Here is a 57,671-nt window from a genome sequence, read left to right as displayed (position 1 = left end):
CGAAATCCGCTCGCGCCTCGACGGCAACGGCCTCGTGCAGGCGCTCTTCAACGCGCCGCCTGGCGACTGGGCCGCGGGCGAACGCGGCATGGCCTCGCTGCCCGGCCGCGAGGACGAGTTCCGCCGCTCGATCGAAACCGCGCTCGACTACGCGCGCACGATCGGCAACGACAAGCTGCACGTCATGGCGGGGCTGATCGGCGCCGACGGCGATCGCGCACGGCACCGCGAAACTTATCTGCGCAATCTCGCCTGGGCCGCCGAGGCCACGCGCGGCGAGGGCGTCCAGATCCTGATCGAGCCGATCAACCAGCGTGACATGCCTGGCTACTTCCTGAGCCGCCAGGACGACGGGCAGGCGATCTGCCGCGAGTTGGGCGCGCCGAACCTGCGCGTGCAGTTCGACTGCTACCACTGCCAGATCGTCGAAGGCGATCTCGCGATGAAGCTCAAGCGCGACATCGCCGGCATCGGCCACATCCAGATTGCGGGCGTGCCGGAGCGGCACGAGCCGGACCTCGGCGAGCTCAATTATCCGTACCTGTTCGCGCTGATCGATTCGTTCGGCTACGACGGCTGGATTGGCTGCGAATACCGGCCGAAGGCGGCCACGTCCGAGGGGTTAGGGTGGCTGCGTCCGTATCTTCAGGCGCCGGAACCACTTTAACGGGCGAATTAACGCAAGAGAATCAGTTGGGGCACGGCATCGGCGCCGCACCAGACGATCGCGTTTTGATCGTGCTTGTTGCCTAACGCCTTTGCCGCGTCGAGCGTCACGCCCAGCACGAGGAAGCTGGCTTCGCCGGGCCAGTGATTCGACGGATGTTTTCCGATGCCCTCGACGTATGCGAGGCCGAGCGCTTCGAACTCGCGCGCGAGCGTCTCCTGCCGGGCGGCATTGGCTTGAGGATCGAGGCTCCGGCTCAATGGATTGCAGGCGGTGATGAATGCGCTACAGACAACGTGGCTGGCGTCATGCAGCGCGGCGAGTGCCGGATTGAACTGACCGATGCGCAGCGTGATCGGCGTCTCGGCGAATACCTGATAATGCGTCTCAAGGTACGCCTGAATCGTGTTGCGTGGAATGTTCGAGTCTGAAAGCAAAGAACCCTCCGCTTTAAGGAGGCATCGGCCCAATTCGAAATGCTTTTTCGATTTCAACACGCCGGCTTGAAACACGTCAAGCGAACCGTGGCCAGTCGTCGGACAAGGGCCGATGTAGCAGGGCGTCCCGTTTCCGACGAACGCGTCAAACTGGTTGTGTACACAACGTTATGGAAGTCCCATGGGTGCCGTTAAACCCAGGATCCACCACTCAGACGATTCCATCGCTTAATGTCCGACATCGATCGAGAAATCCTGCGCGTCCTTCCCGACGCGGCCACGCAAAACACCTGGCTCAGCACACCGGACCTTTACCGCAGATTAATGACTGCGGTGCAGGACATGCCCTCGTTGAAGACGATTCATCGGCATCTTGCGAGGCTCGAGAAAGACGGTCTGGTCGAGATGGCGCAGCAGGGCGTGGCCTGGTTGTGGCGCAAGAAAGCCGGCGCGAACGGCATGGCGGCCAAGGCGGGCGCGATGATGAATTTCGACGAAGCGCTCGCGCTGCAAACGCTAAAACGGTTCTCTTCGCGGCAGATACCGGAACTGGTGGCCGAGTCGCTTTCTCCGCTGTTCGAGATCGCGGAGACGAGACTACGCAAAACCCACAACGAATGGGAGCGCAAGTATTCGCGCTGGGCGAGCAAGGTCGCCGTCGAGAGCGGCGGCTTTGCCCTGCATTATCCGACGATCGATCGGGAGCAATTCGGAGAAGTGTCCCGAGCGCTTTTCGAAGAGCGTCAACTGGAGATCGTCTATCGACCGCGCCACGATACGGACAATGACCGCGCCAAGGTCGTGCTGCCGTTCGGTCTCGTGGAAGTGGGCGGCCTCGTGTATCTGGTGGCGGGCACGCAAGGCAAAGCCAATCCCACGATGTATCGCCTCGATCGCCTCAGTCGTGCCAGGGCTTTGCTCGAATCGTTCACGTATCCCGCGTTGTTTTCGCTCGATGCTTACGTTCGTCAGCAGCGCAACTTCGACTTCATGGTCGAGAACGAGGTCTTGCTCGAGTTGAGATTTGTCGACAGTGCGGGCGACCATCTGCTTGAAACGCCGATGTCCAGGGATCAGAAATGCACGCGAAACGGCGACGAGCTATTCGTGCAAGGCACCGTGATGCTGAGCCAGCGGTTGCGCTGGTGGCTGCGCTCGTTTGGGCCGAACGTCGAGGTGCTGGGGCCCGCGAGCCTGCGCGCCGAGCTTGCTGAGGAAGCGGCCGCGCTTGCGAGGATCTATGGCGGATAGTGGTTCGCTGGAGTGTTGGGCTGGATATGAAATTATCCGACCCTAATGAAGTGAAAAAAGTTGATAAATTATATTATGTTAAATAATATAATTTGATCCAGTTCTAGCGACAGGCAACGGACGATCACGCTTGCGTGGTCGTCCGTTGCTACATCATCAAAATCCGACGTGCTCAGACGCCTGGCATCGTCGCGTGTCCTTCCATCTGCCTTTCCCAAGCCGCCAGTGACCTCTTCCACGCCATTGACTCGGCGCCCACTACCGGACTTTCTCGGCTTCCAAACGCCTACCGGCTAACCGCTTCGCATCGCGAATCCCCCAGCCGCCCACCATCCCCAATCTCCACCCCAACCAACCACCCCAGGTGCAACCCCCGCACGAGTTAACCCTGATAGATCGCAACCCAGCTTACTTGCGATACTACATCCACACAGAGACACTGTCTCTCATACGGAGACAAACAAGCATGCTACAGAGCCTAAGCAGCGCACTACAGTTGATGCGGTACTTCACCTCCACGCAACCCGCCTGGGGCGTACGCGAGCTCGCGCGCGAAAGCGGCACCCATCATGCGGTCGTCCAGCGGGTCCTCGCCACCTTCGCCGCGGAGGGCTATCTCGTCCAGGACGCGGCGGGCCGCTATACGCTGGGGCTGCGCTGGTTCGAGATGGGCGAGATCGTCCGCCACGTCGTCTCGCCGACGCAGGCCGTCGAGCCCATTCTTCAGCACCTCGCGCGTGAAAGCGGCGAGACCGTCTTTCTCACCCTCATCGACGGCAACGAGGGTTTGTGCCTCGACATCGTCCACAGCGACCAGCAGCTTCGCTTCTCGATCGAGGAAGGCCAGCGGTTTGCGCTGCACGCCGGTTCGCACGGCAAGGCCATTCTCGCCTTCTTGCCGCCCGAACAGCGCGAAGGCATCTGCGCGAATGCGGCTCGCACCGATGCGCGTGTCGATCTCGCGGTGCTTGACGGTCAGCTTGCGCAGATTCGCAATCAAGGCTGGGCCTATACGCGCGAAGAGTCGGCGGCGGGCGTAGCCGGCCTCGCGGTGCCCGTGTGGAGCCGGACCCGCCAGGTGGTGGGATCGATTGCCATCTCGGGCCCCGTCCAGCGACTCGACGAAGCCGCGATCCCTCGCCTGCTCGCGCCCCTGCAACTGGCGCAGCCGAAAATCGAAGGGGTCGTAGGACTGCTTCGCTAGGCTAGCCGGCGCACCTCACGAGCGCGCCGTCACTCATTACAACGGAGACCGCTTTCATGTCCTTAACAGGTAGCACTACTAACAGGGAGGGATCGCCTGTTACGGCGACCCGCTTCCCACGCTTCGCGGAGCCGGTTCTCCTGCTCGTGTCGCTCGTCCTCTCGGTGCTCGGCGCGATCATCGGCATGCAGTTGATCGTGACGCTGGGCATCTCGGCAAACACCTCGATTATCGGCGCGCTGATCGCCATCGTGTTTTCGCGTATTCCGCTCGAAGTCGCGCGGCGGTTTCGCGTGCTCGAACGCCAGAACCTCGTGCAGACCGCCATTTCGTCCGCGACTTTCGGTGCAGCGAACTCGCTGATGATTCCCATTGGCGTCCCCTACGCCATGGGCATGCCCGAACTGGCGATGCCGATGATGATCGGCGCGCTGGCCGCGATGTTCGTCGACGGCGCGATGCTCTATTTTCTGTTCGGCAGCCGCGTATTTCCCGCGACGGGAAGCTGGCCCTCGGGCGTCGCCACCGCTGAGGCCATCTGGGCGGGCGACCGCGGCGGGCGCAAGGCCGCTTTCCTCGGTCTCGGCGTGCTCACCGGTGTCGTTGGCGCTTGTTTAGGTGTCCCGATGTCTGCGTTCGGTGCGGCCTTCCTCGGCAACGTGGCCGCCCTCGCGATGTTCGGCATCGGCCTGCTGGTGCGTGGCTATTCGGTCGCGCTCGCAGGCATCGACATCGCGAAGCTCTATATACCGCACGGTCTCATGATCGGCGCCGGCACGGTGGCGATGTTCCAGGTCGGCGCGGAAATCCGCCGCTCGCGCAGCGCACCCGTCAACGACGCCGGCCTGTCCACCATGCCGGCCACCTGGACCGGACGCATTCTTGGCGGCGGCTATCTCGTCTATGCCTTGATCGCGGCCGTCATCGCGCTCGCGGCGGGTCACGTTGCATCCATGTCGCCGGGCATGCTGGTCGCCTTCGTGCTCTATGCGGCCCTCGCGGCCTATGTGCATGAGTTGATCGTCGGCATCGCGGCGATGCATTCGGGCTGGTTTCCCGCGTTTGCCGTCGCGCTGATCACCTTGACCGTCGGCGTCCTGCTCGGCTTTCCGCCCGGCGCGCTCGCCGTGCTGGCCGGTTTCTCCGCGTCGACGGGCCCCGCCTTCGCCGACATGGGCTACGACCTGAAAACCGGCTACCTGATCCGTGGCGAAGGCGCCGACCCAGCGCTCGAACTGGCCGGCCGCCGCCAGCAGTTCTTCGCGGCCATGGGCGGGTTCGTGGTCGCGGGCATCGTGGTCGTGCTCTTTCACGAGGGCTACTTCCTGCACGATCAACTGCCGCCCGTGGACCGCGTCTATGCGGCGTCGATCAAGGCCGGCTCGTCGTGGGACATTACCCGCGAACTCGCCATCTGGGCGATTCCCGGTGCGATCCTGCAATGGATCGGCGGCGCCAAAAGACAGCTCGGCGTGCTGCTGTCGACCGGCCTGTTGCTGACCTCTCCGCTCGCGGGCTTCGCGGTGCTGGCTGGCCTCGCGATTCGCGTCGCGTTGCTGCGCACGCGCGGCAACCGCGATCTGGCCGAGATGAGCGCCTTCGCGGGCGGCGTGATCGCCGGCGATGCGCTGTTCAGCTTCGGCCGCTCCATGATCAAGATGAAGTAACCCCGTTCGAACGAGAAGCATCATGAATATCGAAAGTCTGCGTCACGACACGCCACTGCTTAGTAGCACTATTTACATGGATACGGCGGCTGCGTCACTGCCCCCCGATCCCGTGCTGAACGCCGTGAGCGAGTATCTGCTCGACACCGGTCACAAGGGCATCTACCTGCCCTCGTTTCGCCGCGAAACCTATGCACGCGTCGAGGCCGTTCGCGCCCAGCTCGCGGCATTGCTGAACGCCGGCGCCGACGAAATCGCCTTCACGAAAAACGCGAGCGAAGCGATTTCGCTGGTCGCCCAGGGCATCGACTGGCAGCCGGGCGACGAGATTCTCGTGGCCGACACCGAGATGCTCAGCAATCTGCTGCCCTGGAAGCGTCTCGAATCCACGCGGGGCGTCACGGTGAAGATGGTCGCCGCGAATGCCGAAGGCTTGCTCGACGCCGAAGCGTTCGAGCGCGCGATCACGCCACGCACCCGCCTGCTGACGTTCTCGCACGTGCCCAATTCGACCGGCGCGCTGCAGGACGCGCTGGCGCTGTGCGCCGTCGCGCGCCGGCACGGCATCATGTCGATGGTGAATGCCTCGCAAAGCGTCGGCATGGTGCATACCGACGTCGAGGCGCTCGGCTGCGACTTCCTCGCGGGCTGCGGCCGCAAGGCGCTGCGTGCCACCGAGGGCAGCGGCTTTCTGTTCGTGCGCCGGGCGCGGCACGCGGAGCTCGAGCCCGCCCTCACCGGCTGGTGGAACGGCACCTACGATCGCACGACCGGCGCGCTCGGCTTCGTTCCGGGCGCGCGCCGCCTCGAAGCCGGATGCCCGATCGTCCCCGCCATTCTCGGGCTGGGCGAGGCCATTGCCTATGCACAGTCGATCGGCATTGCCGCCATCGAATCGCGCGTGCGCGAGTTGACGGCCTACGCGGTCGAGCGGCTTGCCACGCTGCCGGGCTTCCAGCTTTACGGCCCTACGCGCGCGGACCAGCGCATCGGCATCGTGCCGTTCAATCTGCAAGGCGTCGATCCGGCCCGCATCGTGGCGGCGCTCGAACAGCAGCATTGCATCATCGAATCGGGCAATTTCATGGCCGATGCCATTCTTGCCCGCTACGGCGTGTCGACGATGGCCCGCGCCTCGCTGCACTATTTCAACACACACGAAGAAGTCGATCGTCTGGTCGCGCTGATCGGCGCACTCGAAGCGGTCTAACCCGTTCACCATTCCCTGGAGTCTCGCACCATGAACCAACGCATCCTCCTCATGAGCAGTTCGCGCAAGGACAACCTCGGCTATCTCGAGCACGCCGGCGCGCAGATCCACGCGGTGCTCAAGCACGAGAAGCAGCATGTCGCGTTCGTGCCGTTCGCCGCGGTCACCTTCGACTTCGACACCTACGAGGGCCTCGCCCGCCCCGTTTTCGAGCAGCTCGGCTACGGGCTCACCAGCATTCACCGCAGCGCGAACCTGCGCGAGACCATCGAGCGCGCGGACGCCATCGCCGTGGGCGGCGGCAACACCTTCGCGTTGCTTTCGCGCATGTACGAAGCCGATATCGTGGAGGCGATCCGCGAAAAAGTGCGCGCCGGCACGCCGTACATCGGCTGGAGCGCCGGCAGCAACGTCGCCTGCCCAACCATTCGTACGACTAACGACATGCCGATCGTGCAGCCGCCGACGCTGCGCGCGCTCGGTCTGGTGCCGTTCCAGATCAATCCGCACTTCATCAGCGGCAAGCCGGCCGGGCACAACGGCGAAAGCCGCGAGGAACGCCTCGCCGAATTCATGACCATCAACGCACCCGAGCAGGTGTTCGCGCTGCCCGAAGGCTCCGCGCTGCTCTCGAACGGCAGCACGGGCACCGTGCTCGGCGAACGCGGCGCGCTGCATTTCACCGACGCCAAAAACGCGGCCACACTGGCCGAGGGCGCCTCGTTCGATCTCAAGGATGTCGTCGGCCCTACGGGATTCCCAAGCTGGCCGAACTTCTCCCACTAAGCATTGCACGCCACTCGACACGACGACATACACGGGCAGACACAGATGAAAAAGCAATGCATGGCGCTCGCCCTGCTGGGCACCACCCTCCACGCTCACGCCCAATCGAGCGTCACGCTTTACGGCATCGTCGACGAGGCGATCAGCTTCCAGACGCATACCAATCCGGCCGGCGATTCGACCTGGGCGCTCCAGCAGGGTAACGAGGGCTTCCTGTCGGGCAGCCGCTTCGGCCTCAAGGGCAACGAAGACCTCGGCAACGGCTGGCGCGCGGGCTTTACGCTCGAGAACGGCTTTCTCGCCAACAGCGGCAAGCTCGACCAGCAGGGACAGCTGTTCGGCCGCCAGGCGTTCGTCACGCTCGGCAATGCGCGCTATGGCGACCTCGCGCTCGGCAGACAGTACACCACGGCCAACACGATGCTGTACTACGTCGACCCGCTGGGCGTGGGCGCCGCGCCCACCAACTCGTGGCAGGTGTACATGACCGGTCAGCGCTACGACAACGCCATCACCTACACGGGCTCGTACGGCCCCTTCCAGTTGCTCGCCCAATATGCGGCCGGCGGCATCGCGGGCGACAGCCAGGCGCGCTCGTCGATGTCGCTGGGCATCAAGTACGCGCAGGGCCCCGTGACCGCGGTGGGCGACGCGCAGCAGACGAAAGATACGCAAAGCCGCCGCGCGCGCATCTATCTTCTTGGCGTGGCCTCAAAAATTGGGAGTGCGAATCTGTTTGCCAACTACATTCACAGCGATCGCGAAGCGGGCTTCGACTCATCGAACGGCGGCACCGACACCGCCTCGATCACGAGCATGGCCTCAGGCTCGCCCGCGGCGACCGTGGCGATCAACTCGGTGTTCAGCAGCCATCGCAGCGACAACTTCTTCACGGTTGGAGCGAACTACCGCGCCACGCCGACATGGCTCTTCACCGTGGCCGGCATGTACGACCGCACCCACGCGCAAGACTTCAACGGGTCGCGCGAAACGCTCTATGGCGTGGCCGACTACAACCTGAGCAAGCGCACGGACGTCTACGTGGCGGCCGCCTTCGAACGCGTGACGGGCGGCTGGTCGGGGCTGTTCGGCAACACGACGACAAACGGCGCGGCCAGCAGCGGGCAGAGCCTCAATGGCCGCAACGAACAGGTGTCCGCGCTGGTCGGTCTGCGCCACCTGTTCTGAAGCCCGCGGCTCGCGAGGCAGACCCCGCCCCCTCTGAACATCGCCGGCGCACCGCGCGCCGGCGCGATTTGCAAGTAAAGGAAGTTCATCATGTCATTGAAGTGCACCCTGGAAACCTATGAGGCGTTGGACAGCGCAACCGTCAATGGACAAACGATCGTCGAGATGCTCGCGCTGTATGCCGGCCTCGGCGTGACGGTCACGGTCACGACACTCAATCACGAGCCGCCCGACGACCCCGCGAAGACCTCCGATTTCGTCTCGATCCTGATTCCGGGCACGAACGGCAAGACGAGCGGCGGCCAGGCGCGCACGCTCGGCGTGATCGGCCGCAACGGCGCGATCGGCGGCCGGCCCGTGAGAACCGGCATGGTCTCGGACGCCGATGGACCGATCGGCGCGCTGGCCACCGCGCTCAAGCTCGCGAGCATGAAGGCGAAGGGCGACCACTTGCCCGGAGACGTCATCGTCACCACGCACATCACGACCGACGGGACGATCACCTATAACGACGGGGTTCCGTTCGCCGGCATGCCGGTGTCGTCGGCAACGATGAACCAGTACGAAGTGTCGCCGCAGATGGACGCGATCCTCTCGATCGACGCATCGAAGGGCAACAGCATCGTCAAGCAGCGCGGCTTCGCGATCACGCCGACCGCGATGCAGGGCTACATCCTGCGCGTGTCGCCCGACCTCGTGAACGTGATGCAGTCGACGACCGGCCGCCCGGCCTTCACGTTGCCGATCTCGCTGCAGGACATCACGCCCTACGACAACGGGCTTTACCACTTCAACAGCATCATGCAGCCGCACGTGGCCACGACCGCGCCGGTGGTGGGCGTCGCGCTGACCGCGCAGTCGGTGGTCGGCGGAAGTGACTCGAGCGCGAGCCACGAAGTGGACATCGCCGAGACCGTGCGCTTTTGCATCGAAGTCGCGAAACGCTTCACGGCCGCCTCGCCGAACAATCCTTGCGAGTTCTACAACGCGGCCGAGTGGCAAACCATCCGACGGACCTACCCCGACCTCTCGGCGTTCCAGACCTACGGCAACGCCGAGGCGCGCGGCGCGTAGCAGAGTCGCCGTCGAGGGGCCGCGGAGCGCCTGCTGCGGCCCGATTCGCGGCGCCAGCCGGACATGACGGTAGCGGTCCCGGCCTCCCCGGGGCCGCAAGGCAGCAAAGCCCCAAGGAGCAGGCCGAATGGGACAAAGCCGGCAACGTGGACCGCGAAACCTGGCTCAAGGCCGACCGCAGCGGTGCGGGTCTTTTCTATGGGCGCCGCTGCTACCGATCCCTCGCTATTTCCCGCGCGTCTTGCGTGCAGCTTGCTCGCGGATCGAGTTCGGCGCCGTATCGGGATGCGATGCCACGTAGGCGCGCAAGAACGCCACGAATTGCGCCGCTGCCGGCGACAAGCCGCGATGGCGGCGCGTGAAAATCGAAATCTGCCGCGTCACCACCGGCGCGATCACTTCCTTTGCATGGATGCGGAATGCCGGCAGCGAGGGATGATTGTTCATCGGCAGCACGCTCACACCCAGATCGACGCCAACGAGACTCAGGACCGTCGTGGCGAACGACACCTCATAGGCAATATCGAGCGTCACGCCGGCCTCGCGCGTGGTGGCGTCGATCAGTTGCCGGATCGGACTCGTGGGCGCCAGCGCGATAAACGGAAAACCCTCGAGGTCGCGCCACGCGATATGGCGCTGCCGCGACAGCGGATGATCCTCGCAGCACAGCGCGATGAAGCGATCGGCCACTAGCGGCGTTTCTTCGATCTCCTGATCAGGTTCGGCCGAGGTGCCCACCGCCAGATCGACGTGACCCGCGCGTACCGTTTCGACGATGTGCTCCTCGGCCACGTCGCGCAGCACGATACGAATGTCGGGGTAGCGCGACTTGAAGTCCTTGAATACCTTCGACAGCAAGCCGGCCGACAACACCGTCGACGCGGCAACACTCACGCGCCCGGCGCGCAGCGACGCCAGATCGTGCGCATGGGAGACCGCGTTCTCCAGGTCGGCCAGCGTCTTCTCGGCCATCACATAGAAACCGAGCCCCGCCTCGGTCGGCTCGACGCGCCGCGTATGGCGGTCCAGCAACTTCAGCCCGACGCTCGACTCCAGTTCCTTGACCAGCGTGCTCAGCGCCGATTGCGTGATGTGCATCTTGTGCGCCGCGAGCGTGAATTGCCGTGTCTGCACGACCAGCACGAATGCCTGCAACTGGCGCAGTGTCAGATTCATCATCTCAGTCTATGAATATATTTAAATTAACAATTTGAATGATAGATTGCGGTCGTATGAAATACAACGGACGACGGATCCCCGCCCCCAAGGAAACGCGGGAGCCGCCGCTCAAACGCTTTCGATACCCACGAGGCACATTTCATGGACCGTTTGATCGCACCGTTTCAGAACACCTTGTGTGCCCGCATCGCGGCCATCGACCCTATTGCCCGGGGCGTGCTGCGCATCGAGCTGCGGCCGGCCGGGCCGGACGTGGCATTCGATCCGGTGCAGGCCGGTGCGCACATCGACCTGCACCTGCCAAACGGATTGCGCCGTTCGTATTCGCTCGTCAACGAGGGGGAACGGCACCGGTATGTGATCGCCGTGGCCCACGATGCTCACAGTCGCGGCGGCTCGGCTTACGTGCATGAATGCCTGCGCGCCGGAGACGCGATCGCCATCGGCAGACCGCGAAATCATTTCGCATTACGTAACGATCATCTGAAAACGGTACTCGTGGCCGGCGGCATCGGTATTACGCCGTTGTGGTCGATGGTCCAGCGGCTCGAACGCGACGGCAGACCGTGGACGCTGTACTTCTGCGCACGCACGCACGACCACGCCGCATTCCTGGCGGAACTGGAAGCGCTGACCGCAAATAGCCGGAACGGCCGACTGGTTTGCGTGTTCGACCACGAACCCGGCCAGGCGATGCTCGACCTGCGCGACGTGGTACAGCGCCACGATGGCGACACACACTTTTACTGCTGCGGGCCGCAACCGATGCTGCGTGCGTTCGAGGCCGCCACCTCGGCCCTGGACGCGCAGCGGGTGCACGTCGAATCGTTCGGCGCCGCAGCCGTGAGCAGTCCGGCCGATGACGACGCGGACCGGCCCTTCGACGTCGAACTGGCCAGCTCGGGCCGGCATTACACGGTGCCGCCCGGCAAGTCGATTCTCGACGTGCTGATCGACGCGGGCGAGAGCGTGATGTACTCGTGCAAGGAAGGCACCTGCGGGACCTGCGAAACCACGGTGCTCGACGGCGCCCCGCTCCACCGCGACGCCGTGCTCGGCCGCGCGGAACGCGAAGCCGGCCGGGTAATGATGATCTGCGTATCGCGCTGTCGCGGCGAACGCATCAAGCTTGATCTTTGAAAAACAAAGGAGACCGTAGCATGAAGGCAGACTACCTGTTGCGCGATTACAGCCAGCATCCGCTCTACCGCACCCTGCACCGATTCTGGCACCCGGTCGCGTACAGCGGCGACGTGATCGACAAGCCCGTGCGCGTGACCTTGCTCGACCAGCCCATCGTGCTCGCGCGGCTGGACGGCACGCTCGTTGCATTGGCCGACCGTTGCGCCCATCGGGGCGCGGCGCTGTCCAACGGCATGATCGTCGACGGCCGCCTCGAATGCCCGTACCACGGCTGGCGCTACGATTCGGACGGCCATTGCGTCAAGATTCCCGCGTGCGACTCGCTGACCGCCGTGATGAAGCCGACGGTGCCCGCGTTCCCGGTTAGCGAGTCGGCCGGCATCATCTGGGCGTGCCTCGACGCCGAGCCGAAATTCCCGGTGCCGACGTTTCCCGAATTCGACGACCCTGCTTATCGCCTGGTGCGCGGACCCGCCTACGACTGGGAAACCAGTGCGCCGCGCCGCCTGGAGAACTTCGTCGACTTCTCCCACTTCGCCTTCGTGCACGACGGCAGCATCGGCAGCCGCTCGCGGCCCGAAGTCGACACGGTCGAGCCGTGGCGCGAGAACCATGTGCTGCGCTTCGAGCGCGCCGCGCTCAAGGAGCCGAGCGTGGGCCGCAAGCGCGCATTGCTCGGCATCGAGGGCGAGAACTGGATTTCGGTGGCGAACTCGTACCACGTCACGATGCCCCATACGGTGCATTTGCGCCGCACATTCGAGAACGGCAAACATTATGTTCTCCTGATGGCTGCCTGCCCCGTGTCGGCCACGCACACGCGCAGCTTCTGGTGGATCGCCCGCGATTTCGGCACCGAGCCCGGGCACGACGACTTTTTTCTCGAATTCGAAGCCGAAGTCCTCGACCAGGACAAGCCCGTAATCGAATCGCAACAACCGAAGCTGGTGCCGATCGTCGGCGACGAAGTGCGGCTCGAACTGCCCGTGCGCGGCGCCGATGCCGTGACGCAGGCGTACCGCCGCTGGCTGATGGAACTGGTCCGCGACGAACAAGGCACGGCTGCCGCCCGTGCCGCATGAGGGAGACAAACCAGATGAAACCTCGCATCAAGCTCGGTTGCGCCGGCCGCGGCGTGCAGCCTTCTTCGCCGTCGAACCCTGTGTCGCTGCAGGAACTGCCTGTCGATACGCAGTTTCGCATGGTGGTCGAGTCGGGCGTATTCGACTTCTTCGACCGGCTGCCGCTGGCCGACAAGGTCGCCGACTATATCGCCGCCGTCGAGAAGTACGACTTCCCCGTATTGGGTTCCGCATGGACCTACCGCATCGGCGAGGACCCGCTCGGCGTGCTCGCGCACAACCTGTCCAACGCGGCGGCCGCGGGCGTGCGCTATCACAACATGATGGTGCTCACGCATCATGCCGATGGCCACGTGGTGACCGACGAGGAACTGGTCGACCTGTACCTGCGCGCGCACGAGGCGGGCGAACGATGCGGCATCCAGATCGGATTCGAAGTCCATATCCTGATGTGGTCGGAAGACTTCCGGCGCGTCGCGGTCGTGGCCGAAAAAGTCCGTGCGCGTGGTGTGCCGTTCCGCTTCGTGATGGACTATAGCCACTGCATCTTCAAGATCGGCAATCCCGCGGAGCAGGCCATTTCCGGCATCGTCGACGATGTGAAGAGCGGGCGCGTGGTGCTCGATCCGTTCGAGCCCGGCAACCTGGCCGACGCCTGGCTCGGCATGAACATGGTCTGGTGGCAGCAGAACCGCCCCGCCGTGCCCAACGGCCCGTTGAACCGCTGGGCCACGGGAGATGAAGGCCAACCCGGACGCGGCGTGCAATACCCCTACGTGCGGCCGAATCCCGGCGAATGGTACGACGACTGGCATGCGTGGCTGCTGGAGCCAACGCGGGAAGTCGTGCGCAAGACTATCCGCCATCACCTCACGAACGACGATAGCCCGCTCGAATTGATGACGGTCGATTACATCAATCTTCCCGACTACGGGCTTGGCGTGGGCTACAACACGTTCGAGAGCAGCGTCGCGGTTGCACGCTTCATTCGCGACACCTATGACCAGATCGAACGGGAGTTGGCCGCCGGTCTGTAAGCGCCGCGCCAGGAACCACGATCTGAATGCGGCATCAGGAGACAGTCCCAAAGCGACGGGCGGCGCCACGACGCCGCCCGCGCAAACAGGGACAAGCGATCAGGAGGACGAAACAGATGGAAACGGCAGCCGAGCAATCCGACCTTGCGCACCATAGCAGCGCGTCGCCCCGCAGCGGAACCGCCCCCGTGGACGAAGTTCTACCCGCCAACAAACTTTTCATCTTTGGGTTGCAGCACGTGCTGGTGATGTATGCCGGCGCCATTGCCGTGCCGATCCTGATCGGCAGCGTGGCGAAGCTGCCGATGGACGCCATCGCGATGCTCATCAGCGCCGACCTGTTCGCGTGCGGCATCGCGTCGGTCATCCAGTCCGCCGGCCTGTGGAAGTTCGGTATCCGCCTGCCGCTGATGATGGGCGTGACGTTTGCCGCGGTGCCGCCGATGACCGTGATGGTGGCCGATCCCGCCATCGGGTTGACCGGCCTGTTTGGATCGGTCATCGCCGCCGGCATGGTCACGATCGCGCTGGCGCCGCTGGTCGGACGCATGGTCAATCTGTTTCCGCCCGTGGTCACCGGCACCGTCATCACCGTGACGGGCCTCAACCTGGTGCCGGTCGGCATCAACTGGATGGCGGGCGGCGCGCGCCTGGGCGACCCGTTCAGCCTGCTGATCTCACTGGTCGTGCTCGTGGCGATTCTCACCATCACGCGCTACGCGCGCGGCTTCCTGCGCAATATCGCTGTACTGCTCGGCATTCTGATTGGCTTCGCCATCGCGGCCTGCGCGGGCAGGGTCGACTTCACGGTGCTGGCGCGCGCGAGCTGGTTCGAATTCGTCACACCATTTCATTTCGGCATGCCAACGTTTCACCTGATGCCCGTTGTGGCGCTGTCGATCGTGATGATCGTCGTGATGGTCGAGACCACGGGCATGATGCTGGCCGTCGCCGAGATGGTCGACAAGCCCGTTGATCATGCCGATGTCGTCAGGGGGTTACGCGTGGACGGTCTGGGCACGCTGATCGGCGGCATCTTCAATACGTTTCCCTATGTCACGTATTCGCAGAACGTCGGGCTGGTGGGCGTGACCGGCGTCAGAAGCCGCTGGGTCTGCGTGTGTGCCGGTGCGATCATGGTCGTGCTGGCGCTGTTCCCCAAGCTCTCGACGCTGTTCGCGCTGATTCCGCATTGCGTTCTCGGCGGGGCCGGCGTGGTGATGTTCGGGATGGTGGTGGCGACCGGCATCAAGGTGCTGGTCGACGTCGACTACCGGCACGAAGGCGGCCGCAACAACCTGCTCGTCGTGGCGGTCAGCGTATGCGTGGGCATGGTACCGATGGTCAACCCCGGCTTGCTGGCCTGGCTGCCTCACTGGCTGTCTCCGTTCACGCACAGCGGCATCGTGCTCGCCTCGCTCAGCGCCTTGATGCTGAACCTGTATTTCAACGGCTACCGGCAGCGTGCGATGGCGTGAGCCTAGGCACACGGGCCGCGCGAGCGACCCGCACAACGCAATCGGGCCGCCCGATCTTCTCGATCGAGCGGCCCGACGCGCTTCTCGCAGGTATCTCGTAGCGCCGCGCTAGAACGGCGCATCGGCCGCAATTAGCACCGGCTTACGGTATTTGCGCTCCATGGCAAGCGGCAACTGAATCATCGTCACGCCAACCCGGACCATCACCCCGATCAGCCAGAGGGACGCTGGAAAGGTCACCGCCGCGATGAAGAACAACACACCGCCGGTGCCGAAATACATCGACAACACCCGGCTCAGTACGAGAAAGAATGGCGCGAGCGCCATGACGATCCACGTATGCCACTTCACGAACGGGTTCTTGTCGACATGCCCCTCATCGAGAATTTCAAAGAACTTCGCCTTGCAGACGATTTCATCGTCGTAAAAATTGAATGCGAGATTTTCGAAATTCGATCGCTCGATGAAACGCGTGAGCTCGAGCCACGAAAATATCAGCCAGTAAGCGCTCAGCGCACCCCCGCCCCCAAGCCCGAGAACGCGTTCGAACACGGGCATCGGTGCAAAGATGAAATAGAAAAAATAGAACGCGACGCCAAGCAGTGCATAGGCGGACACCAGACCAATCAGCCGTACCGATCCGTGCATCGCGAATTTTCGCGTACTTGCGCAAGCGAGCCAGCATAGAACCGGCACCGCGATACAGATCACCGCGATTGCGATACTGATCTGTCCCGGGATGCTGGAAATACCGTAGTCGAATTTATACGCGATGAATGCGAGCGCAATGGCCAGCCCGTTCAATAGCACTCCCGCGCGCACCGCCTGGCCGGCGATCGGCGACAAGGCCTTCTCTTCGCGCCGTGCAGCAATACGCTGCGTCATGGCATGCCTCCAAACATGGGCGAATAGGGATTGTAGTCTTTGGGCATGTATTTCTCGTAACTCTCGGCGGCTTCGCGCAAGCGTTGCGCAACCCAATCCGTGAAATGCACTTTCTTGTCGACATAATTGACTATATAGCCGACGGCAACCGCGACACCCACCGCCACGGCAACGGTCAGGGCAACCGGCACGGCGGCAACAGCCGCCAGGGAAGCAATCGCGCCAACCACCAGCGAAGTCAGCGCGGCGGTCAAACCCGCCACCAGCAGATCGATCCCAACCTTGGCAACGAGATCGCAAAAGTCCTTCTGCCCCGCGCGATAACCGTGATACCACTCGGCAAAATCCAGGCCGATCGTCAGAACGAGCGTGATCACGCCTGCCTTGGTCGTGACCACGCCTTTCGCACTGCGCCACGCCGCTTGGCCCATCGATTCGGCCGTTCCAGCGCCGCCCGTGATCGCGAGAATCTTCGTGTTCTTGACGCCGTATTTGGCCGCCGAAATTTCCGTCCGCGATCCGATCGTGCCTTTAAACACGACGTACCATCTGGGCCCCGCCTTCGGATGCACGATTTTGATCAAGCGGAATTTGGTCTTCCACAATTCGCGAATCCACGGCAGGTTGTCGCCGACGTAACCCGCGAAGCCGATAAATTGACCAGTGATCCAGTTACGCGTCGCAACGTGCGCGGTGTCGATTGCGGTTTCGTCGTCGCCGCCCGTCTCGAGCGCATTGACGAGGTCCGCCGGAATCGTCTTCACGTCCACTTCGAAGACATGCATGACCTGCGGCTCCTGAGGCGTGGAAGCCGGCTTCGCAATCGGCAGCAGCCGGCGACAGCCGAACTCGTCGTCGAGCGACGGTAGATCGGTCGAGAGCGACGGCAAGCCCAGCTTCCAGGCCGGCGTGCCGAAGGCAGTATTCGCCGCCGCGCCCTGCTGATAGAAGCGGGCGAGTTGCGGCATGCCATGCACGTCGGCCTGGCCGCCGTAGACTAGCGTAATCGGTTCGGGCTTCGTTTTCGGATCCGATCCGTGGCTGTCCGTATTCAGCACGAGCATGGAATAGCGCTGGAGCTCCTTGCCGTCCATCTTGAGCACGAGAAAGCCCTTGAATTCGCGGCCGATCCAGATGTGGTAGCGTTCGCCGTCCTGAAACGTGCCGCTCTTGACGCGACGCTTCACCTTCGTGTCGTAGAACCAGTCGTCGCTGGTCTCGACCGTATACATCTTTCCCTTTTGCAGATTGACGTCGAATATCACATCCCGATGCTTTCTCAGCAGCACCGTGGTCTCCGTATCGGCCCAGCAATTGACCGGCTGCCCCGGCAGATCGATGCAAACATCGTGTTTGACCAGCGGCTTGTCTGCCATTTTCACCCCTCGAATCGCTTGACCTGATTGGCGAGCAACTGTCCGAAGTCGATGTTCTTCAACTCCGCCTTGCCTTCGCCATCGAGCGCGACGCTATGCACGGTTCCGTCTCCGGTCGTGAACTTGATCGGCTCCCCTTCGGGCACGTTCCCTTCGGCATCGACGTAGCGAATTCGCATGTCCGCCTTCTTGCCTTCCATGTTGTAGGTCTTGCTCAGGCTGGTTGGCCCGCTGAACTCGTGCTGCGCGCCCTTCACGTCCACCTTGCCCGGCGCGTGAATCTCGATGTTGCCGTCCTTGATGCGGATATATGCGCCGCCCGCTGTGAGCAAAACCTCCTGCTTTGCCACGCCTTCAATCGATTCGGTTGCCGAAATAACCTTGAGGGTCTTTTGCGCGGTCATCTCGACGTTGTCGTCCTGTGCCTGAATTTCCACCTTTCCCTTGGCGGCGAACAGCTTCATTCCCGCGTTCTGCACGAACAGGCTGAGCTTGTCCGCGACGCTTGCGATCAGCGACTTCCCGCTCGCGATATGCGTGCTCTGCGCACTCACGAGATTGATCTGCTGATCCGCGGCAATGTGTGCGCTCTGCTGCGTCGAAAGCGCAATGCCCGCCGGACTGCCCATGAGCATCACGGGGTCCTTGAACGCGTTCGCGTGGCCGGTCCCGCCACCGGCCGTGTGCCCGCCGCCCGCAGCGCTGCCGGCCACGCTGCTTTGCGTCGCCTCGGCGAACTTCTGTAGCGCGTCATAGCCCGGCTTCAGCGTTTCGGCATTGTGCTGCTCGCTCGCGGCCGAAAGCGACTCGGCCACGCCCTGCGCGCCGACGAGCTGCTGATGCGACTCGCTCACATCGAGCGGCTGGCTGCCCGCCTGCTTCGGATGCGTGCTCACGTACAGCCCGCTGCCGGCCCGAAGCGCGCCGTAGGTATCCGTCTTCAGATCGAAACCACTGCCGAGATACGCACCGCGGGCATTGCCGGTCTGCTGGATCAGATAACCCAGATGCAGCTGCGCATTCGCCTGGCTGCTGTAGAGCTGCACGCGGTTCTGTCCGGTTGCGTCGTCGAATACCATCTGATTGAAGCCGCTGCCCGAATACTCCTTCTGAAGCCGCTGCCCGAATACTCCTTCGAGCGGAAGCCGGACAGGATGCCGTTGCTATGCCACTGCGGCTGGACATTGCCGTTGTATACGCGATGCAGGACGATGGGCCGGTCGCAATCACCGCCCACATAGCCGATCAGCACTTCCTCGCCCACGCGCGGAACGTGCACGCTTCCGTAGCCGCCGCCCGCATCCGACTGCGCGACTCGGACCCAGCACGAAGCGCACGCGTCGCCTGGATTCTGACGATCCCAGACGAACATCACCTTAACGCGGTTCAGTGCGTCGGTGTAGACCTCCTCGCCCTGCGGCCCCACGACGATCGCCGTCTCCAGATGTATCTCCGGCTTCCGATGCTCGAACGGACTGCGGTATGGAACCGTCACGCGCTGCGCCTCGACTTCGACGCGGTAAAATCCGGCCGAACCGTCCGCATGCGTCACGCTGAACTCTGCCTCGCCCTGCGCGGCCCTAGCTTGCTTCAGTTCGTTGAAGAGGCTGTGAGGGAAGTTCGCGTCCTGGTCCGAGAGCGGCAGATTGTTCTCGATGAACCGGCTCACCTTGATCGCCGCGAACTCCCGCTGAGCAGCCGGATCGCGGTCGTGATCCGGATGACCGCTCAGCGCAAAGCGGCGTCCCGCGTCGATACCGCGAACGCCCCCCACCGCGAAGAACCGCTTGGCGCGCGATTCCCACTCTTCCAGATGAACCCTCGAAAGCTGCTCGCCGCGTGTCTGGTCCAACCAGGTATAGGCACCCGTATATTCGTAGACTTCGGTCTGCTCCGGCAGATCGCCCTGGCCCGGCATCGTGGGCAGCGAGGTCCCTTTGGGATCGGCCCAGGACGAGGGCGACTTGTAGTCGAACGTGCGCGTCGTGCGCGACGCGCTCTGGAGCTTGCGCGTGCCCGTCCACTGCGTGAACGCATCCGTTTCGGTGCCCGTGTCGGCGCGATAGAAGCTAACCGGATTGGGCGACACTTCATCAAGCGTGTAAAGGTTATCGGTCACGACCAGCATGTGCGATTTGCCGTCGCCGGCCTGCCGCCAAAAGCCGAACAGGCCTTCCTCTTCCATCAGCCGATGAACAAAGTTCCAGTCGGTTTCGCTCTGGCGGCAATACGAGCGCTGCGGCAGCGGCTTGTGCAAGGCGAACTGAAACCGGCCCTGGGCCTGGGGATGCATGTTGAGGACGTCCGTGATGATGGCGTCCGCGCTTTGGTCCTGCCAGTACCGCATGTCGCTGCGGAACTTCAGGAAGTGCAGCCACGAGGCATACGTGAGCTGGTAACTGGTAAAACTGCCATCCGCGCCCAGCCTTCGCGCGGTATGAATGTAGCCATTGACGGGCAGCCAGGATGAGTCCGCCTGCTGAATCCACAGCGTGATCGGCTGGGCAATCAGCGTCTTGAGCTCGATGTCCCCAGCCGTGGACACCATGTCTAGCGTGACGCGGAAATCGCGGCCCAGTTCGGAACAGGTGACCGCCCGACGCGGCACGAGCGCATTGTCGGGCAATGCAGGAATATCCGTCTTGATCAGGCGGCCCTGCTGGATCAGACCACCGTTGATCATCTGGATCAATTCGGACAAGTTCATGCTTGACCCCCTTCAGGATCCGCCGGGACGTTTTACTCGCCAACAAGGTCAGCAGTGCTGATATCCAGCGGATTTGCCCGCGCTGCCGCTTCAACCGCAACGGCAATCGCAGCCGCAACCGTATCGCGCCCCATCAAGGCGTGCGGCCGCATTCTCAATGCTCGTTGCTCGCTCGCGCCGCCGAGGGGCACGCCGGGTCCGTGCCCCAATGGCCATCGCATACGCGCCAGCGGCAGAGTTGATCCTCAAAGAACTCGCGATCGCCGCACGCCTTCACTTGCTGTGCAAGCGACGCATTGCTGTCGCCCTGACCCTTGCCCGCCGACTTCGACCCGTGGGCCGCCGTTTTGGCATCGGCCGGCTTCGTACGCGCCACGAGCACGGCGAGCAAATCGACGTCGGAGTCATCCTTCTTCGCGCCGTTGTGCGGCTTCTTTGCCTGCGCGACGGCGGTCTTGCTTTGCGCATGACGCTCATTGGCCGCCTGGCGCTTCGCAGCGGTCTTATCGTGCGCTTTCGCCGATTGCGCTGCTTGTGCCGATTGCGTCGATTGCGCCTTGGGCGCCGCCGCCGTAACCGCAGCGCCGCTGGCGTTGCCATCGTGCACGCCGTCCGCGAGCGCGCGCGAAAGCCGGTCGGCGTCGTTCGCGGGCGCGGAAGCGCCATTGTCCGCGGACGGCCTGGCGCTCGCGGCCTCGTCGTCGGCGACGATGGTTGCCGCGTGCGACGCCGAGGCTTCGTCGGGCGCGCCGGTCTGTGCGCGCGCAACGACCGCCTGCGAGGCGCTCGCGGCCGCAACCGTGGCGCTGGCCGGCGCGGAAGCGCTCGACGTTGCGGATGGCGCGCGCGTCATCAAATGCCAGGCGCCGAACGCGCCCGCGCCGATCACGAGCAGCGCAACGAGCGCCGCTGTCTTCGAGGTACGCGCTGTCTTGCCTGCCGGCGCGGCAGGCGGCACGACGCGGCCTTCCAGATTCGCAAGAATGCGCGAGCCATTGCGCGCGCCGGCGTTGGCGGGCGCGCTGGCCGCTTTGCCGGGGCCATCAGCAAGCAGGCTGGGTGGAGCTTTAGGGCGGGAGTTGTCCGGCACACTCATTAGAGTCTCATTCGAATCGTGCACATTGAATCAGGCCTGTTTCGCCGTAATAATACGTGTCGGCCCGAGTTCGGGCAGGCCTGATTCTAAAATCAAGCATTACAAAAAACAATTGCCTCCAGTCACGGGGTTGCTTTTGGTTGCCATTGCACTCGTCATCTATTTCGTCATTACCGTTCCGTTAGCGGCAATACTGCTTCTACCGGGCGTGCGAGCCACGTTTTTCGGTATCGTATCCAATTTGCATAACCTCATCACGCGCCGTGTTTCGGCAAGCGCCACGCATGCGCGTAAAAGTATTTCGCGGTCGGCAAAATATTCACATTCAACTGTGAACAGCATGCAAAATTTGCTGATTAAACGACGCTTGCTGATTTTGTCGACGACAGGTATTCTTGCGACGCCGCCGCTGATTGCTATTGCGCTTCGCGGCCACCAGTTATTCCAATACGACGACACGCTTCGGGCGCCCGATGAAAAAGTCGCGGCGCTGCTCAATGGCGAGCAGCTCGTTCCGCCGCCGCCATTGCCGCCTGAAGTGTTCGCCACACGGGAGGTCGAACAGCTGCGCCCCGCTTTGGTGGATGCGAGCCGCGACTGGAATCTGCTCGATCCCGACTTCCGTACGCGTCTATTGCTCGTTTATAAAATCATGCACGAGCAATACGGTTATCAAATGGCATTGCTGGAAGGTTATCGGAGCCCCGAACGGCAGGACCGGCTGGCGAAAATGGGGGGCAGCGTGACCAATGCTGCGGCGTTTCAGAGCTATCACCAATACGGGCTCGCGGCGGATAACGCGTTTTTACGTGACGGCAAGCTCGTCATTTCAGAAAAAGATCCTTGGGCCATGCGCGGCTATCAGTTATATGGGCAAGTGGCCGAGCAGGTCGGGCTAACGTGGGGTGGCCGGTGGAAATTGATGGATCTCGGGCACGTCGAATATCACAAGCCCGGTTTCGTGCTCGGGCGCAGGGCAGCGGCTCTTCAAAAAGTCCCTAATGTTCCAAATGCCCCCAATGCCCCCAATGCCCAATAAGAAGTGCGCCAATGGAATCGCCAATGACGCGCCGCGTGACATATAGGGCCCGCACTGCCTGTATGGCCGACATGGTTTCGCAACCGAACGCCTATAAGCTCAGGCGGCCCGCCGTGGCCGCCGCGCGCCACCCTGCCCGCGATCGCGCCCGACGCATCGCGCGGCCAGCGCTCGCCGCGCCGCCGGCGCACATGACACACCAGGCAGACGCTACGCACCATCAGAACAGCACTCAAAGCACCAGGACCTGACCGGCTTATGCAACGCTTCCTCAACGTGTTGACCCACAGGCGCACGCTTTCCCTCATCGGCTTCATCGCGCTGGCTGCGGTGCTGTTCATTGCCGCCGACACCTTGCAGATCGCGCTCGTGTGGGTCGCGCTCGTGCTCGGCGTGCTGCTCGCGCTCTGGCTGCTCGTCTGGATTGTGCGCCGCATACGCGTGCGCCGCGCCAACGGCAAGCTCGGCGAGATGCTAGAGCAGCAGGCCCAGGTCGAAACCCCCAACGCCGCCGCCGTTGCCGCGCGCGGCACGCAGGCCGAGCTCGACGCGCTGCGCACGCGCCTCGTCGATACGGTCAAGACCATCAAGACCTCGAAGATCGGCCAGCTTTCGGGCGGCTCGGCGCTCTACGAGCTGCCGTGGTACATCGTGATCGGCAATCCGGCCGCGGGCAAGAGCAGCGCCGTGCTCAACTCGGGCCTGCAGTTTCCGTTCGCCGACAAGAAAGACGCCATCGTGCACGGCATTGGCGGCACGCGTAATTGCGACTGGTTCTTCACGACCGAAGGCATTCTGCTCGATACGGCGGGCCGCTATTCGGTGCACGAGGAAGACCGCGGCGAATGGCTCGGTTTTCTGGGGCTGCTCAAGCGCTTCCGGCCCAAGGCGCCCATCAACGGCATTATCGTGACCGCGAGCATTGCCGAGCTCACGGGCAATCGCCCCGAGTTCGCGATCAATCTCGCGAAGAACCTGCGCCAGCGCGTGCAGGAGCTCACGGAAAAGCTCGAAGTGTTCGCGCCCGTCTACGTGATGTTCACGAAGGTCGACCTCATTACGGGCTTCACCGAATTCTTCAGCGGCAGCGACCGCAACGAATACGACCGCGTCTGGGGCGCCACCCTGCCCTACGAGCCCGATGAGAAACGCGACGTCGTCACGCAGTTCGACGAGCGCTTCGAAGAGCTCTACGACGGCCTCAAGGAAATCAGCATCGCGCAGATGTCGATCAGCCGCGGCAACGCGCTCACGCCGGGACAACTGAGCTTTCCGCTCGAATTTTCCACCATCAAGCCCGCGCTGCGCGCGTTCCTCGCCACGCTGTTCGAGAACAATCCGTTCCAGTACAAGCCTATTTTCCGCGGCTTTTACTTTACGAGCGCCTTGCAGGAAGGCGAGACCAACAGCGCCGCCGCGCAGCGCATCGCGAACCGTTTCTCGCTCTCGACCGATAGTCTGCCCAAGCCCCAGGCGGCCTTCTCGAAGAACGGCTTCTTCCTGAAAGACCTGTTTTCCAAGGTGATTTTCGCCGACAAGCAAACGGTCCGCCAATTCGCGAGCCCCGCGAAGACGCGTCTGCGCTACGCCACGTTCTTCGGCGTGGTGGCCGCGCTCGCGCTCGCGCTCGGCGGCTGGACGTGGTCGACGATCAACAACCAGCAACTCGTGGCGAACGTGCAGGCCGACCTCGACAACGTGGAGAAGCTGCAGCAGAACCGCAACGACCTGCAGTCGCGCCTGCAGGCCATGGACATTCTCGAGGACCGCATCGAGCAGCTCGAGCAGTTCCGCCGCGACAAGCCGCTTGCGGTGTCGCTGGGCCTCTATCAGGGCGACCGCGTCGAGCAGCATCTGCTCCAGGAGTATTACAACGGCGTTCGCCAGATCATGCTCGCGCCGGTCTCGCAGAACGTCGAAGGCTTCCTCAAGGAAGTCGACGCGCATCCGGACCAGCTCGCGCCCATGACGCACGCGCCCGATTCGGGCGCGGTGCCGGTTTCCGCGCACGCGGCCATGGCCACGCCGAGCCAGGGCGGCCTCTATAGCGATGCGTCGCCGACCAGCGTCGAGGACGCATACAACGCGCTCAAGACCTACCTGATGCTCTCGGACAAGCGTCATGTGGAGACCGCTCACCTGACCGACCAGATCGCCCGCTTCTGGCGCGGCTGGCTCGAACAGAATCGCGGCAACATGCCCCGCGACGAGATGATCAAGAGCGCCGAGCGCATGATCACCTTCTACCTCTCGCGCGTCTCCGACGACGACTGGCCGATGATCGACGCGAACCTCGCGCTCGTCGACCAGACGCGCGAAGACCTGCGCCACGTGGTGCGCGGCATGCCGGCGCGCCAGCGCGTCTACGAGGAAATCAAGGCGCGCGCCTCCACGCGTTTCGCGCCGATGACGGTCGCGCGCATCGTCGGCGAAGGCAACGCGTCGCTCGTGGCGGGCAGCTACGCGATTCCCGGCACCTTCACGCGCGAAGCGTGGTTCCAGTACGTGCAGCCCGCGATCCGCGAAGCCGCCACGAAGGAACTGCAGGCGAAGGACTGGGTGCTCAACACCTCGGCGAGCGACGACCTCACGCTCGAAGGCAGCCCCGAGCAGATCCAGAAGACGCTCGTGGGCATGTACAAGACCGAGTACGCGCAGCACTGGCAGAAGTTCATGCAGGGCATTGCCGTACAGGATTTCGGCAGCTTCGGCCAGGCCGTCGACGCGATGAACCGCCTCGGCGACCCGCAGGATTCGCCGATCCGCAAGATCCTTGAAACCGCGTACGACCAGACCTCGTGGGATAACCCGTCGCTCGTGAACACCACGATCAAGCGCGCGCAAAGCGGCATCACGGGCTGGTTCAAGAACCTGTTCTCGCGCGCCACGAGCGGCCCGATCCAGGCGAACATCGACATCAACGGCAATCCGGTCGAGATGCCGATGGGTCCGATCGGCCAGGCGTTCGCGGGCCTCGGACGCATCGTCGTCACGCACGACAACGGCTCGATGCTCAAGGGCTATATGGATTCGCTCTCGAAGGTGCGCACGCGCTTTAACACCATCAAGAACCAGGGCGATCCGGGACCGGGCGCGCGCCAGCTCATGCAGCAGACGCTCGACGGCAACGGCTCGGAGCTTTCCGATTCGCTGAAGTTCGTCGACGAGCAGATGCTCACCGGCCTCACCGACGACCAGCGCAAGGCGCTGCGCCCGCTCCTCGTGCGTCCGCTCATGCAGGCCTATGCGGTGGTGATCCAGCCGGCCAGCGCCGAAGTGAACAAGGTGTGGAATGCACAGGTGTACCAACCGTTCCAGGCCTCGCTCGCGAACAAGTATCCGTTCTCTGGCACGGCGAAGATCGAGGCCGGTTCGAGCGAAATCGCCCAGACCTTCGGCCCGGACGGCGCGATCTCGAAGTTCGTGAGCACCACGCTCGGGCCGCTCGCGGTGCGCCGCGGCGACACGCTCACCGCGCGCACCTGGGGCGACATGGGCCTCTCGCTCACGCCCGACTTCACCAACGGCTTCGCCCGCTGGGTGGCGCCGCTCGCGGGCGGCGCGGCGGGCGCGAGCGGCGGCTCCAGCGAACCGCAGACCGTGTTCCAGATCCTGCCGCAGCCTTCGAGCGGCACGACCGAATACACGATCGCGATCGACGGCCAGCAACTGCGTTATCGCAACACGCCGCCGCAGTGGACCAACTTCGTGTGGCCGAACCCGTCGGGCTCGCCGGGCGCGACGCTCTCGGCAACGACCTTCGACGGCCGCACGATCCAGCTCGTCAACGAGCCGGGCCGCTACGGGCTGGAGAAGCTGATCAATTCGGCGCAGCGCAGCCGCCGACCGGACGGCACCTTCGACCTCACGTGGACGCAAGGCAGCGTGACGGTTGCGGTGAGCATGCGCATCATCAGCACCTCGCAGCCCACGGCTTCGAGCGGCAATGCTCCACAACAGCAGGGCTTGAGCGGCGTGCAGTTGCCGTCTTCGGTCGCGAACGTGGGTTCGGCGGGAGGCAACCCCAACGCGCCCGATGCCCCGAACGCAGCGCCGAATGCAGCACCCGCGTCGGGCAACGCGCAGAACAACAACGCGCCCGCCGCCACGGTGACGACGGCCAACGCCACTGGCGCCAACAATAACGCGGGAGAGGCGCAATGACGCAAACCGTTCAGGCGCAGATCGCCTACTTCGGCAAGATCCCGTCGCGCGGCGACTTCGTGAAGAGCGCGCACAATCCGCAGCTTCTACAGACGCTTGACCGCTGGATTGCCGAAGCGATGGACATGCTCACCGACGATCCGCGCTGGAAGATCGTCTATGAAGAAGCGCAGCCGATGCACTTCGCGTTCCTCGGCTCGCAAAGCAAGCTCGCGATCGCGGGGCATATGGTGGCGAGCCACGACCAGTCTTCGCGGCGCTTTCCGTTTCTCGCGGCCACGGCGCTCGAAGTCGAGCAGCCGCTCGCGTTTCTCGCGCGCAGCCCGCTCGCGCTCGCGCGCCTGTGGTCGCGCGTCTCCGCGCAGATGCAGCCACTGCTGGGCACGAGCGAGCCGGCCGGCGCGCTGCAGGCGCTCGGCGAAACGCTCGTGCCGGTGGACGTGGGCGGCGCAGGCAACCCGCACGACGGCACCTTTGCCGACTTCATCGAGCATCAGACGCTCTCGGGACTCGAGCAAATGCTGCTCGCAAGCGGCCATCCGGTGCGCGTGCGCGGCGCGATGCTCGCGCTCGGCTCGCTGCTGCGCCCGGTCATGACGAGCGGCGCCGCGCATCTCGAGCGCGGCCTCACGCTGCCGCTGCCGACCGACCCGTTCTATCGCAGCCTCGTCGCGGCGTTCTGGCTCGAGCTGATCGCGCCGTTCGTCTCGAAGGCCGATTTCGAGCTGGCCATTTTCATGGGCACCATCGCGCAGCGCGAGCGGCTCGTCATCGGCTTCAACGGGGCCTCCGCGAAGACCCTGCACAGCGTGGTCGATCCGCAAACCTACGCAGCCCATAACATCGATATCGACGATCCCGAGTGGATCGACGAACATGCACAGAACGACCATGGCATCAGCAAACTCGTCAGCTACCTCGATCAGCCGCAACTGTCACTGCGCGTCTCGATCGACACGTTCCGCGAGGCGTTCATCGGAGAGCCGGTCAATGGCCGCCGTGCTTGAGCCGCATAAGCGCGGCGCGCTCGCTGTTGCTGCGGCGCTGGCGTTCGGTGTGTTCGTTACGCTCAGCGCCCCCGCGTTGGCCGACGATGCTAGCCCCGCACACGTCACGCCCGTGGAAACGAGCGGCGGACAGATCCGCACCACGGTGCTGCCCGGCACAGCAGCCGCGCCCGGCGCTTCGGGCGCGCGCAGCACCGTGAGCTCGATGCCCGCACCGGCGAACACGACGCCGGGGCAGGTGGTGGTGGGCGGCAAGGTGCCCGACGAAGCCACGCACGCGGCCGTGCTGCAGCGCCTGCGCGACACCTATGGCGCGGCCAGCGTGGTCGATCAGATCGAAGTGGGCGACGTGGCCACGCCGCCCAACTGGTCGGAGAACGTGCAGAAGCTGATCAACGCCGAGCTCAAGCAGGTTCATAAAGGACAACTGAAGATCGACGGGACGCAGATCGACGTGCGTGGCGAGGTGGGCAACGAGGCCCAGCGCCAGCAGATCGCGAGCGACATGGCCAATGCGCTCAATCCCACCTACACGATACGCAACGGCCTGCGCGTGAGCGCGTCCGAGCAAGGGCTGCTCGACCAGACGCTCGCGAACCGCACGATCGAATTTGAAACGGGCAGCGCTACGCTTGCGCCTGAGGGCCGTGCGATTCTTGACCAGATGGCGGCCGTGCTCGCGAAGATGAATACGCGCACGGTGGAGATCATCGGGCACACCGACAACTCGGGCAATCGTGCTTCGAATATCGTGCTGAGCCAGGCGCGCGCCGATGCGGTGAAGGGTTATCTGGTTGGCAAGGGGATTTCGCCGCAGCAGCTCACGACCGATGGCGTTGGGCCCGATCAGCCGGTGGCCTCGAATGATACGACCGATGGGCGTGCGCGCAACCGGCGTATTGAGTTTCGTGCGGGGCTCTAGTGCTGGCTCAGTGCGCTTTCCTTTGGCCTTTCCTTGTGTTCGTGTCGGTCTATAAGCGTTGCCCCTGTGCGGGGCGGCACCTACTTTCTTTGCGGCGGCAAAGAAAGTAGGCAAAGAAAGCCGCTCACACCGCCAGTGTGACGAAGTCCACAAACAGCCGTTTAAGGGGAATGGTATAGGCGCGTCTGCCATCTCGCACCATTCCACCCAGTGACAAAGGACTCATTCATCCCGCTGCGCGCTACGCGCGCAGCGGTCGGGTCTGCACGGGAAACCAAGGGGACTACCCGCACACGCGACCACGCATGCGCCCCAGGGGTTTTCGGTTATGCCCCACGGCGCGCGCAGCGCCGCCGGATGTGAGATGCCTTGTCACTTTGTTTGGTGGTGCGAAATGACGGATGCTCCTATACCTTTCCCCCTAAACGACTGTTTGCGGACTTCGTCACACTGGCGGTTTGAGCGGCTTTCTTTGCCTACTTTCTTTGCCGCCGCAAAGAAAGTAGGTGCCGCCCCGCACAGGGGCAACACTTATAGACCGACACGAACACAAGGAAAGGCCAAAGAAAAAGCGCACTGTGCGCCAGCACTCACTCGTCCTTCACCCCCAACATCTCCCGAATATGCGAGAGCGTGCCATCGTCCTTCACGACCGTCGCCAACCACTGATGCAGCGGCATACCGGCCCATTCGGCCGCCTTGTCAGCGAGATAGGCCACCGGGCTGTGCGGCTCCGTGGCGCGAAAATAATCGGCCACGGCACGCAGTTGCGCCACCGCGTCCGCGCGGCTCTGAATGCCGCCATGCGTGCGGCCATGAACGCGAGTCGGGGTCTGCACGGTTTCCTCATGGGGCAAAGACGACTTGAAGCTCGGCTCCGCGCGCTCCTGCACAGCGGATAAATTGCTTTGGACTGCTTGTGAAGCCTGCCCGTCATGCGGCGCTTCGTGTCTCACCGCCGCGTCCGGATCAACACCCACATCGCGAGCAAAGCGCGTCACGAGCCCATAGACATGCTCGAACGCATCGCGAGTCTGCCGAAAGCTCGGCGCGGCATCGCCCGCGCGGCGCTCAAGCTCGTAGTCGAGCGCCGCGAGCGCCGTCTGGAAGGCCTTGAATTGCGCGAGCAGCGTCTCGTAGAACGCGGGTGCGGTCGCGCGCCGCGAGGCGTCGATCTGCTCGACCGAGGGCTTGCCGCGCGCAATGTCGGCTGCGTTGTCAGGATCGCGCTTGATGGCCTGCGCCACGTGCTGCGCGATCTCCCAGTCGAGCGCGCTAAAAGGCGTACCCGACTGCGTGAGCGGCACGGCGCGCAATAGTTCGGCCGAACGCCCCGCAAGCCACGCAACATTGCCAAGCCGCGACTCGACATCGTCGCCCTCGGGCAGCGGATGCAGATGCTCCCAGAAGCGCTCCACGAGCCCCGTGAGGATCGCATAGCCCTGCGTGAGGCCGGGCATGCCGTCCTGAATCGCCAGCGCCTCGGTAAGCCACGCGGCCACGCGCAGGTCCTTGGTTTGCGTGGCGAGCAGCGCGGTGCAGCGCTCGGCCACGAAGGTCCAGTCCGCTTCCTTGATTTCCGTGACCCACTCGCCCTGGTCGAGCGATGGATCGTCGAAGCGGCGCGCGTGCGCGATGGCGTCGAAATCCGCGGAAAACAGCATATCGTCGCCGCACGGCGAGCTTTCGCTGATGGGTGAAAAAATGGGCGCAAGCTGCGCGTTGATATCGGTCGGCATGGTCAATTCACGGTGTATTCGAACTCGCCGGCCTCGTTCGCGCGCACCGCCACGCTCGCGAGCGCGGTGCCCTGCGCGATGCGTTCGAGCACCTGCTGCGCCAGCTCGGGCAGCAGCGTGCCGTTCAGAATGTGGTCGACGTTGCGCGCGCCCGAGTCCACTTCGGTGCAGCGGGCCAGCACGGCTTCCACGAGCGAGTCGTCCCACTCGAAGGCGGCACCGTGATTCGCCTCGATACGCCGGCGAATGCGTTCGAGCTTGAGTTCGATGATCTCGGCGAGCACGTCGTCGGAGATCGGGTAGTACGGAACGACCTTCATGCGCCCGAGAAATGCGGGCTTGAAGGTCTTGTAAAGTTGCGGACGCAACAGTTCGGCGAGCGCGTCGGCGTCGGGCAATGCCTCGGCGGGCTTGTTCAGGCACGCCTGCATCACCGCGGTGGAGCCCACGTTCGAAGTCAGGATGATGAGCGTGTTGCGGAAATCGATGGCGCGCCCTTCGGCGTCGTCCATCGCGCCCTTGTCGAAGATCTGGAAGAACATTTCCAGCACGTCCGGGTGGGCCTTCTCGACTTCGTCGAGCAGCACGACCGAATACGGATTGCGGCGCACGGCCTCGGTGAGCACGCCGCCCTCGCCGTAGCCCACGTAGCCCGGCGGCGAGCCCTTGAGCCCCGAGACGCTATGCGCCTCCTGATACTCGCTCATGTTGATGGTCACGAGCTTGCGCTCGCCGCCATAGAGGATATCGGCGAGCGCGAGCGCCGTTTCGGTCTTGCCCACGCCCGACGGGCCCACGAACATGAACACGCCGCGCGGCTTGTTCGGGTCTTCGAGATTCGCATTGGCCGTGCGCACGCGCTGCGCGATGGCCTCGAGCGCATGGTCCTGGCCGATCACGCGCTCGCCCAGCAGCGGGCTCAGGTTCAGCACGGTCTTGATCTCGTCCTTCACCATGCGGCCTAGCGGAATGCCGGTCCACGAAGCAACCACTTCGGCCACCACGTGCGCGTCCACTTGCAGCGGCACCATCGGGCCGTCGCCCTGCAACGCGTGCAACTGCTCGACGAGCGCGGGCAGTTCCGCGCGCGCGGCATCGGCGTCGCGGGCGAGATCGGACGACGCGCCCTCTTCGCGCGCCGCGTCGATCCGATTGCGCAGCGCCGCGATCTGCGCGACGAGCTCGCGTTCCCTGGCGTAGCGCACTTCGTCTTCGGCGACGGCGGCCGCGGACTCGTCGCGCGCCGCGCGCAATTCGGCGAGACGGTCATCGTGCGCCGCGCCGTTGGCCGCTTCGCGTTCGAGCGCCGCGATCTCGGCCTCGATGCGCTCGATGCGGCGCTTGCCGTCGTCGATCGCGCCCGGCGTCGAGCTATGCGCGAGCGCGACCTTCGCGCACGCGGTGTCGAGCACGCTCACCGCCTTGTCGGGCAACTGGCGCGCGCTGATGTAGCGATGCGAGAGGCGCACGGCTTCGGTGATCGCCTCGTCGAGAATGCGCACGTTGAAGTGGCGCTCCATGAGACTCGTCATGCCGCGCAGCATGGCGGCCGCGAGCGCTTCGCCGGGCTCCTCGATCTTCACGACCTGGAAGCGCCGCGCGAGCGCTGCATCCTTCTCGAAGTACTTCTTGTACTCGCTCCAGGTGGTGGCCGCGATCGTGCGCAACTCGCCACGCGCGAGCGCCGGCTTGAGCAGGTTGGCGGCATCGTTCTGGCCCGCCTGCCCGCCCGCGCCGATGATCGTGTGCGCCTCGTCGATGAATAGCACGATGGGCTGCGGGCTCTTCTTCACCTCGTCGATCACGCTTTTCAGGCGGTTCTCGAATTCGCCCTTCACGCTCGCACCCGCCTGCAACAGGCCCATGTCGAGCACGCGCAGCGCAACGTTGCGCAGAGGCTCGGGCACGTCGCCCTCGGCGATGCGCAGCGCGAGCCCCTCGACCACGGCTGTCTTGCCGACGCCGGGCTCGCCCGTGAGGATCGGGTTGTTCTGGCGGCGTCGCATCAAGATGTCGATGGTCTGGCGAATCTCGCCTTCGCGGCCGATCACGGGGTCCACATGCCCATCTCGCGCGCGTTGCGTGAGATCGGTCGTATAGGTGTCGAGCGCCGGCGTCTTCGACGGGCCGCTGCTCGCGCCCGACTCCGCCGCGGCTTCGCCGGATGCCGATGCCTGTTGCGACGCGTTGCGTTCGGCGTCGCGCGGCACGCCTTCCACCGAGCCTTCGGTTAGTTCATCGAAGCGATGCTTGAGCTCGGCTGCAGGCACGTCCGCAAGACGCGCCGACATGCGCTGCGCGAACTGTGCGAGATCGGGCGCGCTCAGGAGCGCGAGCAGCAGATGGCCTGAGCGGATGCGGCCGATCTGCGTGTCGAGCGACGCGATCAGCCACGCCTGCTCGAACAGCGCGATCAGATGCGGCGAAAACACGGGCGTGCGCGTGTTACCCGTCTTGAAGTGCTGCAATTCGCGTTCGAGGTCGGCGCGCACCGCGTGCGGATCGATGCGCGAGGCGCGCAGCGCGCACACGAGGTCGGAGGCCGGCTCTTCGAGCAGCGCGAGAAACAGGTGCTCGAGATCGACTTCGTAATGTCCGCGCGACAGGCACGAGCTGGCCGCGCGTTCGGCTGCGAGGCGGCAGGTCGTGTTGAGCCTGGTGATCAGGGTTCTAAGGTGGTGCGTGCTCATGGCGTGAAGTCGATCCAGGCGAGGTTCCGGTCAGTCGTCAATGGGTGACATGCAATTCGTAGTGCGCGTCGCTACGGTCGCTCTCCGCTTCGTGCGTGCAGAGGAACGCGTCCCAGCCGAGCCGCGAGCCGGCGCCGAGCTGGCTCGCGCCCACGTCCGCACGGCGCAGCACGAGGCGCACTTCGTATTCGAGGGTCACGCACCCGAGCAGCGTGAGCATGCGCTCCAGCGCCACCGCCCGCTCCGCGCCCGGCAAAAATGCTTCGTAGTCCTCTTTCGAGAGCGGCCCGATCACGAGGCGCGCGCGCATGTCGCGCTGCCAGACGCGCTCGCCCGCAAGCGCGGTCGCGCCGAGCGCGACGTTGCGCATGCCGAGCATGGAGAGCTGTTCGGGCGGCACGTCGTACCACTTGCCGACGAATTGCTCGATGCGCACGGGCACGTCGAAATAGTCGGAGAGCGTGTTCTGCAGATACACGGCCGACACGGGCCGATGGCGCGCGGCAATGGCGTGGCCCGCAATCGCTTCGTCGAGCAGCGCGCCGGGGCCGTCGTGCAGGCCATCGCGCGAGTCCTCGCTGGCCACGCCCGCGAGCGCGAGCAGCAACGGCAAATAGCGCTCGTCGCGGTCGAGCTCGTAATGAAACGGCAGACGATACTTCTTCCACGCGGCGTAAAAGAGCGCCGTCGCGCGATTGGAAAAGACGTCGAAGAACTCGCGCGCGGCGCGGTCGCGCTTGAGTTGCTCGCGCGCGATGAGTTGCTCCGTATAGTGCAGCGGCAGCGCGCCCTGCGCGCCCAGCAGGCCGAAGAACGCGGGCGTGATGGCCACCTGCGCGAGCTTGCCCTCGTCGAGCGCCGCCGTGCGCGCGGCTTTTTCCGCGAGCGGCTGCCCGGCTTCGTCATAGGACAGGGCCTGCTCGATCTCGCTGGGCGGAAAGCTAAGCGAGAGCGTGTTGCGAAACGCCACGCGCTGCGCGAGCACGTCGCGCTGGCGCTCCTGCGCCTTGTCGACGAACCAGCGTTCGAGCAGGCGCACCGCCTGGAAAAATTCGAAGCGGTGCGGCTCGTCGAGCAGGCGCTCGATTACACCAGGATCGATTCGCCGCTGCGGGGCTTGCATCGCAGGATCTCCTCGCCGGTGAGTTCCGAAATCACCACCAGTTGAATAAAGCTGTTGATATGCACATAGAGGCCGAAGAACACGTCGAGCACGCGCGCGAAGGTGCCAAGGCTCGTGCCGACGAAGTGGTCCTCGTCCACGCTCACGCGTATTTCCACGCCGCGCACGAAGGTCGCGAACGGCTTGCCGGGCAGCCATTGCACGGCCGGACGCTGCTCCACGTTCACGATGCCCTCGATATGCCGCGACGAGACCGCCGAGCGGCGCAGGTCGTAGAGCGCGAGCATTTCCTTGAGCGTGGTCGCGCCGCCGCTCGCGAGCGAGACGTGGTTGAGCGACAGATGCGAAATCAGGCGCCAGTGCGCGGCCTGGCGGCGCTCGAAGCGCACGCACGGCGTGGGCCGCGCGAGCAGCGCGATCTGGTTCGTGAGCGAGCCGCCTTCGAGAAACAGGTCGCCGCCTTCGAGCCCCACGGCGAGCCCCGCGGGCAAATCGCGGTTCGTGCAGGTGAGTTCGAGGCTCAGCGTATCGGTTTGCTCGACTGATGGATCGAAGTCGATATCGACGATCGATATTTCGGTTTCGTAGCCGGGACTCTTTTGCGCGACCCAGTCGTCGCGGCGCGCGAACCAGTAATGGCCCGCGCGTGCGGCCTCGCCGTGGCGCAGCGAATAGAACGGCCGGAATTCCACCACCGATTCTTCATTGGCGCGCTGCTGCACGAGCTTCACCGAATCGATCGAATAGACCTCGTAGGCGAATGCGCGGCGTGCCTCGGCAATCACGGGATAGCCAATTGCCTGATGCGAGAGGCGGATCGGCTCGCCGGGCTGCTTGAAAAGATTCACGACCGGCGTGCAGAAGAGCCGCAGATGGTGCGCCGCGAGCGTATCGAGCAAACGCGCCTCGTGCGAGTCGCCGCGCACTTCCTTGAGCACGATGTGCAGCGTGAGGCGCTGGCAGCGGTCCGTGGCGGCGCTCATGGCCGCGAGATCGAAATCGACGAAATCGAATTTGGCGGCAAACGCGAAGTATTCGGTGAGCAGACGATAGGCCGGATGCGATCTCGCGGGAAAGTCGATGAGCGCGTCGTCTTCGGCAAAACCCACCTGCGAAAACGGCAGCTCGCGCAGAGCGTGCCAGCGCCCGCTGCGCTCGGGTTCGACCCATGCGCCCAGCGCATTCACGAACAGGCAGTCGCCGAGCGCCGCAATGAACGATTGCTCGCCGTGCAGATAGGTGCGCAATTGCGGCACTTTCAGCCCGGCCAGATCGAGTTGCGGCGAGCTCGATTCGAACGTGATCGAAATGACGCCGGTGGCGTCCGCGGGCAGCACGATCGAAGTGGGCGCCATCGCCACGGGCATGTAGCGCGCCTCGGAGATGCGCACGGGCGCGAGCGTGACGTCATAGGCCGTGCGAAAGCGGCATTGCACGCCGCGCATGGGCCGCGACTTGAGCTCCGTGCCGCGCCCGATCATCGCGGGCGCCGTGAGATTGGCGAACGACGCGGACGTGCCGAGCTGCGCGATCGAGCACGACGGAAAGGGCCGCAGATAATGCGGATAGAGGACTTCGAGCAGCGCCTCGGTAAATTCGGGGTAGTCGTCGTCCAGACGCTTGTTGATGCGTGCGCCCAGCAGCGCGAACGACTCGATCATGCGCTCGACGTGCGGGTCTTCGCACTGCTCGCCCGTCATCGCGAGCCGGGCCGCGATCTTCGGGTAGCGCTGGGCGAATTCGCGCGAATAGCGTCGCAGGAACGACAGCTCGCGCTCGTAATACGGCAACAACTCTTCCATCGCGGCTCCCGCCCCCCCAAAGTCCTGCTTCGCGCCCCGCCCGTGCACGCCGCGTGGCCGCGCGGCGCCGGACGTTGCATCGTTATGTCTTCGCGCGCGCGCGCGTCACTGAATACTGCAGCGTGGAAGGCTGCAGCAATGCGTCGAAGTTTACCGGCTCTTCGGCCGGATGAACGACCAGTAATGCCTGAATGATGAAATTCAGCATGCTGGTCGAGCGGTTGCTCACTTCGAGCGTCACGTTGACCCGCTGCAGGCGCGGCTCGTGCCGCTTGATGGCCTGCGCGATCGATTCGCAGATGAACGTGCGGTCGTAGTGGCTCGCGAGACTGAGCCCGGCGAAGTCGCTCAGGCCATAGGTCAGCAAGGACTTGCGGCACTCGGGCAACTGCTCGAGCATTTCCTCCGAAAACGCGATGCGCGTGTTCAGGATCGACTCGAGATCGCGGGCGACATTCGCCTTGAGCTCGTCCAGCGACAATTGCCGCATGGCGGCGGGTGCCGGCACATGCGGTTCGTCGTCGAACAGCTTGTCGAAGAAACTGGGTTCGAAGCGCTTCATCAAACCGGTTGACGCCGTTCGGGCGTCATATAGCAATGCCCGGACAGCGCACGCGGCGCGCACCGTCCGGGCCGATCAGAGCTCTGCCGAAATCAGACCGCGTAGGTCTTGTCGTTCTTCGTGAGGCTCCATGCACCCTGAGCATTGCCGCCCTGGTTGCCGCCGATCTTCTGCTGCGTGTACTTCCACTGCACGGCGGCGTACTTGAGCGAGAACTGCTCGGTCGGCAGGCCTTCACCGACGACCGAAGGCGTAACGCTCGAAATGATCACGTACTTGAGCTTGATTTCGAGGTACTTGATGCGGTTGCCTTCGCCGTCCGAGCGCATGAAGTCGATCGTCACTTCGTCGAAAGTCGTGCCGCCCGAAGCGTGCTGATAGAGCAGCGGGCTGACCACGTCGATGTCCTTCGTGAAGCACATGTCGCCGTGCTCGCAGCGCTCGGCCGTGAGGCCGCCCGCCGTCGAAGCCGTTGCCGAGCGCGGCTGCACGATCGAGTGATTCCACGAATCGATCTCGACCCAGTTCGCGTGGTCCTTGTCCTGCGATTCGCCCTTGATCGCCGGATTGCCGAACTTTAGATAGATGTCCTTCATAACGTATCGCTCCCCATAGAGGTGGTTTGTACGACGGTGGCAGACGCGCTGCCGCTCCGCCTGATGTACCGCAGTCTCTGGCTACGGCGCCCCGCGAACGCCGGGGCGCCGCGCCGGATGCTTCATGCTGCCCGGATGACCTGATGCATTGATGGATGACGCAACGATCTCCGGGTTCTACGCGAGCTTACGAATTGGCCGGCTTCGGCAGATCCGCCACGAGCCGCAGCGAAATCGAAAGCTCGTCGAGCTGGAAGTGCGGACGCAGGAACGCAACCGAACGGTACGAGCCCGGCCGGCCCGGAATCTCCGCCACCTGGATCGAGGCCTCGCGCAACGGGAACTGGGCCTTCTGCTCCTGGGTGGCGTTGTCGTCGAGCAGGACGTACTGCGAAATCCAGCGGTTCAGGAACACCTCGACGTTCTGCGCCGAAGCGAAGCTGCCGATCTTGTCGCGCATCATCGCCTTCAGGTAGTGCGCCACGCGCGATACCGAGAAGATGTATTGAAGCTGCGCGGAGAGCACGGCGTTCGCATTCGCGCTATCGGTGCTGTACTTTTTCGCCTTCTGCACCGATTGCGCGGCGAAGAACGCGGCGTAGTCGGAATTCTTGCAATGCACGAGCGGGATGAAGCCGAGGTCGCTCAGCTCCTTTTCGCGGCGGTCGGTAATCGCAATCTCGGTCGGACACTTGAGCGCGATCTCGCCGTCGTCGGTCTTGAACGTATGGGTGGGCAGGTCCTCCACGAGGCCGCCGCCTTCCACGCCGCGGATCGCCGCGCACCAGCCGAAGTCGTCGAACGCGGCCGTGAGGCGCGCCGCGAAGGCCCACGCAGCGTTGCACCAGAGGTACTTGCTGTGATCGGTGCCGTCCACTTCCTCGACGAAGTTGAAGCCTTCCGCCGTGGCGCCGTCCTTGGGATTGAACGGCAGGCGGCCGAGAAAGCGCGGCAGCGTGAGGCCCACGTAGCGCGAATCCTCGGAGTCGCGGAACGACTTCCACTTCGCGTATTCGACCGTGTCGAACACCTTGCCGAGATCGCGCGGCTTGCCGAGATCGGCAAACGATTCGAGGCCCATGAGTTCGGGCGAGGCCGATGCGATGAACGGCGCGTGCGCCGCCGCCGCGACATGCGACATCTGCTCGATGAAGTACATGTCCTCGGGCTGGCGCGTGATTTCGTAGTCGCCGATCAGCGTGCCGAACGGCGCGCCGCCGAAGGTGCCGAACTCTTCTTCATAGACCTTCTTGAAGAGCGCGCTCTGGTCGAACTCGACAGCCGTCTTGAAGTCGCGCACGACGTCGCGCTTGGGCGCGTGCAGCGCCTTGATCTTGATGGTCTGGCCGGTATTGCTTTCCTTGCACAGGTAATCGAGGCCGCGCCACGTGCCTTCGAGGCGCTGGAATTCCGGTGCGTGCATCACGGCGCTCAATTGCGCCGAAATGAGGCGGTCGAGCTCGGCCACGCGCGCATCGATCGTGGCCGAAAGATTGTCGGAAACGACCACGGTGCCGTCGAGCACCTGATGCACGAGCTCGCCGATCAAGTCCTTCGCGCGTGCGTGCTCCGAATCGGACTTCGCGACCTTGCTCTTCTCGACGATGTCGTCGAGCAGCGACGGCTGCGCTTCGCCTGCGGCCGCCTGTTGTGCGACTGCGCTTTGCTGGTTCATGTCGTCCCCCGCCTCATTCGCCCTTGGGCTCGTCGTCGTCAAGCGCTCGCTTGCCCGCGTTCTCGGCCAGCGCCTGCAATTGCTGCGTATTGGAGAGCACTTCGTTCAGCAGGTCTTCGAGCTTGTCGTTGCCCGCGAGCTTGTTGCGCAGGTCCGCGAGCTTCGAGCGCGCCTCGAGCAGGCGCCGCAGCGGCTCGACCTGGGCGACGACTTCATCGGGATTGAAGTCGGCCATCGACTTGAAGCGCAGATCGACGGCGAACTTGCCGCCCGCTTCGCTCAGGCGGTTTTCCACCTGATACACGGCGCGCGGCTCGATGCCTTTCATCACGTCGTCGAAATTATCGCGGTCGATGTTGATGAACTTGCGGTCGCGCAGCTTGGGCTGCTCGATTTCCGATTGACCGGCCAGATCGCCCATCACCCCGACGACGAACGGCAGTTCCTTTACTTCGATCGCGTCGCCACGCTCGACCTCGTAGGTCAGCTGGACGCGCGGCGGCCGCACTTTCTGCAGGCGCTTCTGAATGCTTTCTTTCTTTGCCATCGACGGCTCCCTGCTTCCGTTGTGACCTTGTTAGCGAGTGGTGTTGCGGTTCGCGCGCGCGGCGGCGCGCGCTTGCCCGCCATTGCCCCGGTTGCCTCGCGTTGCCTAGCGCAGCGCGCTGAACGGGTCCGCGCCGTTGCCGGCTGCCTTGGCGGGCGCCGTTGCCGCGGGCGCGGCCGGTGCCGCCGGTGCCGCCGTCACAGCAGCAGCCGTGTCCGCGGCCTTGTCGGCTACTTCGGTGCTCCTGGGCGCGGCCTTCACGACGTGGCGAACGTAGCGCTTCTTCTTCACGGGCGCCTTCGTGCTCTGGTCGGGCGGGAACAGCGCGTCTTCGCCGAGCGTGTCGCGCAGCTCCTTGGCGAGCGCCTGGGCGTCGGTCTTCGCATCGCCCTGCAGCGACGCGTCCTGGCGCAGCTCGCCGAGCGATTGCGTGGCCACGCGCAGGCCCGCCACGGCGAGCACGCTCTTCGCGGCGCGGTCGGTCTGGTCGCGCTGCAGCGCTTCCTGCGCGGCGACGATGGCCTGGCCGTAATGCTGCTGCTGGAACTGGATCTGCGCGATGCGCGACCACGGCTCTTCCCGCGTGGGATCGGCGGCGGCGAGCTTTTGATAAGCCGCGATAGCCTGGTCCTGATTACCGCCCTTCGAAAGCGTGTCCGCATCCGCGAGCGCCTTGTTGAAAGCCTCGGGCGATGCTGAAAGAGTGTTGCTCTGGGAAGCGCAGCCGGCGACGATTACACCGCAAGCGATCACAACCCCCGTTAGCTTCGAAAAGACCCGCTTTTTCATCGTTCTTTCACCGCCGTTTAATTTTTAATTCAAGGACAGAAGCCAGAGTTTTACTTATCCCCCAGCGCGCCGTATAGTACAGGCCAATTTTCTTAATTTCAAGATGGCTTAACCGTGTTTTAAAAACGCCAGAAATAGCACGCGGGCTAAAAACATTGAACTTGCCTATAAACGGCAAGCGGACCCAGAAAGAAATACCGGAAGGACCCTTGAAAGCCGTGATGCGAGAAGGAAAATTTTCCTGCTCCATTAATAAATGAAGCCAACACGGGGAGGTTAATGCCCGCGCAATGCGCCGTGCATTAGCTGCGCCAAGACATATTAACGTAGCGGGAGAGTACGGGCCCTGGCGCCCGCGATAAAAATGACTGCGCGCATTATTCAATTCGCATCGAATGCGGTGGCGCTGTGTGCCGCCGCCGCCCTGCTGGGCGGCTGTGCGGCGGCCGTGCCCGCCATTGGCAGCGCGGCTTCGGCCGCACTGCAGCTCGCGGGCTTCGGCAAGCCCGACGTGCCGGACAGCCAGAAGCCGCCGCGCGATCTGGGCATCACGCTTTATGCGGCGCGCAACCTCAATGCGGCGAACGACAACAAGCCGCTCGCATTAGTGGTCCGCCTCTATACGCTGAAAGACCCGACCTCGTTCGAGCAGGCGCCATTCGATACCTTCACCGATCCCGCGAAGGAAAAAACCACGCTGGGCGCGGACTTGCTGAGCGTGCGCGAAATCACGCTGATCCCGGGCCAGCGCTATAACGCAACGGAGAAGGTCTCGCGCGAAGCGCAGGCATTCGGAATCGTCGCGCTCTTTCGGGACCCGGCAATGGAGCGCTGGAAATTTGCATTTGATCCGGCGAAATCGGAGAAATCCGGCATAATGGTCGGCCTGCACAACTGCGCCATGACCGTTACCAGCGGCACGGTAATTCCGACCGGTGCGGGGCAGTCGGCGCAAGCGCTCAATCTGCTCTCGTCGGTAACCTGTGGATAAATCGCCGCGTGCGGCCGCTTTAAAGCGGGCCAGAAGCAACGGAAATACGGCTGCAATAGTGGTGCAATTGGACTCCGAACCACATTAACCAACAATCCAGTCCGCCGGCACGCGCGCATGGCGAGACCCGATCGACGCATAAAGCTGAATCAACATGAGCTATTCCTCGAAAGTGCTATGGGGGGAAGGCCTGTTTCTCAGGCCTCAGCACTTCCAGCGGCAAGACGCCTATCACGAAGCGCGGCTCTTCGAGTCGATCCAGGCCATCCAGCCATACAACTGGGGCGTGCGCTCGATCCGTATCGATCATGATTCGCTCGGCAGCAACATCCTGCGCGTGAGCGAGCTCTCGCTCGTGTTTCCCGACGGCACGCTCTATTCCGCGCCGCAGGCCGACGACCTGCCGCCGCCCGTCGCGCTCGACACGCTACCCGAGGGCATCAACGAATTTACGTTCTATCTCGCCCTGCATCAGGTGCGCGAGAACGGCTCGAACTATTCGAGCGACCGCGACGCCGGCTTCGTCGCGCGCTACGTGAGCGATCAGGCGAGCGTGGCCGACCACTATACGGACGCCGCGCAGGCCGACATCACGTTCCTCAGGAGCAACGTGAAGCTCGTCGCGCATACCGAGCCGCGCGATCAACTGCTCGCGGTGCCGGTCGTGCGCGTGCGGCGCACGGCGTCCTCGGGCTTCGAGGCCGACGAGAGCTTCGTGCCGCCGAGCCTCGCGATCGAAGCGTCGCCGCTGCTGTACCAGCGCCTGCGCCGCCTGATCGACGCCTTGCAGGCCAAGGTCAACGCGCTCTACGGTTTCCATCGCGAGCCCACCAAGAACATCATCGAATTCCGCTCGGGCGACATCGCCTCGTTCTGGCTGCTGCATACGGCGAGCGGCGCGTTCGCGACGCTCGCGCATCTGTACCAGCACGCGGCGCTGCATCCCGAGCGGCTCTTCCAGGAGCAACTGCGCCTCGCGGGCCAGTTGCTCACGTTCTCGAAGAACCATGCGCTCGCCGACCTGCCCGCCTATCGCCACGACGATCCGGGCCCCGGCTTCGCGCGCCTCGACGCCATCCTGCGCGACCTGCTGGAGACGGTGATCTCCACGCAGTACTTCGCGATCGCGCTCGAGGAAGTGCGCGCGTCGTTCCATATCGGCCGGCTCGACTCCGGCAAGATCGACGACAAGACCACCTTCTATCTGGCCGTGTCCGCCGACATGCCCGCGGTCGACCTCGTCGAGGCCGTGCCCGCGCGCTTCAAGGTGGGCGCCCCCGACGACGTCGACAAGCTCGTGCTCTCCGCGATGCCCGGCGTGCGCCTCGTCTACACGCCGCAGGTGCCGCCGGCCATTCCCGTGCGTCCGGGCGCGTGCTACTTCTCGCTGGAGTCGCGCGGCGCGCTCTATGAGCGCATGATCCAGGCGCAGTCGGCCATGGTCTACACGCCCTCGGGCATCAACGATCTCAAACTCGAACTCATCGCGGTGACGTCATGACGAACGCGCCTTCCCTGTTCGGCGGCGTGACGCCGCCGCCTGTGTCGCCCACGCCAGCCATGCCGGCAAGCGAGCCCGCCTACCAGGTGCGCTCGCTGCTCGACCTGCTGTACGACGGCTTCTTCATGCTGTTCCTGTTGAAGAACGGCCGCGAGCCCGGCGACGCGAGCGAATTCAGCGCGCGTGTGCAGCAGTTTCTCGGCGACTTCGAGCGCGGCGCGAAGAAGCTCAATATCGCCGCCGAAGATGTCTATGCGGCGAAGTTCGCGTTCTGCGCGGCCGTGGACGAGTCGGTGCTCGCCTCGCCGTTCAAGATCCGCTCGGACTGGGAGCGCCGGCCGCTGCAGCTCTCGCTGTTCGGCGAGCAGCTCGCGGGCGAGAAGTTCTTTCAGTACCTCGAGGAATGCCGCGCCCAGGGCGCTGCGCGGCTGCAGTCGCTCGAAGTCTTTCACATGTGCCTGCTGCTGGGTTTCCAGGGCAAGTACATGCTCGAAGGTCCCGAGAAGCTCGCCTACCTCACGGCGCGTATCGGCGACGAAATCGCCCATATGAAGGGCAAACGCGCGGCGTTCGCGCCGCACTGGCCGCTGCCCGATCTCGTCGTGCACCGCCTCAAGCGCGAAGTGCCGCTCTGGACCATCGGCGCCGTGTTCGCGCTCGTGGGTATCCTCGCGTGGCTGGGCCTCCATACCTGGCTGAAGGACAGCACGGTGCGCACGCTCGCGCCTTATACGAACATCGTGAAGCTCGGGCCGCAATCGGCCAATCTCACGATTTCGCTGCCTTGATGTTTCAAGGCGCGATTTAAAGGCGTGGTTTAAAAGCGCGATTTAAAGACGTGATTTAAAGCCGCACGCGCGGCACGCCAGGGCGCACGCTCAAGCGGCGTCGCCCTGCGTCGCCACCACGCGATCGCGGCCCGCCACTTTCGCGCAATAAAGATTCGCGTCCGCCTGCTTGAGCCACGCGGCGTAATCTTTCATCGTCTCCTCGCATTGCGCGACGCCGACGCTCACCGTGCACGGGCACGCCGTGCCCGCCTCCTGCGCTTTCGTGCGCACCGTCGCTACAAAACGCTCGGCCGCCGCGCGCGCCTCGGTCAGCGTCGCGCCCGGCAACACCACGCCGAACTCCTCGCCGCCGTAACGCCCAATGCTGTCGCCCACCCGAAAGTGCTCGCGCAGCAGCGCCGCGAACGCCTGCAGCACCGCGTCGCCGGCCGGGTGGCCGCGCGTATCGTTGACAGCCTTGAAGTGATCGAGATCGACGAGCAGCAACGACGATGCATAGTGCACCGAGCGGCACCGCTCGAATTCCTCAGCGAGCAGATTCTCCCAATGGCGACGATTGAGCAGGCCCGTGAGACCATCGGTACGGCTCAAGCGCTCGAGCGTGCGCGTCTGCTCGGCGAGCTTCTTCGAAATGCGATACGTGCTCCAGCCCAGCGCGAGCGGATAAATGATGAGAAACGGCAGGCACGCGAGAAGCGTGGGCATGCGCGTCTCTGGCTCGAACGCAAAGCCGAGCGTCAGCAGCCCGAGCGCAAAGCCCACGAGATGCGCGGCCGCGCCACGCATGAAAAGCTTCGCGCCGCCCGCCGCGATGTTGTCCATGCTGAGCATCACGAGGATCAATACGCTCGGCAGCAGGTTGAAACGCATCGCGACCACCCAGAGGCCGCCCATCGCCGAATCGATCATCAGATTGAGGCGCTCGCCACGATAGGGCACGACGTTCGTGTGCGCGGCACGGCGCGCCACATGCGGCCAGAGAAAGCCATCGAATACCAGCAGCGCCCAGAGCACTGGACCACGCCCCTGCTGCAGAAACACGGAGGCCACACAAAAGAATCCGAGCCCGAGCCCCGCCATGCGCAGGCGCCAGATACGCTCGACAAAACGCCTGCCCTTGCCGGCCATCGGGTTCGTGCTGGATGCCATCCTGTTGGTCTCGCCAGTCCCGCCGCGCTGTACGGGATCGAAGTCATGCTTTTATGAACGAATGCGGCCATTGTGCCACCGGGTGCCCGTATCGGCGTGACATCTTCGGCATAAGCGCCTTGGCGTGACTGCGAACGCGCGAACGACGCCGCTATCGATGCATATGCACTGCTGGCATGCTCACGCGCCGAGAGTGCCTATGCACAGATGGCCATGCGTCGCGCATGAAGCCGGGTGCATCGCGATGAATCAGGGGTGATGCCTAACGTTCTTACCAACCGTTACAGAAGCGCCGCCGCCGTTTCACCTGGTTTCACCTGTACGCGGCCTGCCTTTCTAGAATTCCTCTGACCGTTGCGTGACGTGCTCGCACAGCGGTCGCAAACGCAGTCCCGCGCCACGCATCGCATCCCGCCGGGCCCTCGTTTGTGCAATCGATAAATCACGAAAGGAGTTCGTATGTCTCGCCTCTCGCTTGCTTCGCTCGCTACTGCATCCGCCGCCGGCCTTCTCGTGCTCTCGCTGGGCGCTCACGCCCAGACCACGGCGCCCGCCGGCACCAACGCGGCCACCGCAGGTGCCGCCAACAAGCTGCACGAAGCCGACCAGAGCTTCATCGCAGACGGCACGCAGACCGTCGCCACGCAACGCGACGCCGCGCGCATTGCCGATTCGCGCTCGACCGACCGCGACGTGAAGGCCTTCGCGGAGCAGATCGTCTCCGACTACACGAAGCTCTCGAACTCGATGCGCGCCGCGAGCCCGCGCGGCGTGGACGTGCCGCGCGACGACCCCGACACGGCCATGATCGACAGCATCAAGAATCTGCGCGGCGCCGACTTCGACAAGGCGTATATCGAGCAAGTGGCGCTGGGCGCGCAGCAAAAGACGCTTTCGGCATTCCAGGCGGAAATTGCACAAGGCCGCGATGCGGGTTTGAAGAAGGCCGCGACCGAAGGCCTGCCGGTGATTCAGGCGGATATCGCCAAGGCGAAGGAGCTGGCGCAGCGCAAGCATATGGCTGGCTGATCTGATTGCGGGCGCGGTTGATCGTGCGGTCGACCCCATTCATCAACTGCGCAGCGTAAATGATGCGGGCGCGGTTCCCATACGCCATGTGGGGACCGCGCTCGTTTTTATTTGTGGTTCATTGCGGGCTATATTGAGGCGCGGCGGAGGCGCCCGATTCAGTTCTCCGGCTGCGGATCGCAATAGTCCCAGATGACCGCTCCCCACGATGTGAGTTGAGGGCCGGGCATGGGGTTCCCCGCCTCGACGTACACCGTTTTTTTCGTCGCGGGACTTTGCCAGTAACCGGTGCGCGGACAAGGCTCGCCCGGTAAAGCACGCGGCTTCGGTTGTGCGATGGGCGGGGGGAAGTAGGTGTCTTCCTCAGCGGGGAGGCTACCGTCGTGGTAGCGCTTGTCCTCCCACAACAAACGCCAGCGCACCACGTGCTCTTCATCGGTGCCCTCTAGCTGGTATCTGTGGGCGACACTGCCTTTGAGGAAATAATTCGGACAACCGACCTTGTCGCCGGGGAACCACGGCTCCCAGATTCCTTCGACAGGAATCTCGTGATCGCTGTAGACCTCGCCCTCGCTGGATTCGTTTTTGGGCGGACGGGGTGGGAGTTCTGCGGGAAAGCTGCGGCCCGGCGGCCAGTACCGCCACGCTGGATATCGTGCATCCTGGAACAAGGATTCGTAGGTCCAATGCTCGAAGAAGCGGCGCCCGCCGTCGGCACGCTTTCCGTCTGTGAGCACCCCAATAAAATCCAATCCGGCAGTACACTTAAGCGCCAAACAACTCAACTCTTCAATCCACACCCCCTCTGCAAATCCAGTGGCGTAGACGGAATCCGTATAGTTCGTATCTCTCACGCCGAGCGAGTGAAAGAACGGGTCATACGTTCTACCCATTTCGAGCGCACTCCTGCCGAAGAGAAGGCCACTACCTCGTTCACTACCTGTAACAAGTGCCTCGTAAGCCGATCGCTTGTCGGAGCCTTTGCGTAATGTCTCGATGCCCTCACCCATCCGAACCAATGCGTCCATGAAATTGCTGACGTATGCGGCCTCCAGTTCCGTCTGATTGGGACTCGGCGTGTCCAACTGCTTGGCGTAAGCGACGAGAAAATCCCGGTACAGCCCAACCGCGTGATTCAGGAACGTCCAGCTTGTCCACTTTTTGAGCAGGTAAAACGCCTTGGCCCGCGCGTGCTGTTCCTGCTCGGGGGTCATAGTGAGTGTATTCAGCATCATGGGTTCTACTGTTCGGCAGTTCAGCTTTGGCACAAGCGCGTGCCACCCCGCTTAGGGGGCACACTATGCGAAGCGCTTCCATTGCTTCGCGCTATGATGGCGCACGAACGTACGCTGCAGCACGACGTAGGTCATCGCACAAGGATCGGCGGACCAACGATGCAATCGCCCCATCCCGCCCAGGTGTGTGCACTTGGCGCGGGAATTACGAAACTCTATATTTCGCGTACAAGTACCCACGTAACCCAGTGGACCATGCGGTCGCCAAGGTTATCGGTGACAAGCATGTCAGGCATCACCTGCCCTTCCTCGACCCGCACAGTTTTGCCCCCAAATTCGTCGGTACGCCATTCCCCTGAGACAGGACATAGCTCACTAGTACGGACTGGTTGCACGAAAGCCGCGTCGGGCAACTGACTATCACGGCGCGGGGCAAGAAAGTAGGCCGACTCATCGGGCACGATACCATCCCGGTAGCGCGTGTCTTCCCACAGCAAGCGCCAGTGTGTCGGCACAGGGACCAAGTCCCAATTGTCGTCTTCTTCGTCAATTAGCGAGAGATTGGGCGCGCGGATCTGTGCGACGAAGTAATTGAAACAGCCCGCATTACGCATCGCTTGCGCATCTCGCAGTGAAGCGCTTTCCGCCTGCATGGGCTCCCAGATGCCATCGCAAGGTACCTCCTCGCCAGAGCGGATCATCAAACCGCGAGGTTCCGGCATCTCGGGCAGCACACTCGGGAATACCGGGAATTCGAGTTCGTAGAAACTGTAGTTGTATTGGCTTTTGTCGAGCAGCCACTCGGGATCCTGGAGCCGCGCAAATTGATCGCTGGTGCCCGCCACCTCCAATGGCGCATCGTCGGCCTGATACATCGATGCACGTAGCAACCGCGCGAGCGCATCGACCTTCGGGGGATACGGCAGGAACTGGCCACCACGCTCCCAATAGTTCGGATTTTTGTAGAAATAGTCGGAGAGGTAACCGGTCCGCGTCACAGCGCGCTCCAGCGCCTCGTCTTTGCGCCAGACGAAGCGGCGCCCTAGCGACAGCTCATCGAGCCCCGTGTCGTACTGCTTCAGAATCTCGTAGATGGTAGCCAGATGATCCGCAGACACCATTTCCGGATCTTTCGGCGACCAGGTTTTCACGGCCGTCTCGTAGGCTGCCGCAAATGTCCTGAAGGCGTCGCGCTTCTTGTGCCAAAGCGAATAGCTGCTAATGCGCTGGAGCAACCAGAAAATCTTGCGCCGCACGCTTTCGTCCTGCATGTCGATGTCTTGCATTACTCAGTCCGGCCTTGCGAATTAAAGAGGCTATACAAGGATGCCATGGTCGTTCTCACTTCTCACGCACTTCATCGTCGGCGAGTTTTCGCGTTGTCGCCGCGCTCTTGTCCGCGGCGTCACTATAACCGTGCACACGCTCGACATCAGTCCAGTTGGTCTTGAAGAACTCGAAACGCACGCCGCCGATCATTTCCGTGCGCACAGCGTTTGAACCAGCGGCTTTCACTTCGTTGCCAATGGTCGTAATACGTTCGACGAGGTCTTTGCCGAAGTTGGCGACGAGTTGCTCTCCGCCGCCCTCAAGGTATTGGAAGGGCGGATCCGGACTGTATTGTTCCGCGATTCATCCCATCCACGCTTTTGCTTCGGGCCAGAGTTCCGCCAGATTATCGGGCAAGTGCGCGACGACCATGAAGCCGTTTGCATTCCAGTCATCCAGCACGGCTGCACCTTCGCGCCATACCTTTGCCGTCTTCGGCACTTCGCCCACGCCCCAATACGCCGCGCCCCAGAAGCCGCCCGCGAAGGATTCACCGGCCGGCGTGACCTTGCTCGCATTGCCGAAAACCCGATAGATCTTCTTGCCTGCCAGTTCGCGCGACGTCACCGCCGTGATCCCACCATGGAACGACGCAATGTCCTTGTAGACCTTTTGCCCCGGGAACACTGGTATTTCGCTGGTAGCGTAAAAAAGATTCGGCCAGCCCTTCGCGATATATGGCTCGAACCGCGCTTTCAATCGAGCGACCAGTTTGATGTTGCTGACGCGCGCGGGGATTGAGGCGTACTGCCCACGAAGTGCAGGCGGCCGCTTCAATTCTTCCCTGAGTTCCGCCTCGGTTTCGCGCGCGATCTTCGGCTCACCGCCCGTTGCAACGATGTGCTTTTCGCCATCGTAGGCCGTATTCTGCAATACGCGGATCTTTTCGTTCAGTTCGTTCAGCGCTTTGGGTACCATCTTGTCCGCTTCCCGCGGCAACGCGCCGAAGCCGTCGGCGACCATCTGCAGTTGGCCGTGCCATTGCTCAGGAAGCACGCTTCCGATATGCGACTCCAGAGTCTTTTCGATCGTGCGGTGCACCGTCGAGCAGAAGCTCTTGAGCCTCTCGATAAGCTGAGCCTGATACTGGTGTACATCGAGCGCGCGCAACCACTCCGGAGCGTTGCCATGCCCAACCCGGTTGAGATACGCAATCAGTTCCTGGAGCAGCCTTTCATCCTTTGCGGCGTCGCCGGCCACGCGCAACGCGAGCCGTCCCACGCCCTTGATAACGCCGCCCATCACGGGAATCAGTGCAAATAGCAGCACCACCAGCGTGACCCACTCCATCATCTCTTCGCGCTTACGCGGATCGCGCGACATGCCGATGCTCACGGCGAGTAGATCGCGCACGGCCGTCACGTCGCCGACCACGGGGATCATCCCAATTGCCGCATCTGTGATGATCTGGCTGATCGACTGCTTCTCATTGAACGCGCCCTGCATCGTTCCCCAGCACCACTGTCCGACCTCAAGTGAGGTCTTTTTGAAGTCGTCGAGGCTTAAACTCACGCCTGCGCCTCCCCGTGCTTCGCAATGAGTGCGTCGATGTCGCCATCAGCCAGTGACGGCCCCTTGTAGTCTGGATTTTTCGTCAAGTTCTTGCGTGTCCACTTGCGCGAGTCTGGGCCAAGCTTCACGTCGACCGTGCCAGCAGGGATGTCTTGCAAATTCATGCGGCCCTGCGCATCCAGCGCTCCTTTGCGGGTGCTTCCGTCCGCCAGCGTTGCAAAATATTTCGCACCGTGCACTGGTTCGTTATCGTGGTAGAGGTAACGCATCGCGGCGGCGAACTTCGATGTTGGAAGTGCCGGCAACGGCCAGACTATGCTGGCGGGCCCGTTGAACGCATGCTGGGTACCCTTGATGTCCACCTGGCCGGGAGCGTGAATCTCAATGTCCCCCCCTTTGATACGGATGTATGCGCCACCAGAGGTCAACAGGATTTCGTCGCTCGCAACAACTTCAATATTCTCCGTAGCTGAAATGACCTTGATGGTCTTTTGCGCGGTCACTTCGATGTTGTCGTCGTGCGCCTGAATCTCCACTTTGCCTTTGCCCGCGAACAGCTTCATGCCGGCGTTCTGCACGAACAGACTCAGTTTCTGTGCGGCGCTTACGATCAGCGACTTGCCTGTGGCCACGTAAGTGCTTTGCCCGCTAACGAGATTAATCTGTTCGTCGGCTGCCATGTGCGTCGACTGCTGTGTCGAAAGTGCAATACCCGCGGGATTTGCCATCAGCATCACAGGTTTGTTGAACGCATTCGCGTTGCCGGTGCCACCGCCCGCAGTATTACCGCCGCTCGCCGCTGCGCCCTGCGTGGTCGATTGCGTTGCACTGGCGAACGTCTTGAGCGCATCGCTGCCGTCTTTCAGCGATTCCGCCTGATGCGTCTCGCTCGCCTGCGAGAGCGAGCCCAGCGCATCCTGCGCGCTGGTGAGCTGCGCATGCGCTTCGCTCACGTCCAGTTGCTGGCTCCCCGTGCCCTTCACATAGGTGCTGACGTAAAGCCCCTGGCCCGCGCGGATCGCTCCATACGCATCCGATTTCAGATCGAAGCCGCTGCCCAGATACGATCCACGAGAATTCGCGCTCTGAGCAATCAGATAGCCCAGATGCAACTGCGAATTCGCGCTGGTGCTGTAAAGCTGCATGCGGTTCTGGCCCGTCGCGTCGTCCATCACCATCTGGTTATAGCCGCTGCCGCCGTACTCCTTCGACTTGTAGCCCGAGAGAATGCCGTTCGAATGCCAGTGTGGATTCGTCGAGCCGTTACAGACGCGCCCGGTCGCGATAGGCCGGTCGCAATCGCCCCCAACCCAATCTACGATCACTTCCTCGCCTATGCGCGGCACGTGCACGCCGCCGTAGCCGCCGCCCGTATCGGACATCGCCACGCGCACCCAGCACGAGGCTTTTTCGTCGCCCGCGTTCAGGCGGTCCCAATGGAAACGCACCTTGATGCGGTTCAGCGAGTCGGTGTAAACCTCTTCGTTCGCGGGCCCAACCACGATCGCCGTCTGCATGCGCATCTTCGGCTTGTAATGCTCGAACGGACTGCGATACGGCACTGCCCTGCGCTGCGCCTCGATTCTCACTAGCAGGAAGCCAACGCTTCCATCCATGCTCTTTATCGTCAGCGCGTCGCGTTCGCCCTGATGCGCCGTCTTGATCGCCGCAAGCGCTTCCTGCAGGCTGTGCGGAAACGGCTGCGTCTGCGCATTGGAAACCGGCAGGTTGTTTTCGATGTACCACTGCGCCTCGATCACCGCGAACTGGCGATCCTGCTGGCTGTCCGTGTCGTGCTCCGGGTGGCCGTCGAGTTCGAACCAGTGGCCCGCATCGAAGCGGCGCACGGCGCCCATGCCTTCGAAGCGCTTGGCACGCGACTCCCATTCCTCCATACGCAGTTCCGAGAGTGCGTCGCCGCGCGACTGCTCGCCGTAGGTATAGGCGCCGGTGTACTTGTAGACCTCCATCTGCCTCGGCAGGTTGCCCTGCGTAGTGAGAAGGAATCGACGTGCCCATCGGATTGACAGTGGTCGAAGGGGATTTGTAGTCGAACGTGCGTGTGGTGAGCGTGACGCTCTGCAAAGTGCGCGTGCCGCTCCATTGCACGAGCGCGTCGGTTTCGCTATTGACGCCCGACCGGTAAAAATTAACCGATTTCGGATTTAAAGCCGGCAATGTACCGATATTATCGGCAACAACAACCGCATGGGATTTGCCGTCTTCCGCCTGTTCGAAATAACTGAATTAGCCCTCGGACTCCATAATCCGCTGGCAGAAATTCCAGTCGTCTTCGTATTGCATGCAGAACGAGCGGGACGGCAATGCATTCTGAATGGCGAAGCGGAATGCGCCCTGGGCCTGGGGATGCGCGTTGAAGACATCGGTGAGAATGGCGTCGGCGGTTTTATCCTGCCAGATGCGGGCGTCCTTGCGGAACTTCAGGAAGTGCAGCCACGAGGCGAATTCGAGCTGATAGCTCGTCAAACCGCCGTCCGCGCCCAGCCGCCGCGCCGTATGGACGTAGCCGTGGTGCGGGAGATACGGCTGGCCGGTCTGCTGGAGCCAGAACGTGACCGGCTGGGCGATGAGCGTCTTCAGCTCGATATGGCCGTCGGTGGAAACGGCGTCGAGCGTAAAGCCATAATCGCGGCCAATACGTGAATGGCCAATTACGCGTTGCGGCAGGAGGACATTATTACCGAGTGGTGTATCCAGCCTGAGCAGCCGGCCAGTTTGTACGAGGCCCCCGGTAATGGCCGCAATCAGATCCTGCGCCCCCATTTTTCTGTTCCTGAAGGTAATTCTTAAATTGGCGGCGTAATTCTACAGATTTTTTAATGCAAGCACCTATACCAGACAAACGATTTTCAACGCCCCCGAAAGAAGCTGATTGAATCACCGAAAAATGTCCGAATGGTTAAATCAATCCCCTACTCCCCCCGCCCCTCCTCCGCCGCCATCACCAGACGCTCCATCCGCCGATCCGGTACGAGCCACAGCAACGCCACCGCCACAAAAAACAACGCACCCACATGCGGCCAGCCCGCCGCCGCCAGCGCCATCCCCAGCACATACCCCACCACCGAAGCCTTGCCCTTCACATCGCGTCCCAGCGCCCGCGCGAGCGCGCTTTGCGCGCCGTGATGGCGCACCAGCGTCCCCTGCAGAACCACATACGCAAGCGCGCAAAGCAGCAGATTCACGCCATAAAGCACGGTAGGCCAGCGCCCGAAATGGTTCTCGCCCATCCACCCCGTGGTGAACGGCAGCAGCGAGAGCCAGAACAGCAAATGCAGATTCGCCCACAGCACGCTGCCGTTCACGCTGCTGGAAGCGTGCAGCATGTGATGGTGGTTGTTCCAGTAAATGCCGACGTAGATGAAGCTCAGGATATAGCTGAGCACCGTGGGCCATAGCGGCAGCAGTTCCGCGAGGTCCTCGCCGTGCGGCACCTTGAGTTCCAGCACCATGATGGTGATGATGATGGCGAGCACGCCATCGCTGAACGCTTCGAGTCGGTTCTTGTTCATCGGCTTCGTTGTTCGCGGGTCGGGTCAGGCTGGCGCAAGTATGGCCGAAAGCGCCGGCAGACGCCACGCCGGCCGGCCACGTGCGCGATGCGCAACTCGGCGTTACAGTGCAGAGGCAGCGCGACGAACGCCGCGCCGGCGCGTGCGTGGAAACTCGCCCAAGCTTGCCGCAATACAGAGGAATGCCATGGATACCGGACCGGACGCCTCACCCCCGCCCATCGCTCCGCCCGCGCGCCGCCTGCGCGTCTGGGATCTGCCCGTGCGGATCTTTCACTGGCTCGCTGTCCTGCTCGTGGCGCTCGCGTATGTCTCGCAGCGCATGAACTGGATGCAGTTGCACGTGCGCGCGGGCGAGACGCTGCTCGCGCTCGTGCTGTTCCGTCTGCTATGGGGTTGCTTCGGCAGCGAGACCGCGCGCTTCACGCGCTTTGTCGCGACGCCCGCGGCGGCGTGGCGGCATCTACGTCATCTGATGCGCCGCGAACCCGACGTGCAGGTCGGCCACAACGCGGCGGGCGGCTGGATGGTGCTATTGCTGCTCGCGCTGCTGCTCGTCGAAACGCTCTCCGGTCTCTACGACAACAACGATATCGCCGACGAAGGTCCGCTCTCCGAAATCGTCCCCGCCGCCGTCTCGAACGCCATCGCGGCGATCCACGCCTATGGTTGGGACCTGCTCGCGGCAGCCGTCGCGCTGCACGTCTGCGCGATCGCGGTCTATGCGCTCGTCAAGGGCCACAATCTGCTCGGCCCGATGGTGACGGGCGCGAAGCGTCTGCCCGCCACGGTGCGCGCGCCGCGGCGCGCTTCGATCTGGCTCGCGGCGCTGCTATTGGCTGTTTCCGCGCTCGTGACGGCGCTGCTGGCCATGTATCTGTGAGCCGATGAACGGGCGCGCACGCGGTCCGTTCAATTCGACGCCCAACCCTAGCCCGCGGGCACGGTCAGTATCGGCGCCTTCTGATCCTGATTGGCCTGCGCGAGCGCGATGACGTTTTGCAGCACCGTCAAGGCGTACTTCGAATCGAAGTCGTCGTTGTCGATCCAGTACGTGGCGTCGTGATAGACGACCGTCGCGTACGCATCGGGCGGCGGCTTCTTGCCCACGTGCACGACGATGGTGGGCCGCGTCTCGCCGCCCACGAGATGCACGGTCGGCACTGTCGAGCCGCGCTTGACGTCCTCTTCGGGCACCGAGATCTGTGCGCCCAGGTTGGTGAGGATGCCCATCACCGAGCGCGTCACCATGTTGATGGTGCGGCCGTTGCCCGACGAGGGGCCGTAGACCACCGCATATTCGCGCACGACGGGCGAGAGCCGCAGCAGGCGGCGCACTTCGGCGAGATCGGCGGCGGTGCCGGGCGGCGCGTCGTCGCTGCCGAGCGTCATCGTCACGCTGGGCGCGCGGTCGTGCTCGCCCTGCTTGTAGTTCACGGTGAGCTGTCCCGCGAGTTGCAGGCGGCGCAGCGCGCGCAGCAGCGAGAAAAAGCCGGGGCTGCCGTCGCTCTCCGGGCCGCCGAGCGGCGCGGCGTTCTGCAGCCCGCCGATCGATTGCACCGAAAGGCGCAGCAGCAGGTCGATGGGCACGCCGCTATCGGCGAGCGGCAGCAGCAGCTCGGTCGGCAAGGGGCGGATGTAGCCGGTGGCGAGCGCCTCGCCCGTGGTGGGCACGAACGTGAAGGTCGGGTGATTCGAATACGATGCGCCCGCCGTCGCCTGGCCGTAGGTGGTGCCCGCCGGGCTCGAGCCGCTTTCGCCGGTCACGCCCGCGCTGGCCTCGAACGTGTACGACGCGATGATCTGGCTCACCGCCACGAACGAAGGCGAATCGCCGAAGCGCAGGCCGACGATGGTCGCGAGCATCTCGCGCTTTTTCGCGTCGCCGAGCGCGCGTTCGTAATCGACCTGGTCGGTGCGCAGCAGGTGCGGGCCGAACCAGGCGCAGCCCGATGTCATGAGGAGCGGGCACAATGCGGCGGCCAGGAGCCGCCGCCGGGGCAGCAAACGAAATGAAATCATGTGGGCAGCAGGATGAGGTGGGCACTGGAGGCGATGCGTGCAGCAAGCTCCATGCCTCGCGGGCCGCACGGCACGCGGCGCTTGACGTAAAATCTACCGTTCCCCACCACTCCAGACGACCAGACAGCAGATGGCTACCTACCTCGAATTGCTCGCCGAAAAACGCGCCCTCGACGCGCGCATCGAAGCGATGCGCACCGAGGCGGCTCAAGAAGCGCTTACGGCCGCCCGTGCCGCCATCGCCGAATTCGGCTTCACCCCGGAAGATCTGTTCGGCAAGCCGCGCCGGCAAAAAGGCCCGCGCCGCGCGCGCAAGAACGCGCAAGACGGCGCCGATGGGCAAGACGCCGACCAGGCGAGCTTCGATCTGTTCGGCGACGCTGCCGGGCATTGAAACACCGCGGTCCGCAAGCGTTCGACGCTTGCGGACCGGTCGTTCATGCAGCGAGCGCGCGAGCGCTCCGCCCCGCGAGAATCAGCACCTCATCCTCGCCATTTTAGTTGGTAATCCAAACTATCTGCGGGGCTACGCTCTTTTCGCGCGCATAAGCACGAGCACGCTAGCAAGCACGAATAATTCGATCACGCCACCCACCGCGTGAATCCCCCGCTTTGCACCATCGAAAACCCTCCACGAAATCGCCTTGAAGCATGCACTCGCATTACGTCTGCAAGATCGATGCGTTAGCAAACGTCTTTATTTAAAGGCGCGATAGAAAAACCATCGTGGATAATTTGTACACGTTCAACTCGACAGATGGTGTTTTTCCACGATAATGTGTTCCAGAAGATGCGCGCCGGCACGCGGTCACCGCGCCGGACGACGCCTCAAGTGATACCGAATCGCATCGCGTTTGTGCAGTCTCGCAGTCACAATCCGCAACGAGGGAATCATTGAGAAACCGCATCGTCCGCGTTGTCCTCTGTGCCATCGCGCTCGCGCTGCCGTGCGCGGCGTCGTTCGCGGCTCCCCCCGCGGAGCGCGCGCCTGACACGATGCAGGCCCGCGTGATGGGCTGCGCCGCCTGTCACGGCGCGCACGGCGAAGGCACCGACAACGACTACTTCCCGCGCCTCGCCGGCAAGCCCGCCGGCTATCTCTACAACCAGCTCATTGCGTTTCGCGACGGTGGCCGCAGCTATCCGCCGATGAACTATCTGCTCGCGTATCTGCCCGACGCCTATCTCAAGCAGATCGCCGGGTTCTTCGCGCAAGAGCACCCGCCCTATCCGCCGCCCGCCGCGCCCAAGGTGGATGCGGCCATGCTCGCGCTCGGCAAATCGCTCGTCACGAACGGCGCGCCCAACCGCAAGGTGCCCGCGTGCGCGGCCTGCCACGGCGCCTCGCTCACCGGCATGCAGCCCGCCATTCCCGGCCTCGTGGGCCTGCACGCCGACTACATCAGCGCGCAACTGGGCGCGTTCCGCTACGGCACGCGCCGCGCCGCGAGCCCGGACTGCATGCACGACATCGCCTCGCGTCTCTCCGAGCGCGACATCACCGCCATCGCCGCCTGGCTCGCCGCGCAGCCCGCGCCCGCCAGGCCGACGCCCGCCGCGCCCTCGTCCTTGCCGCTCGCGTGCGGCAGCGTCCCCCACTAGCCGAGGCCTCGACGTGCGCAAACTTCGATCCCTCATCCCGACGATGCCGGCTCCGACGCAAGCATCAACGCAAGCGTCAACCATCGCCCGCACCTTGACGCTCGCCGCCGCGCTTTTCTGCGCCGGCGCCGCGCCCACGCACGCGCAGTCCGGCGCGCCCTCCGCGAACGCCGCCGATGCGGCCAGCGCGGCGGCCGCTGCGGCATCGGCCAATGCCAAGCCCGTGGCGGCCAATGCCGTGCTGCTCGCGCGCGGCGAGTATCTCGCGCGCGCCGGCGACTGCATCGCCTGCCACACCGTGCCTTCGCAGCAGATGTTCGGCGGCGGCCGTCCGATGGAGACGCCGTTCGGCACGCTCTATACGCCGAATATCTCGTCGGACAAGCAATACGGCATCGGCGCGTGGAGCGCCGACGAGTTCTACCGCATGCTGCACGAGGGCAAGTCGCGCGACGGCACACTGCTCTATCCCGCGATGCCGTTCGCGTCGTACACCAAGGTCACGCGCGCCGACTCCGACGCGATCTACGCGTATCTGCAGTCCACGCAGCCCGTGCATCAGCCCAATCGCGCGCATACGCTGCGCTTTCCGTATAACCAGCGTTCGCTGCTGCTCGGCTGGCGCGCGCTGTTCTTCCGCGCGGGCGAGTACAAGCCCGACCCGAAGCAGTCGGTGGAATGGAATCGCGGCGCGTATCTGGTCGAAGGCCTCGGGCACTGCACGATGTGCCACACGGAGATCAACGCGCTCGGCGGCAACACCGCCTCGAAGGAATTCCAGGGCGGCCTGATCCCACTGCAGAACTGGTACGCGCCTTCGCTCACGTCGAACAAGGAGGCGGGCCTCGGCGACTG

The 57,671-nt window shown here is 63.6% G+C and carries 46 protein-coding genes and 2 pseudogenes (2 of these 48 running past the window's edge); 24 read left to right on the top strand and 24 right to left on the bottom strand.

Features of this window, described 5'->3' with window-relative positions:
- A protein-coding gene (gene otnI, locus U5775_RS10355) for a 2-oxo-tetronate isomerase (RefSeq protein WP_322058041.1) crosses the window boundary here: on the top strand, positions 1-667 show its 3' portion. Its footprint begins 128 nt before the window's first position; only the last 667 of its 795 coding nucleotides appear in the window; its start codon lies beyond the left edge, outside the window; its stop codon occupies positions 665-667.
- Positions 668-675: 8 nt separating this feature from the next.
- On the opposite strand, the gene U5775_RS10350 is transcribed toward otnI, so the two are convergent.
- A complete protein-coding gene (locus tag U5775_RS10350; protein WP_322058154.1) occupies positions 676-1,104 on the bottom strand; it encodes a DUF3293 domain-containing protein in 429 nt (142 codons plus the stop codon).
- A gap of 231 nt (positions 1,105-1,335) precedes the next feature.
- On the opposite strand from U5775_RS10350, the gene U5775_RS10345 reads away from it, so the two are divergent.
- The 7 genes from U5775_RS10345 (at position 1,336) to U5775_RS10315 (ending at position 9,484) form a co-directional block, all read left to right on the top strand.
- Positions 1,336-2,355 carry a WYL domain-containing protein gene (locus U5775_RS10345; protein ID WP_322058040.1) on the top strand — a complete coding sequence of 340 codons (1,020 nt, stop codon included), beginning with the start codon at positions 1,336-1,338 and terminating at the stop codon, positions 2,353-2,355.
- 466 nt (positions 2,356-2,821) lie between these two features.
- Entirely contained in the window at positions 2,822-3,559 is a 738-nt protein-coding gene (locus U5775_RS10340) for an IclR family transcriptional regulator (protein ID WP_322058039.1), read from the top strand.
- 56 nt (positions 3,560-3,615) lie between these two features.
- Entirely contained in the window at positions 3,616-5,226 is a 1,611-nt protein-coding gene (locus U5775_RS10335; protein ID WP_322058038.1) for an OPT/YSL family transporter, read from the top strand.
- 22 nt (positions 5,227-5,248) lie between these two features.
- Complete coding sequence (locus tag U5775_RS10330; protein WP_322058037.1) at positions 5,249-6,436, top strand: aminotransferase class V-fold PLP-dependent enzyme; 1,188 nt, start codon at positions 5,249-5,251, stop codon at positions 6,434-6,436.
- 30 nt (positions 6,437-6,466) lie between these two features.
- On the top strand, positions 6,467-7,222 hold the full coding sequence (pepE, locus tag U5775_RS10325) for a dipeptidase PepE (protein ID WP_322058036.1): 756 nt from the start codon (positions 6,467-6,469) through the stop codon (positions 7,220-7,222).
- A gap of 45 nt (positions 7,223-7,267) precedes the next feature.
- Positions 7,268-8,410: a porin gene (locus U5775_RS10320; protein WP_322058035.1), complete on the top strand. Its 1,143-nt coding sequence runs from the start codon at positions 7,268-7,270 to the stop codon at positions 8,408-8,410.
- Positions 8,411-8,500: 90 nt separating this feature from the next.
- On the top strand, positions 8,501-9,484 hold the full coding sequence (locus U5775_RS10315; protein WP_322058034.1) for a DUF1177 domain-containing protein: 984 nt from the start codon (positions 8,501-8,503) through the stop codon (positions 9,482-9,484).
- Positions 9,485-9,709: 225 nt separating this feature from the next.
- On the opposite strand, the gene U5775_RS10310 is transcribed toward U5775_RS10315, so the two are convergent.
- The gene (locus U5775_RS10310) at positions 9,710-10,663 is read right to left on the bottom strand and encodes a LysR family transcriptional regulator (RefSeq protein ID WP_322058033.1); all 954 of its coding nucleotides are present in this window, start codon (positions 10,661-10,663) and stop codon (positions 9,710-9,712) included.
- A 141-nt stretch (positions 10,664-10,804) separates the two neighbouring features.
- On the opposite strand from U5775_RS10310, the gene U5775_RS10305 reads away from it, so the two are divergent.
- The 4 genes from U5775_RS10305 (at position 10,805) to U5775_RS10290 (ending at position 15,403) form a co-directional block, all read left to right on the top strand.
- Complete coding sequence (locus U5775_RS10305) at positions 10,805-11,803, top strand: PDR/VanB family oxidoreductase (RefSeq protein WP_322058032.1); 999 nt, start codon at positions 10,805-10,807, stop codon at positions 11,801-11,803.
- A 20-nt stretch (positions 11,804-11,823) separates the two neighbouring features.
- Positions 11,824-12,888, top strand: coding sequence for an aromatic ring-hydroxylating dioxygenase subunit alpha (locus U5775_RS10300; RefSeq protein WP_322058031.1), 1,065 nt, complete (start codon positions 11,824-11,826; stop codon positions 12,886-12,888).
- 14 nt (positions 12,889-12,902) lie between these two features.
- The gene (locus tag U5775_RS10295; RefSeq protein ID WP_322058030.1) at positions 12,903-13,925 is read left to right on the top strand and encodes a xylose isomerase; all 1,023 of its coding nucleotides are present in this window, start codon (positions 12,903-12,905) and stop codon (positions 13,923-13,925) included.
- A gap of 188 nt (positions 13,926-14,113) precedes the next feature.
- Positions 14,114-15,403 (top strand): nucleobase:cation symporter-2 family protein, encoded by a 1,290-nt coding sequence (locus U5775_RS10290; RefSeq protein WP_322058029.1) that lies wholly within the window; start codon positions 14,114-14,116, stop codon positions 15,401-15,403.
- A gap of 108 nt (positions 15,404-15,511) precedes the next feature.
- On the opposite strand, the gene U5775_RS10285 is transcribed toward U5775_RS10290, so the two are convergent.
- From U5775_RS10285 to U5775_RS10270, 4 genes and pseudogenes are all read right to left on the bottom strand, one after another.
- On the bottom strand, positions 15,512-16,288 hold the full coding sequence (locus tag U5775_RS10285; RefSeq protein ID WP_322058028.1) for a hypothetical protein: 777 nt from the start codon (positions 16,286-16,288) through the stop codon (positions 15,512-15,514).
- A complete protein-coding gene (locus U5775_RS10280; RefSeq protein ID WP_322058027.1) occupies positions 16,285-17,664 on the bottom strand; it encodes a hypothetical protein in 1,380 nt (459 codons plus the stop codon). Before U5775_RS10280 ends, U5775_RS10285 begins: the two co-directional genes overlap by 4 nt.
- 2 nt (positions 17,665-17,666) lie before the next feature.
- Positions 17,667-20,371: pseudogene (locus U5775_RS10275) on the bottom strand (type VI secretion system Vgr family protein).
- Positions 20,372-20,525: 154 nt separating this feature from the next.
- The gene (locus tag U5775_RS10270) at positions 20,526-21,467 is read right to left on the bottom strand and encodes a hypothetical protein (protein ID WP_322058026.1); all 942 of its coding nucleotides are present in this window, start codon (positions 21,465-21,467) and stop codon (positions 20,526-20,528) included.
- Positions 21,468-21,603: 136 nt separating this feature from the next.
- Between U5775_RS10270 and U5775_RS10265 the strand changes: the two genes are divergently transcribed.
- The 4 genes from U5775_RS10265 to U5775_RS10250 all read left to right on the top strand — a co-directional run bounded on the left by U5775_RS10265 (position 21,604) and on the right by U5775_RS10250 (position 28,599).
- Complete coding sequence (locus U5775_RS10265) at positions 21,604-22,506, top strand: M15 family metallopeptidase (protein WP_322058153.1); 903 nt, start codon at positions 21,604-21,606, stop codon at positions 22,504-22,506.
- Between the two features lie 258 nt (positions 22,507-22,764).
- Positions 22,765-26,670, top strand: coding sequence for a type VI secretion system membrane subunit TssM (gene tssM / locus U5775_RS10260; RefSeq protein ID WP_322058025.1), 3,906 nt, complete (start codon positions 22,765-22,767; stop codon positions 26,668-26,670).
- Positions 26,667-27,677, top strand: a complete 1,011-nt coding sequence (tagF, locus tag U5775_RS10255) for a type VI secretion system-associated protein TagF (RefSeq protein ID WP_322058024.1) — start codon at positions 26,667-26,669, stop codon at positions 27,675-27,677. Before tssM ends, tagF begins: the two co-directional genes overlap by 4 nt.
- Entirely contained in the window at positions 27,661-28,599 is a 939-nt protein-coding gene (locus U5775_RS10250; protein WP_322058023.1) for an OmpA family protein, read from the top strand. Before tagF ends, U5775_RS10250 begins: the two co-directional genes overlap by 17 nt.
- Before the next feature lie 590 nt (positions 28,600-29,189).
- Here the strand turns inward: U5775_RS10250 and tssA are convergent.
- The 10 genes from tssA to U5775_RS10200 form a co-directional block, all read right to left on the bottom strand.
- On the bottom strand, positions 29,190-30,338 hold the full coding sequence (gene tssA / locus U5775_RS10245) for a type VI secretion system protein TssA (RefSeq protein WP_322058022.1): 1,149 nt from the start codon (positions 30,336-30,338) through the stop codon (positions 29,190-29,192).
- Between the two features lie 2 nt (positions 30,339-30,340).
- A complete protein-coding gene (gene tssH, locus U5775_RS10240) occupies positions 30,341-33,028 on the bottom strand; it encodes a type VI secretion system ATPase TssH (protein WP_322058021.1) in 2,688 nt (895 codons plus the stop codon).
- 37 nt (positions 33,029-33,065) lie between these two features.
- On the bottom strand, positions 33,066-34,151 hold the full coding sequence (gene tssG / locus U5775_RS10235) for a type VI secretion system baseplate subunit TssG (protein WP_322058020.1): 1,086 nt from the start codon (positions 34,149-34,151) through the stop codon (positions 33,066-33,068).
- A complete protein-coding gene (gene tssF / locus U5775_RS10230) occupies positions 34,115-35,953 on the bottom strand; it encodes a type VI secretion system baseplate subunit TssF (protein ID WP_322058019.1) in 1,839 nt (612 codons plus the stop codon). The genes tssG and tssF overlap by 37 nt, the downstream gene beginning before the upstream one ends.
- Before the next feature lie 82 nt (positions 35,954-36,035).
- Complete coding sequence (gene tssE / locus U5775_RS10225; protein ID WP_322058018.1) at positions 36,036-36,515, bottom strand: type VI secretion system baseplate subunit TssE; 480 nt, start codon at positions 36,513-36,515, stop codon at positions 36,036-36,038.
- A gap of 92 nt (positions 36,516-36,607) precedes the next feature.
- A complete protein-coding gene (locus U5775_RS10220; protein ID WP_322058017.1) occupies positions 36,608-37,111 on the bottom strand; it encodes a type VI secretion system tube protein Hcp in 504 nt (167 codons plus the stop codon).
- 187 nt (positions 37,112-37,298) lie between these two features.
- Positions 37,299-38,786, bottom strand: a complete 1,488-nt coding sequence (gene tssC, locus U5775_RS10215) for a type VI secretion system contractile sheath large subunit (RefSeq protein WP_322058016.1) — start codon at positions 38,784-38,786, stop codon at positions 37,299-37,301.
- A gap of 13 nt (positions 38,787-38,799) precedes the next feature.
- The gene (gene tssB / locus U5775_RS10210) at positions 38,800-39,333 is read right to left on the bottom strand and encodes a type VI secretion system contractile sheath small subunit (RefSeq protein WP_322058015.1); all 534 of its coding nucleotides are present in this window, start codon (positions 39,331-39,333) and stop codon (positions 38,800-38,802) included.
- Between the two features lie 105 nt (positions 39,334-39,438).
- Positions 39,439-40,122 carry a hypothetical protein gene (locus tag U5775_RS10205; RefSeq protein WP_322058014.1) on the bottom strand — a complete coding sequence of 228 codons (684 nt, stop codon included), beginning with the start codon at positions 40,120-40,122 and terminating at the stop codon, positions 39,439-39,441.
- A gap of 7 nt (positions 40,123-40,129) precedes the next feature.
- Positions 40,130-40,372, bottom strand: a complete 243-nt coding sequence (locus tag U5775_RS10200) for a hypothetical protein (protein ID WP_322058013.1) — start codon at positions 40,370-40,372, stop codon at positions 40,130-40,132.
- 114 nt (positions 40,373-40,486) lie between these two features.
- Between U5775_RS10200 and tssJ the strand changes: the two genes are divergently transcribed.
- The 3 genes from tssJ to icmH all read left to right on the top strand — a co-directional run bounded on the left by tssJ (position 40,487) and on the right by icmH (position 43,402).
- Positions 40,487-41,113, top strand: a complete 627-nt coding sequence (gene tssJ / locus U5775_RS10195) for a type VI secretion system lipoprotein TssJ (RefSeq protein WP_322058012.1) — start codon at positions 40,487-40,489, stop codon at positions 41,111-41,113.
- A 154-nt stretch (positions 41,114-41,267) separates the two neighbouring features.
- Positions 41,268-42,614, top strand: a complete 1,347-nt coding sequence (gene tssK, locus U5775_RS10190; RefSeq protein ID WP_322058011.1) for a type VI secretion system baseplate subunit TssK — start codon at positions 41,268-41,270, stop codon at positions 42,612-42,614.
- Positions 42,611-43,402 carry a type IVB secretion system protein IcmH/DotU gene (icmH, locus tag U5775_RS10185; RefSeq protein ID WP_322058010.1) on the top strand — a complete coding sequence of 264 codons (792 nt, stop codon included), beginning with the start codon at positions 42,611-42,613 and terminating at the stop codon, positions 43,400-43,402. Before tssK ends, icmH begins: the two co-directional genes overlap by 4 nt.
- A gap of 90 nt (positions 43,403-43,492) precedes the next feature.
- Here icmH and U5775_RS10180 read toward each other — a convergent pair whose 3' ends face one another.
- Entirely contained in the window at positions 43,493-44,554 is a 1,062-nt protein-coding gene (locus tag U5775_RS10180) for a diguanylate cyclase (protein ID WP_322058009.1), read from the bottom strand.
- A 459-nt stretch (positions 44,555-45,013) separates the two neighbouring features.
- On the opposite strand from U5775_RS10180, the gene U5775_RS10175 reads away from it, so the two are divergent.
- Positions 45,014-45,583 (top strand): DUF4142 domain-containing protein, encoded by a 570-nt coding sequence (locus tag U5775_RS10175; protein ID WP_322058008.1) that lies wholly within the window; start codon positions 45,014-45,016, stop codon positions 45,581-45,583.
- A 158-nt stretch (positions 45,584-45,741) separates the two neighbouring features.
- Here U5775_RS10175 and U5775_RS10170 read toward each other — a convergent pair whose 3' ends face one another.
- The 6 genes and pseudogenes from U5775_RS10170 to U5775_RS10145 form a co-directional block, all read right to left on the bottom strand.
- Positions 45,742-46,818, bottom strand: coding sequence for an Imm72 family immunity protein (locus tag U5775_RS10170; RefSeq protein WP_322058007.1), 1,077 nt, complete (start codon positions 46,816-46,818; stop codon positions 45,742-45,744).
- 215 nt (positions 46,819-47,033) lie between these two features.
- Positions 47,034-48,104 (bottom strand): Imm72 family immunity protein, encoded by a 1,071-nt coding sequence (locus U5775_RS10165; protein WP_322058006.1) that lies wholly within the window; start codon positions 48,102-48,104, stop codon positions 47,034-47,036.
- A 55-nt stretch (positions 48,105-48,159) separates the two neighbouring features.
- The gene (locus tag U5775_RS10160) at positions 48,160-48,333 is read right to left on the bottom strand and encodes a hypothetical protein (protein WP_322058005.1); all 174 of its coding nucleotides are present in this window, start codon (positions 48,331-48,333) and stop codon (positions 48,160-48,162) included.
- Between the two features lie 117 nt (positions 48,334-48,450).
- The gene (locus tag U5775_RS10155; protein ID WP_322058004.1) at positions 48,451-49,659 is read right to left on the bottom strand and encodes a hypothetical protein; all 1,209 of its coding nucleotides are present in this window, start codon (positions 49,657-49,659) and stop codon (positions 48,451-48,453) included.
- Positions 49,656-52,443, bottom strand: a pseudogene (locus U5775_RS10150) (type VI secretion system Vgr family protein). Before U5775_RS10150 ends, U5775_RS10155 begins: the two are co-directional and overlap by 4 nt.
- A 149-nt stretch (positions 52,444-52,592) precedes the next feature.
- Positions 52,593-53,192 carry a TMEM175 family protein gene (locus U5775_RS10145; RefSeq protein WP_322058003.1) on the bottom strand — a complete coding sequence of 200 codons (600 nt, stop codon included), beginning with the start codon at positions 53,190-53,192 and terminating at the stop codon, positions 52,593-52,595.
- A gap of 187 nt (positions 53,193-53,379) precedes the next feature.
- On the opposite strand from U5775_RS10145, the gene U5775_RS10140 reads away from it, so the two are divergent.
- Complete coding sequence (locus U5775_RS10140) at positions 53,380-54,075, top strand: cytochrome b/b6 domain-containing protein (protein WP_322058002.1); 696 nt, start codon at positions 53,380-53,382, stop codon at positions 54,073-54,075.
- Positions 54,076-54,122: 47 nt separating this feature from the next.
- On the opposite strand, the gene U5775_RS10135 is transcribed toward U5775_RS10140, so the two are convergent.
- The gene (locus tag U5775_RS10135) at positions 54,123-55,196 is read right to left on the bottom strand and encodes a hypothetical protein (RefSeq protein ID WP_415913552.1); all 1,074 of its coding nucleotides are present in this window, start codon (positions 55,194-55,196) and stop codon (positions 54,123-54,125) included.
- Between the two features lie 148 nt (positions 55,197-55,344).
- Here U5775_RS10135 and U5775_RS10130 point away from each other — a divergent pair, with 148 nt between their 5' ends.
- The 3 genes from U5775_RS10130 to U5775_RS10120 all read left to right on the top strand — a co-directional run.
- Positions 55,345-55,608, top strand: coding sequence for an H-NS family nucleoid-associated regulatory protein (locus U5775_RS10130; protein ID WP_322058000.1), 264 nt, complete (start codon positions 55,345-55,347; stop codon positions 55,606-55,608).
- Between the two features lie 602 nt (positions 55,609-56,210).
- Entirely contained in the window at positions 56,211-56,816 is a 606-nt protein-coding gene (locus U5775_RS10125; protein ID WP_322058152.1) for a c-type cytochrome, read from the top strand.
- Positions 56,817-56,859: 43 nt separating this feature from the next.
- Positions 56,860-57,671, top strand: the 5' portion of a protein-coding gene (locus U5775_RS10120) for a c-type cytochrome (RefSeq protein ID WP_415913551.1). Its footprint extends 550 nt past the window's final position; 812 of the gene's 1,362 nt are visible here — the first part of the coding sequence; it begins with the start codon at positions 56,860-56,862; its stop codon lies off the right edge, out of view.

The sequence above is a fragment of the Paraburkholderia sp. J63 genome, assembly GCF_905220245.1.
In the GTDB taxonomy this organism is placed as follows: Bacteria; Pseudomonadota; Gammaproteobacteria; order Burkholderiales; family Burkholderiaceae; genus Paraburkholderia.
This window is presented reverse-complemented; position numbering and strand designations above follow the sequence as displayed.

Coding starts and splice junctions, on each gene's coding strand:
- U5775_RS10345 (WP_322058040.1), top strand. CDS start 1,336: ATGTCCGACATCGATCGAGAAATCCTGCGCGTCCTTCCCGACGCGGCC.
- U5775_RS10340 (WP_322058039.1), top strand. CDS start 2,822: ATGCTACAGAGCCTAAGCAGCGCACTACAGTTGATGCGGTACTTCACC.
- U5775_RS10335 (WP_322058038.1), top strand. CDS start 3,616: ATGTCCTTAACAGGTAGCACTACTAACAGGGAGGGATCGCCTGTTACG.
- U5775_RS10330 (WP_322058037.1), top strand. CDS start 5,249: ATGAATATCGAAAGTCTGCGTCACGACACGCCACTGCTTAGTAGCACT.
- pepE (WP_322058036.1), top strand. CDS start 6,467: ATGAACCAACGCATCCTCCTCATGAGCAGTTCGCGCAAGGACAACCTC.
- U5775_RS10320 (WP_322058035.1), top strand. CDS start 7,268: ATGAAAAAGCAATGCATGGCGCTCGCCCTGCTGGGCACCACCCTCCAC.
- U5775_RS10315 (WP_322058034.1), top strand. CDS start 8,501: ATGTCATTGAAGTGCACCCTGGAAACCTATGAGGCGTTGGACAGCGCA.
- U5775_RS10310 (WP_322058033.1), bottom strand. CDS start 10,663: ATGATGAATCTGACACTGCGCCAGTTGCAGGCATTCGTGCTGGTCGTG.
- U5775_RS10305 (WP_322058032.1), top strand. CDS start 10,805: ATGGACCGTTTGATCGCACCGTTTCAGAACACCTTGTGTGCCCGCATC.
- U5775_RS10300 (WP_322058031.1), top strand. CDS start 11,824: ATGAAGGCAGACTACCTGTTGCGCGATTACAGCCAGCATCCGCTCTAC.
- U5775_RS10295 (WP_322058030.1), top strand. CDS start 12,903: ATGAAACCTCGCATCAAGCTCGGTTGCGCCGGCCGCGGCGTGCAGCCT.
- U5775_RS10285 (WP_322058028.1), bottom strand. CDS start 16,288: ATGACGCAGCGTATTGCTGCACGGCGCGAAGAGAAGGCCTTGTCGCCG.
- U5775_RS10280 (WP_322058027.1), bottom strand. CDS start 17,664: ATGGCAGACAAGCCGCTGGTCAAACACGATGTTTGCATCGATCTGCCG.
- U5775_RS10270 (WP_322058026.1), bottom strand. CDS start 21,467: ATGAGTGTGCCGGACAACTCCCGCCCTAAAGCTCCACCCAGCCTGCTT.
- tssM (WP_322058025.1), top strand. CDS start 22,765: ATGCAACGCTTCCTCAACGTGTTGACCCACAGGCGCACGCTTTCCCTC.
- tagF (WP_322058024.1), top strand. CDS start 26,667: ATGACGCAAACCGTTCAGGCGCAGATCGCCTACTTCGGCAAGATCCCG.
- U5775_RS10250 (WP_322058023.1), top strand. CDS start 27,661: ATGGCCGCCGTGCTTGAGCCGCATAAGCGCGGCGCGCTCGCTGTTGCT.
- tssA (WP_322058022.1), bottom strand. CDS start 30,338: ATGCCGACCGATATCAACGCGCAGCTTGCGCCCATTTTTTCACCCATC.
- tssH (WP_322058021.1), bottom strand. CDS start 33,028: ATGAGCACGCACCACCTTAGAACCCTGATCACCAGGCTCAACACGACC.
- tssG (WP_322058020.1), bottom strand. CDS start 34,151: ATGCAAGCCCCGCAGCGGCGAATCGATCCTGGTGTAATCGAGCGCCTG.
- tssF (WP_322058019.1), bottom strand. CDS start 35,953: ATGGAAGAGTTGTTGCCGTATTACGAGCGCGAGCTGTCGTTCCTGCGA.
- tssE (WP_322058018.1), bottom strand. CDS start 36,515: ATGAAGCGCTTCGAACCCAGTTTCTTCGACAAGCTGTTCGACGACGAA.
- U5775_RS10220 (WP_322058017.1), bottom strand. CDS start 37,111: ATGAAGGACATCTATCTAAAGTTCGGCAATCCGGCGATCAAGGGCGAA.
- tssC (WP_322058016.1), bottom strand. CDS start 38,786: ATGAACCAGCAAAGCGCAGTCGCACAACAGGCGGCCGCAGGCGAAGCG.
- tssB (WP_322058015.1), bottom strand. CDS start 39,333: ATGGCAAAGAAAGAAAGCATTCAGAAGCGCCTGCAGAAAGTGCGGCCG.
- U5775_RS10205 (WP_322058014.1), bottom strand. CDS start 40,122: ATGAAAAAGCGGGTCTTTTCGAAGCTAACGGGGGTTGTGATCGCTTGC.
- U5775_RS10200 (WP_322058013.1), bottom strand. CDS start 40,372: ATGGAGCAGGAAAATTTTCCTTCTCGCATCACGGCTTTCAAGGGTCCT.
- tssJ (WP_322058012.1), top strand. CDS start 40,487: ATGACTGCGCGCATTATTCAATTCGCATCGAATGCGGTGGCGCTGTGT.
- tssK (WP_322058011.1), top strand. CDS start 41,268: ATGAGCTATTCCTCGAAAGTGCTATGGGGGGAAGGCCTGTTTCTCAGG.
- icmH (WP_322058010.1), top strand. CDS start 42,611: ATGACGAACGCGCCTTCCCTGTTCGGCGGCGTGACGCCGCCGCCTGTG.
- U5775_RS10180 (WP_322058009.1), bottom strand. CDS start 44,554: ATGGCATCCAGCACGAACCCGATGGCCGGCAAGGGCAGGCGTTTTGTC.
- U5775_RS10175 (WP_322058008.1), top strand. CDS start 45,014: ATGTCTCGCCTCTCGCTTGCTTCGCTCGCTACTGCATCCGCCGCCGGC.
- U5775_RS10170 (WP_322058007.1), bottom strand. CDS start 46,818: ATGATGCTGAATACACTCACTATGACCCCCGAGCAGGAACAGCACGCG.
- U5775_RS10165 (WP_322058006.1), bottom strand. CDS start 48,104: ATGCAAGACATCGACATGCAGGACGAAAGCGTGCGGCGCAAGATTTTC.
- U5775_RS10145 (WP_322058003.1), bottom strand. CDS start 53,192: ATGAACAAGAACCGACTCGAAGCGTTCAGCGATGGCGTGCTCGCCATC.
- U5775_RS10140 (WP_322058002.1), top strand. CDS start 53,380: ATGGATACCGGACCGGACGCCTCACCCCCGCCCATCGCTCCGCCCGCG.
- U5775_RS10130 (WP_322058000.1), top strand. CDS start 55,345: ATGGCTACCTACCTCGAATTGCTCGCCGAAAAACGCGCCCTCGACGCG.
- U5775_RS10125 (WP_322058152.1), top strand. CDS start 56,211: ATGCAGGCCCGCGTGATGGGCTGCGCCGCCTGTCACGGCGCGCACGGC.